This is a genomic window from Pseudomonas sp. JV414 (assembly GCF_032424305.1).
In the GTDB taxonomy this organism is placed as follows: Bacteria; Pseudomonadota; Gammaproteobacteria; order Pseudomonadales; family Pseudomonadaceae; genus Aquipseudomonas; species Aquipseudomonas lini.
Map to the genome: position 1 here is coordinate 458101 of NZ_VYKC01000020.1, position 52179 is coordinate 510279.

Sequence of the window (52179 nt, forward strand, 5' to 3'; positions counted from 1 at the left end):
CTGACATTACCGGGCTTCAGTCTTCCCACCGGGGAGAACGGCCTGTTTCGTCTGAGTACTCAGGACACCAGTGATCTGGCGCCGGTTGCAGGCACAGTGCATCCGCCAGGTTGGACGGTGGGCGGTGAAAGTGTCAGCACGCAGGGACACGTGACCGCCGCTTCCAGTGGTGGTCCGCGCAGCTTGCTGGTGGATGCCCCGGCGGCCGTCTCCAGCAGTGACCGCTCCGTACTCCCTGCCAGGCGCACACCGACGGTGACTGCGGGCGTTGCCAGCACACTCGACGCTTCCGTGACGTCGGTCGGTCCTCGCACGGGTGGACGCGGCGACGACATCAAGACCTCGGTCGACAATCGTCCCGTGACTCGCGTCACCGGTCTGCCGGACGTGAAAGCGCCGGCCAACGGCCACAAATACCTGATCGAAACCAATCCGGTGCTCACCAACCTCAAGCAGTTCATGAGTTCGGATTACCTGCTGGGCAACCTCGGCTACGACCCTGACACCAGCGCCAAACGCCTGGGCGACGGCCTCTACGAACAGCGCCTGATCCAGCAAGCGGTCGTCGCTCGCACCGGCCAGCGCTACATCGACGGCCAGACCACCGACGAAGGCCTGTTCAAGTACTTGATGAACAACGCCATTGCCAGCAAGGACGCACTCAATCTGTCGATGGGTGTCAGCCTCACCTCGCAACAAGTCGCGGCCCTGACCCACGACATCGTCTGGCTCGAAGAGCACGAAGTGAACGGCGAGAAAGTGCTGGTGCCGGTGCTGTATCTGGCGCAGGCAGAAGGTCGCCTTGGCCCGACCGGTGCGCTGATTGCGGGCAACGACGTAACGCTGATCGCCGGTCGGAATCTGGATAACGTCGGGACGTTGCGTGCGACCAATAACCTGTCGGCGACGGCGGGTAAGGACTTGGTAAACAGCGGGCTGATTCAGGCGGGTAATCGTCTGGATGTGCTGGCGGGTAATGACGTCATCAACAAGTCGGGTGGCATTCTTGCTGGTCGCGATGTGAGTGTGACGGCGACCAGAGGTGATGTGCTCAACGAGCGGACCATCACGTCGTCAGACCGCAGCACCCGTTTTGGCACCCAGCATCACGACTACGCCAATAACGCAGCGCGTATTGAGGCCGCCAACGATCTTGGTGTATGGGCAGGTAAGGACATCAATATTGCCGGAGGTGTACTGCAAAGCGGTCGTGACATGAATCTGAATGCAGGTCGGGACGTCAACGTTTCATCTGTGCAAGTCACCAATAGTTTGGTCCAGGACAGCAAACATAATCGCAGCGACATCACTCAGTTAGGTGCAAGCCTGAGTGCCGGGCGCGATCTGTCGGCCCAAGCAGGACGTGATATCACCGCTATTGCTAGCCAGATTGAAGCCAAGCGCGATATCGCCATGTCTGCGACCGAAAATCTGATCATCAGCTCTGCGGCGGATGAAGAACATTCTTTGTCCAAAAGCAAAAAACTCACGGTACAGGAAGATCATGTCAGCCAAGTCATGACTGACATCACGGCAGGTGGCAGTGTGTCGTTGAATGCAGGCAAGGATTTGGCACTGATCTCCAGTCGTATTAGCGCGGGCGATGAAGCCTACTTGGTGGCCGGGAACAATATTGACTTATTGGCGGCTCAAGACACGGACTATTCGTTATACGACAAAAAGAAAAAGGGGAGCTGGGGCAAAAAACAAACAAAGCGTGATGAAGTCACCAAAGTCACAAACATCGGCAGCCAGATAACGACCAATAGTGACTTGACGCTGATTAGTGGCGGCGACCAGCGTTATCAAGCAGCGAAGCTTAATAGTGGCAATGATCTGATCCTACAAAGTGGCGGCTCCATTACCTTTGAAGCGGTTAAGGATCTTAGTCAGGAGAGTCACGAAAAGAGCAATACGAGCCTGGCCTGGAACTCGATGAAGGGTAAAGGCCATACAGATGAAACCTTGCGACAGACCCAGTTGGTTGCCCAAGGTGACCTGATTATAAAAGCGGTTGACGGCCTGCATGTGGACGTCAAGCAAATCAATCAGCAAACCGTAAGCCAGACCATTGATGCAATGGTCAAGGCAGATCCGCAGCTGGCCTGGCTCAAAGAGGCCGAGAAGCGCGGAGATGTAGATTGGCGGCAAGTGAAGGAAGTCCATGAGTCCTTCAAATACAGCAATTCCAGTCTTGGCCAAGGGGCGATGCTGGCAATTGTCATCATTGTGACGGTACTGACGGCAGGGGCAGCGTCGGGTGTCGCCGGTGCTGCGGCAAGTTCGGCAAGCAGTGCTGCAGCGGCTGCTGGCGCATCGGCAAGCACAGCCTCTGCGTTGGGAACCGTTGCGGGGTACGCCGCTTCTGCGGGATTCCAGGCTGCCGTCAGTCAAGCAGCCATCAGTACGGTCAACAACAAAGGCAACTTGTTCGCTGTGACCCAGGAGATGTTGTCCGCTGAATCGTTGAAGGCAATAGCACAGGCGACACTCACAGGAGCACTTGCGGGGAACAGTATCCCAATCCGAATGGTAGTAACGGCGGGATTGAAAGGGGGCAGTTTCAAAGACAACTTGGTCGAGGGCGGGATTGAGTTAGCGGCGAACTATCTGACTGCGTCGCTCTATCAATCTATCGGCGACAAGCTGATTTTTGAGGGGCTCCCCACGAAAATTGCCGTCCATGCCCTGGTGGGAGGATTGATTGCCGAGGCGGCAGGTGGCGACTTCCGAACAGCCGCTCTGGCAGCAGGCGCTAACGAAGCTTTTGTGAGCGCGGTAGGGGAAAAAGTCTTTCCGGGGCCGGTACACGAACAAGTCTTGGCGATGACTTCGCAGTTGCTCGGCATGACTATCGCCGCGGCGGCTGGAGGAAGCGAGAAAGATCAAGAGGTTGCCGGCTGGGTAACGGGTCAAGCTACAGCCAATAACTATTTAGGGCACGTCGAAGTCGAGAAACTCGAAGGCGAGCTGATTGGCTGCCGCTACAACCCTGATCCAGCTGCCTGCCGAGCAAATGTAAAAAGCAAATACCAAGTAATTAGTGACAGCAAAACCGGCGTATCGCTCTACGATTGCAAAAAAAGCGGGGAAACGGCGTGTGCAGATCAACTTGCGGATGCTCAATCCGGCTCTGCGTCCTTGGACTGGCTGCTTGGAACTTCCAAATTAAGCTCTGAAGAACGGGATATTATTGAGCACTTCCAAGACATCAATCACGCCGACGACCGTGTGGCCTATGACCCCTGGAAACAAACATTCTGGCAGGAGTCCGGTGCCGCAGGTGGTGTGCTGGGTGGCATCTCGGGAGGCATAGGTGCAGCAGACAAAGCCGCTGCAGCCTATGCTTATGCTGAAGGGAAGCTTTCGGTTGACCTGATAGATGCCACGATGCAGCCATTCAAGGCGGGTCAGGTTATTTCCAACGCCGGTCGGGCGGTCACAAAGCATCCGGAGTATTTTGGCTTTGAGGATACGGCAGCACTGCGTAAGGTTTACAGGAGTGATGCTCAATTGAATGAGCTTGCAGAAAATTCGATTAGAGATGTTCTACGAGGCGGGGTCAAAACCACTGGTGTGAGTGGGAGGTATCCAGCTGGATGGGTGACCTACACATTGCCGAACGGCAGGGCGGCGAGTTGGGGGCTGGATGGGAAATTTATCGGCTTCCGTGGAGTCAAGAACTGATGAAACAGCTCGAATTTGAAAAAGTAGGGGATATAAATAGTTTTTTTCCTTACTTGTGTGTTTGTTTTAAAGGCGAAAATGAGCCTTTTATGGATGTCGGGATTTCTGAGAAAGGGGTCATTGAATTTACCTTTTATCCGAGCAAAAAAAATGTGGTGTTAAGCATTTCTCAATGGGAAGAGCTATCTGCCCGCGCCCAAGTTTTTCTAATAGCTGAATTAAGGAATAAAGAATTCGAATAGAGGAAGAGAAAGGGGGCGGATTTATTTGTCTGGTTTGTCCAGAAAATAAATCTGTCCCCTTATTACAGTCCCTTATTACAATTCCCTTATTACACCCAGAGGTAAACTCTGTAAGCGCAGCTCCTTGGTTTGGAAAGCCTGGAATGGGGACTCAGTACCAATTGCCTATGAGCATTGATGAGTTGGTAGGGTAAACGGGGACAGACCACGTTTTTCTGAAGTCGGGCCGTGCTCTTTCGATTTAAAAGTGGTCTGTCCCCGATTTTCCCAAGCGCGACATCGCGATGGCTGCGACCGAGAACATGATCATCAGCTCTGCCGCGGATGAGGAACACTCCCTGTCCAAGAGCAAAAAGCTCACAAGGCAGGAAGATCACGTCAGCCAGGTCATGTCGGGTATCACGGCCGGCGGCGATGTGGCATTGAGTGCCGGTGATAATCTCGCCGTGGTCTCCAGCGGCATTACCGCGGGCGACGAGGCGTATCTGGTAGCGGGTGACAACCTCGACATTCTCGCCGCGCAAGACAGCGACTACTCGCTATACGACAAGAAGAAAAAAGGCTCCTTCGGCTCGAAGAAAACCAAGCGCGATGAAGTCACCGATGTGAAGAACATCGGCAGCGAAATCACCTCCGGCGGCAATATGGTGCTCGCCAGTGGCGGCGATCAACATTACCAGGTTGCCAAGCTCGATAGCGGTAATGACCTGACCATTAGCAGTGGAGGCGCGATCACGTTTGAGGGCGTGAAGGACCTGCATCAGGAGAGTCACGAGAAAAGTAATTCCAGCATGGCCTGGAACTCAATGTCGGGCAAAGGCAATACCGACGAGACCCTGCGGCAAAGTCAATTGGTGGCTCAGGGCGATCTGGTCATCAAAGCCGTGGATGGTCTGAACATCGATATTAAACAGATCAACCAGAAATCGGTCAGCCAGACCATCGATGCAATGGTGCAGGCAGATCCGCAACTTGCGTGGCTCAAGGAAGCGGAGAAGCGCGGTGATGTGGACTGGCGTCTGATCAAGGAAACCCACGAGTCGTTCAAATACAGCAGTTCGAGCCTCGGTCAGGGCGCGATGTTGGCGATCATTATTATTGTCACTGTGTTGACAGCCGGGGCGGCAAGCGCTGCGGTGGCTTCTGCCAGTACCGCGATGGGAGCCACTGCCGGTGGAACCATGGCAGCCGCTTCTGCAGCCACCGCAGCAACAGCCACTGCTGCTGCCACTTCGGCTACTGCCGCTGGACTGGGTAATGTGATTGCGACGGGCGTTTTGACCTCCATGGCAAGCACCGCGGCCGTCAGCACGATCAACAACAAAGGCAATATAGGAGCAACCTTCAAAGACGTCTTCTCTTCTGAAAACCTCAAAGGTTATGTGCTTGCAGGTGCCACCGCAGGCATTGCAGCACAATTCGGCTTTAACCCTACGAAGTTGACGTTCGACTCGGCGGGTATCAAGGCCGTAGCCATTAAGATTGCAGCCGACACGGTTGCCAAGACGGCAATTATGGGCGGTAGCCTGACGGATAATCTGGTCGACGCGACGCTGGGGGCCGGGATCAGTATTGCCGGAGCAATCGGGGCCAATAAAATTGGCGATGTAACCCTGTTTGAAAACGGCAAGTTGACGAAACTCGCGATGCACGCTGCTCTCGGCGGCCTGATGGCTGAGGCCATGGGGGGCGACTTCCGTACGGGGGCTCTGGCTGCGGGGGCAAATGAAGCGGTTGTGGACTTCTTGGCTGACAAGTTGTTACCGGTCGGGGTCGACAAAAATAGCCTTGAGTACCAACAAGGGGTTAGTAAGCTGCTGGCGGCGTCTCAACTGGTCGGCGTGTTGACGGCGGCCGTTACGGGAGGCGATGCGTCTGCCGCCGCTGCAGTGACGGCAAACGCAACGCAGTACAACAACCTCGACCACCCTTCTGCTGAACGGCTACTCAAAGAGCTTCAGGGCTGTCGGGCTACTGAGGGCTGTAGTGCGCAGAACATTCGCGAGATTGTTGCGCAATACGAAGACTTGTCCACCAAGCGTTCGATGGCTATCAATGCCTGTGACAGCAGGGCTTGTGTAGAGTCGATCCAGAAAAGTGCTGTTTTACTGGAAGCACCGGTGGCCAAGGATCTGATGGACTTCCTGCGGCGTAATATTTCCTACGATATGGCCGGGCTCCTTACTGGGAATCCAGGGGCAATTGCCGTTCCATCGCAGGGTGTTGATGGTTGGGGAGCGCTGTTTACTTCGGATAAGCAAATGGCTTTTGCGAAGAATCTCAAGGAAGGCTGGCTGACGCCTGCCGAGTTGGCCGGTGTCGATCAATGGGTCAAGGAGACCAGTTGGATGGACCAAGCCGCTGGACAGCCGCTTTCTCTGAACGAGCGAGCAACGCTGATGACTGAACTCCAGACGGCAGTAGGTATCTTGCTCATTGGTAAGAGCTCACCACCTTCGACATCTATCGAATTCGGGAAAAAACTCACACGGAATAGCTCAGGCCAAATTGAAGCTCAAACGACGCCTGCGGAAGCAATTAAAATGCTTGAATTCAATGGTTACACCAAGTCGTTTTCGAAGGATGGTACGGTATCAATTCTGGTGAAGGGGGATAGGACCTACAGGTTTTATCCAAAGTCAACATCAACGAACGAACCGACGGCATCGCTAGATATTGCCGGAATTAAAAAAACGATAGTCAAAATCAGGCTGAAAGGAGAGTGATATGACGGTGCATAAGCTTGAGTCAGAAGACTCTCGTCGTATAACGCAAGACTTATCAAACGTTGTTAATTTTGCGACAGACCTACCGGCCATGATTTTTCGTACAAGCGATTTTGAGTTTTGTTTTTTTGAAAGACCGTTAGTCAGTTTTTCAGATGTTTTGATTGAGCTGATTTCTGCGAGTTATGAAGACTTTTCATCAACTGTGTTTATAAGGTTTGGTGGAAGCTCGGAAAATACATGTTTTTTGTTGGACGGTGTTGATGTTGAGGGGGATGTGGAGTTCATAAATAAAGGATTTCGTGATTTTTTTGCAGGTGAGGTTGATTACCCAATGGTCATTGGGGATCTAGCATTTGACTGGCTAGCATTTGAGAGCGCACACGAAGAGTTTGGTGTGTTAGCAGTGAAATCCAGTCTTAATGTTTCATCGTTTTCCAAGGTGCTTAAGAAAAGCTTTATAAGCTCAAGAGATTTTCAGAAGCTTGCGGGTCAACATGCGGTGATGGATAAGATAGTTAAAGCATTTCACGGGTATTTTTGAAGTGTAACAGGCGACCCAGAGGCCGCCCATTTCCATTCACTCGAGAAAAGGGGACGGATTTATTTGTCTGGATTATCTAGGAAATAAATTTGCTGAAGTCTATCGCGAGCTTTTTAGAAGCGAGTTGGAGATAGGATTGGTTGACCAGATTCGGGCTGCCACCAATGGTAACTATGTACTTGGTAGTTCGCGATTTACTGCCGAAATCGAAGCTATGATTGGGCGACGGGCTCGGCGGGGCTGCCCGGGCAGACCGAAAAAGAATTCTATTTCTTAGATAGGAAACGTGGTTTTCCCCCATTTTTACTAGGGTTTTTACTTATTGTTAAGCCTTGTTCCTACGCACTTCCCTGGTTTTTTCAGCGATTCCCTTAGTGAACGAATTTCCTATGCGATTGTCGGGCGCCGGACGCAAAAACTGTGTATGGTTCGCGCCAAAATCTGTAGGACATTTCGCTATGTCCGTTACTTTCACTTAAAGGAATTAAGTATGCGGTTTTTTCGCGTGGCTTCGGTGTTGTCGTTGTGGGCGGCGGCGTTTTCGGTACAGGCCGAGCAACTGCCGATCGAAGTGCTGAGTGCGGTGGTCAAGGACCAGAAGATCGCCGACGCCGAGCTGCTGTTGCAGCGCAACGGTGCACAAAACGTGGTGGGTCGCACCAACGCTCAGGGCCAGGTTAGTCTGACCACTGAGTTTGCCGATGATGCCGGCAACCTGCTGATCATCAAGAAGCCCGGCTACTCCAATCTGGTGGTCAAGTGCCCGTGCAAGGGCATGACCTATGCCATCAGCCCGGTAATGCAGAACCTCGACGGTCTGCGCGTGGTGCTGACCTGGGGTGCGACGCCGTCGGACCTCGACTCCCACATGATCTTCCCCGGTAACAACATCTATTTCGAAAATCAGCACGGTGACGATGCCAATCTGGATGTCGACGACACCACCAGTTATGGCCCGGAAACCATCACCCTGGAGAAGAAACACTTCGGCGAAAGTTACGTCTACGCCGTGCATGATTTCAGCAACGGCAGCGAGTCGGGTTCGCGCGATCTCTCTAACAGCCAGGCCAAGGTGTTCGTGTACATGGGCCAGTCGCTGGTGCGCACTTACTACGTGCCGCAGAACCGCAGCGGCAACCTGTGGACCGTGTTCCGCATGACCGGCAACGGCGACTTCCAGGACATCAACAGCATTACGGGTGCCAGGGTCAATGCGGCAAACGTGTTGAACGAAGTGTCGCCGTTGCTGGATGACAGCGTTGCCCTGACGGCGGTGGCGGTCAGCGCTTCGGCACAGGCCGATGCGAAAGGCCTGAACACCAAAGGCGAAGCGGCCTACAAAACCGGTAACCTGCCGCTGGCAATCGACTTCTTCCGTCAGGCGATTGATCTGAATAACAGCTACGGTCAGGCCTACGGCAACCTGGGTCTGGCGTATCAGAAGGCCGGTAACACCGCCGAGTCGATCTGGGCCAACCGCAAGGCCATTGCCTTGGCCAGCGGCAATTCGGCCGCCACCGTGCGTGCCGGTTCCTACTACAACATTGCCCGTATCTATGAAGCGGCCGGTCAGTTTCCCGATGCCCTGCGTCATTACCAGTTAGCCAAGACGCAGAAGGCCAACCCGGTGTATGACACGGCCATCGAGCGCGTACAAAACCGTTGATCGCCTAGTGTTGATCTGACCCCCACAACGCGCCGCACTCCGGCGCGTTGTGCATTCATGGGTAGGTGAATCCAGGCCGGGCTCCATCTCCCTGTATCAACCCGGGCGGTAAACGGGGACACGTTTTTCTGAAGTCGGACTGTGCTCTTTCGATTTAAACGTGGTATCCCCTGTTTTTCTTCGGTTAGGGGTACACGTCACCAAGGGTAACCGTTTACCCAATCTATAAACCTTGAAGCAGGGGAGATGGATGGAGCTGAAGTATTACTATATTCCCGGGGGAAATCATCCTATTACAGGGGAGGTTCTATACAGGGCCGCGCTGGTTTCTTCTGGAGAGAATACCGAGCGGTATGAGCTCTATATTTGCACTGTGCTAAACGCGATTGCTCAGACACAAGAGGATTGTGATCGACTACTAGGCTGCATAACGTCGATCGAAGATGGTTCCGAAACATCAGAGGTCGGGGGGGGGAATGATGTTGAGCTGACCATGGACGCTTCAGGTGTACAGGTCGATATCCTGATCAACGACGACTGGGTCGGACAACCCGAGGGTAAATTTACCCTGCAGGAATGGCGTCTGGTACTGGAGCAGTGGAGGTATTTCCTTGGACTGTCTGAATCCTTGGAAACAGTAGTCACCGTGAAACTGTCGTAGAAAAAATCCAAACGCATCAGATTTATTTGTTCGCATAACGGGAAACGGGCAACCAACAGGTCGCCCATTTTCATTCACTCCGCAGCCAACGCCCGCAACCGCCTACCAATCACATCCATCAAATCACAACCATCGCGCAACGGTATGGCCAGCAGTTTTGCAAAGTCGGAAAGCACCACCGTATCGCAACCAATTTCAGCGCGAAACGCGATGTTTTCCAGCACCTGAGTAACGGTGCGAATGCGGTAGTCAGCCATGGCTTGCAGAACATCGAGTGGAGCTTGGGTGTCGATCAGCAGAGATGCCGGGATCAAGTCGATTCCGGTGAGGGGCATGTATCTATCCATAGGTGGAGCCTCGTTTAGTTTATTGAGACTGCCAACGAATCGTCGCCAAACGAAAAGGGTGGCAGCTGTACGCAGGTTGGCGAACCGGAAACGAGTAACCGGCAGACCCGGAGGTCTCCCGCGCACAACTGCCATAAAAAAGCAGTTTTGCGGATGCGGAGGCGCCTGCAAATAAGCAGACAGCTCTCGCACTCGTTAGTCAGGTCGCCAAACCCGGTCGCCATGTGGACGACGGGCGGACTATAAGCTCCATCGTTCCAGCGGTGCAAGGCGTCTGATTCCGAGGTTTACGTAGGACTTTGTCTGCACAGGCAGTCGTCTGCATGACATTCATCAAATCCCACGTCACCCACTCCCTACCGCTCATCGACCCCCACCCCCAAATGGATCCATTCATTGACGCCAGAATACTGGCCATCTAATATCGCGCCACTATTCTGCTATCACTCTCCATTCGAGGGATCGAACATGTACCCACCCGCCCTCGTGGCGAGGTTGTGCCTGGCTTTGCTGTGCCTTTCTCCGCTGAACCTTGCTCATGCCGCCCCCACTCCCGGTGAAACCGATCTGATCCGCGAACGTCAGGATCGCTTGCTCGAAGAGCAGCGTCGACGTCTCGAAGAGCTCAAGGAATTACCCGGCAAGGAAGCCAAACCCACGCCACCGACGGCCCCGGCCGACGCGCGTTGTTTCCCCATCAAGGACATCGAGCTCAAAGGCGCCGACAGTCTCTCGGACAGCGACAAACATCGTCTGCTCAAGCCTTACATCGGTCAGTGCCTGGGTGTCACACAGCTCAACGAGCTGCTGAAAGTCATCACCGATTACTACATCGAAAAAGGCTTGGTCACTAGCCGGGCCTATTTGCCGCAGCAGGATTTGTCTGGCGGGCATTTGAAGGTGCTGGTGGTCGAGGGCAGGCTCGAAGGGTTGAAGGGCGCGGAGGGCAGCAAGCTGTCGGACCGTGAATTGGGCATGGCTTTTCCCGGCAAGAGTGGTGATCTGGTCAATCTGCGGGAAATCGAGCAGATGGTCGATCAGTTGAACCGCTTGCCGTCGAATCAGGCGCAGATGGAATTGTCGCCGGGCAAGAACGTTGGTGGCAGCGAAGTGCTGGTCAAGAACACCCCGCAGAAGCCCTGGCGTGCCGGGTTGTCTCGCAGTAATGATGGCCAGCGCAGCACTGGCGAGCAACAGTGGGGCACGACGTTTGATTGGGACAGCCCGCTCGGCCTGGCCGATCAGTTGATGCTGCGCGGCGGTCACGATGCGATGACCGATCACCAGCACACCTCCAACAACGCGATGCTCAATTACAGCGTGCCGTGGGGCTGGTGGAATTTCAGTTACACCTACAGCCAGAGCGAATACCGCTCGCAAGCGCAGGCTAACGGTTTCAATTTCAAGCAGACCGGCGACAGTGAAAACCATCAGCTACGCGTCGAGCGGGTGATCCATCGCGATGCCGTGAGCAAGACCTCCCTCAGCACCGGCCTCTCGTACCTGCGCACCAACAACTTCATCGAAGACAGCAAACTCAAGCTGAGCAGCAACCGCATCAGCGAAGCGCAGTTCGGCATCAACCACGGTCGGCGGGTCGGCAGTGCGTTCGTCAACCTCGACCTGGGCATGCAGCAAGGCATCGGCGCGTTCGACGCTCAGGGTAACGGTGATCCGGGGCCTGGCGAACCGAATGCGCGTTACCGCAAATACACCGCCACCGCGAGTTATTTGCAACCGTTCAAGCTGTGGGGCGAGTCCTTCAGTTTCAGCAGCCTGATGACCGGCCAGCGCAGCGAAGACGTGCTGTTCAGCCCGCAGCGCACCAGCCTCGGCGGGCAGTCGTCGATCCGTGGTTACAAGGATCAATCCTTATCCGGCGACAGCGGCGGCTACTGGCGCAACGACCTGCGCTGGAGTCGCCCGGTGAGCCTGGAATGGCTGCGCCCGGTGTTCGCCGAATACGGCACCAGCCTCGGCTACGACCAGGGCGTGATCCGTGGCGATCGCTACAACGGCGATCAGCACGGGCGCATGTCCAGCAACTCGGTGGAGTTGTTTGCCCGGGGTCAGCATCTGGCCGCCAGCGTGACCTTCGCCCATTCCCTGGAACGCCCGGACACCCTGACCGAGCGTGAAGCGCCGATCTATTTCCGCGTGGATTTCTTCCTCTAAATTCTGCTTTAACGAGATTCAAATCATGGACGTTCGTCAACTGGCCTTTCTAGCCGGCCAGCCCGCTGCTGCCGTAAAAAACCGTGAACGCTTCTGGGGTATGCCCAAGCGCGGGCTAGCGTTCCTGTTGGCGAACGTCATGTTCTGGCAACCGATATGGGCCCAGGCCGACGGCATCGTCGTCAGCACGCCGGGCACCACGCTGGATCAAGCCGGCAACGGGGTGCCGATCATTAACATCGCTACACCCAATGGCAGCGGTCTGTCCCATAACCAGTTCCACGATTACAACGTCGGCACCCAAGGCGTAATCCTCAACAACGTCACCAACCAGACCGGTGCGACGCAGTTGGGCGGGATCATCATTGGCAACCCGCACCTGAAAAACAGCGGCGCGGCGCAGACAATACTTAACGAAGTCATCGGCGGCAGCCCCAGTCAGTTGCGCGGTTACACCGAAGTGGCGGGGCAGTCGGCGCGGGTCATCGTCGCCAACCCCTACGGCATCAGCTGCAACGGCTGCGGCTTCATCAATACCCCTCGCGTGACCTTGACCACCGGTAAACCGGTGATGGATGGCGCGGGTCGGCTGGATCGTTTTCAGGTCGATCAGGGCAGTGTCTCTTTCGACGGCAAAGGCCTGGATGCGTCCACGGTCGACAGTTTCGAGATCATCACCCGCAGTGCGCAGATCAATGCGCAGATCAATGCCAAACGGCTGAACATCACCACCGGGCGCAATGACGTCAACGCCGACACCCTCAACGCCACCGCCCGCGCTGACGACGGTAGCGCCAAACCGCAACTGGCCATCGACTCCTCGGCGCTCGGTGGCATGTACGCCGGGGCGATCAGACTGGTGGGCACCGAGGCTGGCGTCGGGGTGAAACTGGCCGGTGAATTGGCCGCCAGCGCGGGTGATATCCAGCTCGATGCCAATGGCCATCTGAGCCTGGCCAAAACCACTGCCAGCAATGCGGTGGACATCAAAGCCAAGGGGCTCGATGCTCAGGGAACGGTCTATGCCGGCACGCAAATAACCGTGCAAACCGCTGAAGATCTGGTCAACCGACAAAGCCTGGCGGCCAGGGACAGCGTCAATATCACCAGCCAGGGTAAGCTCACCAACCAAGGCGTGATCGAAGCTGGTGTCAATGCCGATAACAGCCGCAATGCCAGCGGCGACCTGACCATCAATAGTCAAGGCTTGAGCAACAGCGGCAGCTTGTTGGCCAGCCGCACTGTCGATGTAAAAGCGGGTGCGCTGCTCGATAACCAGAGCGGCATCCTGCAAGGGCAGAACGTCATCCTGACGGCACAGCGCCTGGTCAACCAGGGCGTCAACGCGCGTATTTATGGCGAGGCGAATCTGGCGTTCAACGCCCCGGCCATTGTCAACCTCAACGGTCTGATCCGCTTCGCCGATGGCCAGGCGGCGACCCTGACCCTCGACAACCTGGACAACCGCCAGGGCCGCATTGAAATCGCCGGCGGCAGCCTGACGCTCAACGCCCGGGAGTTGAAGAACGGCGACGGCAAAATGATTGCCGGGCGTCTGGACCTCGTCACTCGTCAACTCGACAACACCAACGGTTTGATCGCGGCCAATCAGACCGACGCCAAAGTCACTGCCAGTGAGCGACTGGACAACGGCAAAGGCAAAATCCAGGCGCAGACAACCCTGTCGTTGTTCGGCGGCGAACTGCTCAATCAGGGCGGCACGCTGGCCGCCGATAAAGTGACCGTCAACGCCACTCGCCTGGATAACAGCCAAAAAGGCGTGATCAGCGCCGAGGATGGTGCGCTGAACCTGACCCTCGACGAAGACCTCGATAACCATGACGGCAAGGTGCAGGCCTCGAGCCAACTGACCGTCACCGCCCAGAGCATCAACAACCGCAACGCCAGCCTGACGGGCAAAACCCTCGAGCTGACCAGCCGCGGCAAACTCGACAACACCCAAGGCACGATCTCGTCTGAAGACAGCGTTCTGGGTACCCAGGATCTGGATAACACCCAGGGGCTGATTCAGGGCAGCACAAGCCTCAAACTCGTTGGCCGTGACCTGGATAACACCGAGGGCAAGCTGCTGGGCGGCATCGTCCATACGACACTCGACAATCTCACGCAGAATACCAACGGCACCTTAAGCGCCGAGGCCGGCAAGCTCACGCTGATCGTCACTCAGCACCTGAACAGTGCCTTGGGCCGATTGCAGGCCACCCACGGGGACGTGGAGATTCAGGCCGCGAGCATCGACAACCGCGCAGGTGTCGTGGCCGGTCAGCAATTGTTGCTGGTAGCCGAAGGCGGGCGCATCGACAACCGTGGCGGGCGGATCATGGGCGATCGCCTGGACCTGCAAGCCGCCAACCTCGACAACAGCGATAACGGCCTTCTAGCGGCGGGCGTTGACGGCGCACGGTTGATCCTCAAGCAGACGGCCCCCGGTCAGTCACAGTTGCTCAACCTCAAGGGCCGGATTCAAAGCGAAGCCGGTCTGCAAATCGAGAGTGACACGGTCGACAACAGTGCCGGCGTCCTGCTCGGTAAAACCATCGACGTCACCACGGGGCAACTGAGCAACAACGACAAGGGTGGCATCGTCAGCAGCGATGGCACCGTCGAACTGAAAGTCGCCGGTATTTTCAGCAACGTCACCGGCGTGGTCGACGCCGGTGATCAGCGCCTGCTGCTCGAACAGCTGACTGAACTCAACAACCGTGGCGGCACCTTGCGTGGCAAGCGTCTGGACATCAGCAGCACGGCCGTCGACAACCGCAATGAAGGCCAGATCATCGCCGGCAGCGATGGCCTGAAAATCGTCGGCACGAGCCTGCAAAACCAGCAAGGTGTGATTCTCGCCAACGGCAGTCACGGGGAATTGGCACTGGGCCAGGGCAGCCTGCAGAACCAGGGTGGGACCCTTCAGGCCGACAGTCTGGACATTACCGCCAGCGACCTCGACAACAGCGCCGTCAACGGCAAGGCCGGGCTGATTTCCAGTCTGCTGGGCGACCTGCAATTGACGGTCACTCGCCTGACCAACCGCGCTGGCAAGTTGTTCGCCAAAGACCAGGTCATCTTCGATGGTTCAAGCCTGGACAACGCCGGTGGTGAGATCAGCGGTACGCGGCTGGGGCTTGAAGCCGTCAGCCAGATTCTCAACCAGGGTGGGCTGATCGAGTCGGCCACCGGCCTGAACCTCATCAGCGGCCAGTTGAATAACAGTGCCGGCGGCCAGGTCCGCGCGCTCGGTGGCGCGTCGAGTCAGATCAAACTGACCGGCAACCTGAACAACCAGAACGGCGTCATCGAGATCGGCAGCCAGGACCTGATCCTCAGCGGCGTTCAGCTCAATAACCTTAGTGGCAGCGTACGTCACGCAGCGCAGGGTCTATTCGACCTCGACCTGAGTAACCTGACTGGCAGCCAGGGCAGCCTCACCGGTCTGGGCAATGGCAGTTGGGACATTGGCTCCGTCAATGGAGTGGGTACCTGGCAACTCAACGGCGGCCTGACCTACACCAGCGCGCAAGACCTGACCCTCAATGCCGGTGACCGTATCGCCAGCGCTTCGGCACTGAGCCTGAATGTCGCCAACCTGACCAACGCCGGCCAGCTGCTCAGTGACGGCAACCTGTCGCTGACTCTGGGCGGCAATCTGCTCAACAGTGGCCGAGTTTCGGCCGGACAGAAACTGACCATCGGCGCCAACGATCTGATCCAGCGCGACGGTCGTCTGGTCAGTGGCGGCGACACGCAACTGACCCTGCGCGGCACCCTCGACAACCTCGGTCGCCTGATCGCCAATCAAAACCTGACGGTGACGGCGGCCCGGATCGATAACAAAGGCACCCTCGGTGCTCAAGGCAAGGTCACTCTCAACGCGGCCAACGGCATCAGTAACGGTGCCGATACGCTGTTGTTCAGCGGCGGCGCGATGGAGCTGCACGGCAATAGCCTGAGCAACTATTTCGGCGATATCTACAGCCGCGGCAACCTGTCTTTCAGTGCCCTGAATGGCGGCCGTGCGGCCTCGTTCAGCAACCTGTCGGGGACTATCGAAAGCGAAGGCGACATCAACATTAACGTGGCGTCGCTGGTGAACGCCAAATCCGAATTCGAACTGACGGCGGGGCAGTCTTCCGGCAGCCTGGATTGGGAATGCGGCCAGCACTGCGATGGTAGCGACGGCTGGAAACGCGGCAGGATCACCATCATCACCGAGTTCAACGACACCGTACTCAAGGACTCTCGCGCCTCGCGTCTGGTGGCTGGTAAAAACTTCACCCTCCAGGCCAATCAGGTGGAAAACCGTTACAGCCTGATGGCGGCCAACGGCAACCTCGACCTGACCGCCGACAGCCTGCTCAACCAGGGTGGCGCGTCCCGCTCGGGCCGGCGGGTGTTGAATATCGGTACCCCCGGCCGTATCGACAACAGCCTGTGGGACCAGATGGAGTTCATCGACGTTCCGGCGTTCAACGCGGCGACAGCGGCAGGTAACTTTGACGAAGCACGGTTCAAGGAACTCAGCGACCGTTCGAGTGACAGTCGATTCAATGTAAAGAGTGACGTCACCACCTGGAATGAAAACGGCAACACCGTTTACGCCGCCGTGTTGCAAGCCGGTGGCAACGTCAGACTGAACGTCACCAACACTATCCAGAACGGCACGCTTTACGAAAACACCTTCGGCCAACTGACCGGTTCGCTGAGCAGCGAGCAGACCGCTTCGGTCGGCGGTATCAACATCAACCTGGGCAAACGCAGCACCGACGCCAGCGCCCAAGTGCCCAAGGACGTCACGCGCATCGAACGCGTGGATGCCGATGGCGTGAAGCAAGTCAGCTTCGTCCCGGTCGACTTCCGGGGTGTGCCGTTTGCCGCCGTGGACCCGACGGCGTCTACGACCTTCCGACTGCCCAACGGCCCGTACGGCATGTTCGTGCAGAGTCGCAATCCGCAAAGCCGTTACCTGATCGAAACCAACCCGGAGCTGACCCAGTCCGCGGCGTTCATGAGTTCCGATTACCTGCTGGGCAAGCTCAACTTCAGCGCTGATGAAGCCGCGCGTCGCCTCGGTGACGGTCGCTATGAGTCCCGCTTGATCAGCGATGCGGTACTGGCCCAGACCGGCCAGCGTTTTCTCGCCAACGGGCTGAACGACGATAGCGAGCAATTCCGTTATCTGATGAACAACGCCCTGGCCAGCAAAAACGAGCTGAACCTGTCACTCGGCGTCAACCTGACCTCCGAGCAAGTCGCGGCCCTGACCCACGACATCGTCTGGATGGAAGAGCGTATCGTCGATGGCCAGAAAGTGTTGGTGCCAGTGCTGTATCTGGCCCAGGCCGAATCGCGCAACGTGCGCGGCGGCAGCCTGATCCAGGGTCGCGACCTGACCCTGATCGCCGGCAACGACCTGGTCAACGTCGGTACCCTGCGCGGCACCCACGACCTGTCCACCGACGTCAAAGGCAGCCTCTATCAGGGCGGTCTGGTCGAAGCCAACGAACGCCTGAGCCTCATGGCCACGGACAGTATCCGCAACGCCCTGGCCGGCGAAATTCGCGGCAACCAGGTCAGCCTCACCACGCTCAAGGGCGACATCGTCAACGACCGCACCGCCATCGCCGTGGGCGAAGGCTCCGGCATGCGCACCCTGGTCGACGATGGCGGCAGCATCAGCGCCCGCGACACGCTGACCATCAAATCCGGCCGCGACCTGACCAACTCAGCGGCCATCCGCAGCGGTGGCGACGCCAGCCTGAGCGCCACCCGTGACCTCAACCTGCTGGCCACGCGCAACGAAAGCGAAATCCACGACCTGGCAGATGGCGGCCATCGCTCCACCGTCACCACCACCGTGGAAAACCTCGCCTCGAGCGTCACCAGCGGCGGCAACCTGACCCTCGACGCCGGCCGCGACATCAACGTCATCGCCAGCACCGCCAAGGCCGAAGGCAACCTCACCGCCGACGCCGGGCGCGACCTCACCCTGGCCTCGGCCGGCGACGAACACAACGTCGAAACCCACAGCAAGGACGGCAAAAAACGCATCCACGAAGAGGACAACCACACGGTTCAGAAAGCGGCGGAGTTCAGTGCTGGCGGCAATGTGAAAACCAGCTCCGGCGGGGACACGACGCTGGTGGCGAGCAAGATCAGCGCGGGGAATGAGGCGTATGTGTATGCGGGTAATAACCTGAATCTGCTGGCGGCGCAGAACAAGGATTACACGCTGTATGACATGAAGGAGAAGGGTGGTTGGGGCGCGATGAAAGCCCAGCATGACGAGGTCACCCAGGTAACCCACGTCGGCACCGAGATCAAGACCGGTGGCAATCTGACGCTGGCCAGCGGCGGCGATCAGCGTTATCAGGTGGCAAAACTTCACAGTGACAAGGACATCATTCTCGACAGCGGTGGCTCGATCGTTTTTGAAGGGGTGAAAGATCTTCACGACGAGAACCACTCCAAGAGTGACAGCGACCTCGCCTGGTTCGAAGCCAAAGGCAGTGGTCGCACCGATGAAACCCTGCGTCAGAGCGAACTGGTCGCCCAAGGCCGGCTGGTCATCAAGGCTGCTGGCCAGATCAGCATCGACATCAAACAAGTCGACCAGCAAAGCGTCAGCCAGACCATCGACGCGATGGTTGAAGCCGACCCGAATCTTGCCTGGATGAAAGAGGCTGAGGCCCGCGGCGACATCGATTGGCGTCAGGTGAAGGAGATTCACGAGAGCTTCAAGTACGACAGCTCTGGACTGGGCGCCGGGGCGAAAATCGCCATCGCCATCCTGATGTCTTTCATCATGGGCCCGGCGGGGCTGGGCTTGGTGGGCGCTGGTGCCGGGGGCGCAGTTGCCACCAGCCTGGCGACCACTGCTGTTACCAGCACCATCAGCAACAAAGGCAATCTGGGCACGGCGTTCAAGGAAACATTCAGCGCAGACAGCCTGAAAGGCGCCGCCATTGCCGGATTCACCGCGGGCATGCTCGATTACGCGGACACTAATTGGTTTGCCGGTGCGGCGGAAGGTACGAAGTCCATTCTCACCAGCACCAACTTCACCGACATTGCGATACGGGTGGGTGGCCGAGCGGTGATCTCCAGCGGCATCTCAACCGCCATCGGGGGTGGCAGTTTTGGCGATAACCTCGGCGCAGCGCTGTTGGGGGAAGCTGGCAATGTGGCCATGGCTACCGGGTTTAACTGGATCGGCGACACCATTAAGTTTCCGGACGGGAGCCTCGAAAAAGTTGTCGCTCATGCGTTGATGGGCGGCTTGCTGTCTCAGGCAATGGGGGGCGACTTCGCCACCGGTGCAGCTGCAGCAGGGCTTAACGAAGTGATGATGAATGGGCTGGTCGGCCTTGTGGAGGGTAATGAAGATTTACACCAAATGCTCTCGCAACTTACTGGGCTGGTAGCGGCAGCTGCAGTAGATGGAGATCTTCAGCTAGGAGCAAATATTGCGGGAAGTGCGACCCAGTACAACCATTATCTACATGAAGGGGCTGCGCAAAAAATCGCTAAAGAGGCGTTGGAACAATGTAAGTCTAATCCTAGAGAGTGCGATATAGGCGTCGATGTTTCAGGTCTTACAGTTGAGGATGTGGTTAACGCCATGCGAGTTGAGGGCGCGCATGGTGAAGGTATAGACGGCATCAAACCTGAGGCGATCGCCTTCATTGATGGCTACATGTATTCGAGGGTTCCCCAGCTGAGGGATGTCCTCTATAGCCCGACAGAGTCAGAGGCATCGAGACTCGATTTGGAACAAAAGGCAACTCTAGCCCTGACAGCGATCAATTTAGGCCAGTTTGTAAGGGGCGTCGGCAATACTTTGCAAGGTCTGGTTGGCCTTGGAGGCGGCGGTGCGATACTTGTTAAAAATGGGGAAGGCGCCGCATTAACTGGCTTGGCGAGTAAAGCTGAAGACACAGTCAAAGCCTTGCCGGGACCTCGCCAAATCGATGCCGCATGGAGTGTCAATGACTATAAGAAGGGTGGTGTCATGACAGGCATTGAACATGTCATGTATCGTCATGGACCAAATACAGGATTTTCGGGCGTTAGTAAATTCGCTGAGGGAACCTCAGTCAAAGACATCTCAACATACGTTGATAATGCATTGAGGTATGGAAAGGTTACTCCTAACGGTCCCGGCGGCTATGTTGTCGAGTACAATGTTGGGAGGTTGATAGGTGTAGATAAAGCTGGTAGCCCTTCCAGTACGTTGAAGATAAATGTCAGGGATGGCGTAATTCATACGGTCTTTCCACTATAGGGGTTGGGTATGAAACGTGACTTGCTAGAAGGCTTTTTGCAGGAAGAGTTAGACGCGTCAACTCGTGAGGTTTTACGCTTGGCTATTATGGAAGCTGGGAGGTCAGATAGTGTAACGGCTATTCGGGAGTTTGAATTTAATCTGTTTGATGTTGTTATAGATTTCGAAAGGCAGGTTGTTGTTGTACAGGATGTATTGTTACCTGAGGCGGATGAGGGGGTAAGTATTTCGCTCGCAGAGTTTGTGAGGCTGTGTGGGATTTAGGAAGGGAAAACGGAGGGATAAACGGGGGCACCCATTAGGGGCATGTATCTATCCATGGGTGGAGTCTCTTGTCATTGATAAGGACTCTCTGTGGCCAGGTCGCCAAACCCGGTCGCCTTTTGGGCGACGGGCTGACTAATGCAGATTAGGCGTGTGTCTGCCTACGGCGAATTAAGAATTTATAACAGGATATAGGATGTACGGGGACAGACCACGTTTTTGTCTGCCATTGGGTAAACGGGGACAGACCACGTTTTTCCTGAGAGTAGGGCAGTACTCTTTCGATTTAAACGTGGTCTGTCCCCGATTTCATTCAGCTGGAAGTACAGGCCGATGCCGATCAGCCGTTCCAGGTGTCGGGTTATTCGAAGGGTGGGGGAGTCGGGAATACTTATAGCTGCGGTCCGCTCAAAACCACTTTCACGCCGGAAAGAAGCAAGGTCTATTTGGTGGAGTTTCAGTTTGTTGGTAGTCGCTGTGAGCAGCATATCTACGATATAACGCAGCCTCAGGAGCGCATTCCCGTGACGAGTATGCCCTCTGCGGTCAGTTAACCGGCCGCACATACAGAACACCACGCAACCTTGTGGGAGCGAACCTGCTCGCGATAGAGGTGTATCAGTCGACATCAATGTTGAATGTCAGTCAGTCATCGCGGGCAAGCCCGCTCCCACAGGGGATTTGTGGTGTTGGCGGATGTTGTGTTCAATCCGAGCCAAAACCCGCGATGGCTGCGGCCTATCCCCCATGACAGCAACTGCCCGGCGCCTTGTCCTCATACCGGTCGTGATGCCTCACCCAATCCATGATCTCCTCTTCATTACGGCCCTTGGGCGTGAGGTCGAGGTAGTTGTAGGCGCCGACCAGCAGGTCCAGGCCCCTCGCATAGGTGGAATAGGTGTGGAAAATCTCCCCCGCTTCATTGCGATAAAACACGCTGAGCCCTGGGAGTTCTTCCTCGGCGCCGTCAGTTTTTTCGTAGTTGTAGGTAGCTTTTCCCGCGACGACGTCTTCAGCTCGGGCTGATACGCCAAAGTCGTAGTTGAAGTCGCAGCCTTCCGACGAGACCCAGTCGAATTTCCAGCCCATGCGCTGTTTGAAGGGCTGGAATTCGGCGAACGGTGCGTGGGAAACCGCGACCACGGCTACGTCGTGGTGAGCCAGGTGTTGGTTGGCGCCATCGATGTGGTCGGACAGGAACGAGCAACCCGGGCAGCCTTCGTCCCAACCAGCGGCGAACATGAAGTGATAGATGATCAATTGGCTGCGACCGCCGAACAGGTCGGCCAGGCTCAGTTCGCCGTGGGGGCCCTGGAAGCGGTAGGGTTTGTCGATTTTCACCCAGGGCAGGGCGCGGCGTTCGGCACTGAGTTTGTCTCGTTCCTTGGTGAAGGCTTTTTCGTGGGCCAGGTGTTGTTTGCGGGCGGCGAGCCATTCTTCTCGGGACACGACCGGATGATTCTGAATGTTCATGGTGATTTCTCCTGCATGCTGTGGCGAAAGTCGATTCGCGCTGCGGGTTAAACCGTCTTACATAGCCTAGTCGTTTGACCTGTTCCCTATTCGACATACCGCCGGTCGGTAGGGCGAAATAACCAGGCTGAACGGCCGCCCTCCCGGTCGGTCACAACCTATGAAGGCCATTTCACTCACGGGCTCTGGAGGTTGATCAGGATGACGACTTATAACTGGGATTTGATTGAACGCTTGCTGCATGAAGTGCAGAACGGCGCCGGCCACAGTTTCACCCCGCGGCCCTACGCCGAGCAGTATGCGGCGGCAAAAGCCAACGCGGGCGAGCCATTTGAGAACCTGGATCACCTGAAAACGGTGGCTGGTGAGTACGAAAAGTTACTGTTGCTGCGGGATTACATCGAGCCTCGTCCGGAGGACCAGGGTGGCAATGGCGAGAATTACATTTTGACGCCTCGGGGCTCGAGATTGTTGAGCCTGATCGATAGCAGCATTCCGGGTAATGAGCATCCGCGGCAGGTGCTGGATGAGCAGGAGGATGCGCTGGAGGAATTGACGTTTGATGAAGTGGCGTCGAAGGCGCAGATTGCTTGATTTTGTGGTGACAGCAAAAGATCGCAGCCTTCGGCAGCTCCTACAGGGTTACGCGATCTATGTAGGAGCTGCCGAAGGCTGCGATCTTTTGATCTTCTAGCCTTGCCGCGCCGCCTTCAGGCATTTCAAATCAGTGAAATCCTTGCGCACGCCTTCAATTTTCTTCAACAACTGTTGACGCTGAGCCGGCGTGCTCTCGGCCATCACGTCCACCAGCAACGCCCGAGCCTGGGCTTCGGTGTTGGCGTAGGCCTCGCGGTAAGCCGGCGTCCACAAGCTCTCGCGATTCACCAGAAGTGTCTCGATTCGTTGTGGGAATTCTGGACTCTGTCGTTGCGTGACTGCCGCGCTGAATTGCTGCTGCCAATGGGCGCGGTTGGCAATCCATTGTTTGTTCTGATCACCCAAGGCATTTGACCAGGCCATTACTCGTTGCTGTTGGGTTGGGCTGAGCGGGCCGAGCCAGTCATTCAGGCGTTTCTCCATGCGTTTGCTCCGCTCTCTGATCTGTTGCTCCAGAGACGGTTTGAGGTAGGCCTCCTGGCGTTTGCGCTGGTCCTTGGCGAAGGCGTCGTTCATTTCCGCGACTTGCTTGTCATCAAGGCCCTGCAACAGCTCGATGGCCGACGGAGTGATTTCCCGGGCGGTTTCGGCGATGGCCTGTTTGGCTTCCTGGGTGCGGGTTTGCAGTGCGGTGTCGGTGATCTGGTTGGCCTCGACCATGGTTTGTAAACGATCCAGCCAATCGAGGTAGCCGGGCAATTGTGTCGTGCAATGCCAGCTCAGGTGTTCTTTGAGGCGCTCGTTGAACCAGTCTTTTTGCTCGTGATTCATCTCCAGGTATTCGTTGAGCGTCCAGGGAATGATCGCGTCGAGGTTGCGGTAGGCCAGGCCCACACGGCTGCACGCGGCGACGGTGAGGCTGAGGGTGATGATGACGCCGATCTGTTTCCACCAGTGCGACATGGCGAGTCCTTGCGAAGACCTGGTTTCTTAAGGGGTTCTCTTGTGTGATCGCGGGATGAGCCCGGCAGTTCAGCCGATTAATAGAAGCTGTGCGCAGCCTTGAGCGTCACCAGGCCGTCGCACTGGCTATTGTGGCCGGAATAAGCGGAGCAATCACTGCCGCTCAAGCTTGAATCACTGTAGATCAAGTCCAGATCGATGCCCATGAACGGCCGGGACAATTTCACTGACCAGTCGGTAAAACTGCCTACATACCCATCGTCGACGGATACCGGTGTGTTGAGTTGGTGGGTGGTGTATTTCAGGCTGATCCCGATGCCGAACGGCTGATTGCCACTGAGGTCGGCGAAGAGGGTGCTGTTCTGTTTGTCCGGGTCGTTGCTGAAGGCCGCGCCGAACCGACTGCCCAACAGGGTCAGACCGCCGAACAGCTCTTGGCTGTCGAGGGTGTCCGCTTTCGGGTAGCTGTAATGGATCATGCCCACTTCGTAGCCGAGGGAGTGATCGAAAGGCTGTTTAAAGCCCATGTAGGAATCGACTTCGAGATTGCTTGAGGGGCTCAGTCCCATGCTGGGGGACCATTGACCTACGTAGAAGCCGCTGTCATGGCTCAGGTCCAGGCCGCCGTGGAACGAGCCGGTCGTCGAGGGCTTGACCAGACCTTGGGCCATGCTGCGACTGGGGGTGGTGGCGAGCTTGAGATCGAAGTCGCCCAGTTCGCGCTGAAAGACTTGCGCTTGGGCGACCGAATACCACAGCAGGCTGCCGAGCAGGAAAAGAGAGGGCTTGAACATGCGTCACTCCATGAACAGCGAGGAGCAGGTACTGAAAACCTGCTGAAACGCTTGATCCAGACACGTGCAAGCATACCGACGAATGTTCGGCATCGAGGGCCGTTCGTCGATTTTTGAAATATTGATTTGTTTTATGGGGTATTGCGGAAGGGTTCCAGTCCAAGCGCTTCGAAGCTCAAAGCGCTTAGGGACCAGTTAACGCGGGGAAAATTACTTCTTGCCCAGCGTGATCTGCTTGGACGGGCCGAACGTCTGGCCGCTGACGCCTTTGGCAATTTGCTGGATCTCTCCGCCGGACTTGAGGAACGCAGCGATCTGGTTGTTGATCGATTCGCTGGTTTCAACGGCTGGAGCTGGCTTTGCTTTGCTGTTGGATGCTTTTACACGCATGGCGGCCATTAACCTGTAGAAATTAACTTGGCCAGGCATCGTACAGGAAATACTTGACAATTGCTTGGTAAATATCCTCCCGAAATACACCTTGGAGAAGCGCAATTTATCGCAAGTTATTATTCGCAATGTTCCCCTAAGCCGCTGTTTTAACTAAGAACCCAAGTGAAGAAAAAGCGCTTTTCGGATAGCCAGACCAAGCTGTAGGGCACCCTAATGGCCTGACGAGCGGCCAAATGCACACCGCAAAACCCAGGAAAATTAAGCCCTTCCATGGATTTTCTTGCGCCACCGGGCCGGCCGCCGAACGCGGCCCGCAAAACCGGGTAGAATGCCGCCCACGCAATGAGGGTATTGGACATGGCTTTAGTCGGGCGCTACAACAGTTTGCAAGTGGTTAAACACACTAACTTCGGTTTATATCTGGACGGTGGCGCGGATGGTGAAATCCTCCTGCCTAATCGTTATATCCCTAAAGATATTCCCAGCGAAGATGAAGATTGGCTCAACGTTTTTATTTATCTGGACAGCGATGACAAACTTATCGCTACGACCGAAAAGCCGAAAGTTCAGGTCGGTGAATTCGCCAGTTTGAAAGTCGTTGAAGTCAACAGCATCGGCGTGTTCCTGGATTGGGGTTTGCCGAAGGATTTGCTGCTGCCGTATTCCGAAGAAAAGCGCCAGATGACGGCCGGCGAGTATGTCGTGGTGCACGTCTACCTCGACAAACACACGCGACGCATCACCGCGACGGCGCGTCTGGACCGCTACCTGGACAAGACTCCGGCCAATTACACCCCGGGTCAGGAAGTTGATTTGCTGGTGGCCGAAGCGACCGATATGGGCTTCAAGGCAATCATCAACAACAAGCACTGGGGCCTGATCCACAAGAACGAAATCTTCAAGTTCATGCGCGCCGGTAAAGAAGAGAAGGGCTTTATCAAAGAAGTCCGCGCCGACGGCAAGATCAGCCTGAGCCTGCAACCGGTGGGCGAAGAAGCCGCCACCAGTCTGAACTCGAAGATCCTTGCCAAGTTGCGCGACAACAACGGCACCCTGCCAGTCAGCGACAAGAGCGACCCGACGCTGATCAGCAGCATGTTCGGCGTCAGCAAGGGCAACTTCAAAAAGGCCATCGGTGCGTTGTACAAGAACGGCCAGATCGTCATTCACGCTGATCGTATCGAACTCAGCTGACCTTACGCCGGCCCCTGTAGGAGCTGCCGCAGGCTGCGATCTTTTGACTGTAAAAGACAAGATCGCAGCCTGCGGCAGCTCCTACAATATGTGTCGGGCGCAAACTCCCGGGCTCACCACAAATCCTATATGGCAGCGAGCCTGTTCGCGATTGACTGTGCTGCAGTCACCCATATCTTTGTATACATAACGTCCTGCACCGTTTGCAGGCGCTGACGCCCTGTTCATGGGCATTACCATCCCCTCTACTTCTTAAAGCCTTTCCTCTGAACAGAGTTGAAAGCCCGATTTGTCGCATCTTTCGAACGTATGGCACGCATTCTGCGTAGCAACTCGTATACAAACCATGCCAGCTCCCGTACGCAGTGTGGTCGCCACATCAATCTCGGGGGCCGCGCCTGTACTTTCGAGGAGCCCTGCGATGACCGAGCAATTGCCCAACGGCTACAGCCCACGCCTGTATAACCAGGACCTGGGGCCGCTGCCGCAGAAATGGAATTGGTACAACATCTTTGCCTTCTGGATGAGTGACGTGCACAGCGTCGGCGGCTATGTGTTCGCCGCCAGTTTGTTTGCACTTGGGCTGGCCAGTTGGCAGGTGTTGATTGCCTTGCTGGGCGGGATTTGCATCGTGCAGTTGATCGCCAACCTGGTGGCCAAGCCAAGTCAGCAAGCCGCAGTGCCATACCCGGTGATCTGCCGCCTGGCGTTCGGGGTGTTCGGGGCGAATATTCCTGCAGTCATCCGCGGCCTGATAGCGGTGGCCTGGTACGGAATTCAGACGTACTTGGCGTCTAGCGCCTTGATCATCGTCGTGTTGCGGTTTTTTCCTTCAATGGCGGCTTATGCCGAACCGCACTTTGCCGGTTTGTCCTACCTCGGCTGGTTCGGTTTCCTCAGCCTGTGGTTCGTCCAGGCGCTGGTGTTCTGGACTGGCATGGAGTCGATCCGCCGCTTCATCGACTGGGCTGGCCCGGTAGTCTACGGCGTGATGTTCCTGCTTGCCGGCTGGATCGTCTGGCAGGCCGGCTGGAGCAACATCAGCTTCACCCTGGCGGAAAAATCCCTGTCTGGCTGGGAAGCTTTCGGTCAGGTGATCGTGGCAACGGCGTTGGTGGTGTCGTACTTTTCCGGCCCCACCCTGAACTTCGGCGATTTCAGTCGCTATTGCCGCAGCATGAACGACGTGCGGCGTGGCAATTTCTGGGGCTTGCCGGTGAATTTTCTGGCGTTCTCACTGGTGACCGTGGTGATCGTTTCCGGCACCTTGCCGGTATTCGGTGAAATGCTTCACGACCCGATCGCCACCGTGGCGCGCATCGACAACAGTGTAGCGGTGCTGCTCGGCGCCTTTGCTTTCGTCACGGCGACCATTGGCATCAACATCGTCGCCAATTTCGTGTCCCCGGCGTTCGACTTCGCCAACGTCGCCCCGAGCAAAATCAGCTGGCGTGCCGGCGGCATGATCGCCGCCGTGGCTTCGATCTTCATCACCCCGTGGAACCTGTTCAACAACCCCGAAGTGATTCACTACACCCTCGACGTGCTGGCGGCGTTCATCGGGCCGCTGTTCGGGATTCTGCTGGTGGATTACTACCTGATCAAAAAACAGCAGATCGACGTCGATGCACTGTTTAACGACGGCCCGAGCGGACGTTATTACTACAGCGGTGGGATCAACTGGACGGCGGTCAAGGCATTGATTCCGGCCACCCTGATGGGCGTGGCGATCACCTTCATTCCAGTCCTGCAGTCGATGGCCAACTTCGCCTGGTTTACCGGCTGCTTCCTTGGCGGCGTCCTGTACTTCGCACTGGCCAAACGCGAGCAGGCACAGCAGTCGGCGACGCTGGTCATAGCGGGATGACGCAAGCAACGATTTAAAGGTCTTTTGCAGACACCTTTTTCTGTCCATCTGGTTAACAATCGACGGCATAATTTTTCGCCCCGGCACTCTGCTCAGCCAGAAGGTCGGGGCTTTGCTTTTACTGTCGAGTCACTGCCATGGATTGTGTTGTCGAGGTATTCCGGTGAGCGCCACCCGGCGTAGCGCCGATGGATTTGCCCTGCAAGTGATGGTCGGGTTGTGCCTGATCTGGGGTGTGCAGCAGGTGATGATCAAGTGGGCGGCGCCCGACATCGCGCCGGTCATGCAGGCAGCGGGGCGGTCGGGTATTTCCGCGTTGCTCGTAGGATTGTTGATCTGCTGGAAGGGCGGTTGGGATCAAGTCGGTAATACCTGGCGCGGCGGCTTGCTGGCGGGTGCGTTGTTTGGCCTGGAGTTCTTCTTCATTTCCGAAGGCTTGCAACTGACCCCGGCGGCGCACATGTCGGTGTTCCTCTACACCGCGCCGATTTTTACCGCGTTGGGCGTGCATTGGCTGCTGCCGAGTGAGCGTTTAAGACCGGTGCAGTGGCTGGGGATTTTTCTCGCCTTCATCGGCATTGCCATTGCGTTTGCCGGTGGCGTGTCGTGGGACAACCTCGACCACCGCATGTTGATGGGCGATGCGTTGGGCGTGCTGGCCGGCGCGTCATGGGGCGCGACCACCGTGGTGGTGCGCGCCTCACGTCTGTCGGAAGCGCCGGTGACCCTGACGCTGTTTTATCAACTGATTGTCGGCTTCGTCGGCCTGCTGTTGATCGCGATCCTCAGCGGTCAGGTCACCCATGTCAGCCTGACCACAGTTGCCGTGGCCAGCGTGCTGTTCCAGGGGTTGGTGGTGTCATTCTTCAGTTACCTGACCTGGTTCTGGCTGCTGCGCCGTTATCTGGCGGCGAACCTGGCGGTGTTTTCGTTCATGACGCCATTGTTCGGCGTCACGTTCGGTGTGGTGCTGTTGGGCGAAGAACTGAGCCTCAACTTTGTGATCGGCGCGGTGCTGGTTCTGCTCGGGATCACTTTTGTGAGCGCAGAACAGTGGGTCCGCCGTCGTTTGCGCAAAGCACTTGGGCAACCCTGACCGGGCGCAGCAACAGGCCTCCTGCGATGAGCAAACCGCTGCCGGCGATCAGCAGCGCGGGTTGTAATCCACCGCTGAAATGACTGCTCAGCGCGGCCAGCAACGGCCCGCTGAGCTGACCCACGGCGAAGCACGCGGTCAGCAGCCCGGCGTTGCGCTGGGTGGCATGGGGCGCCAGTTCTCGGGAGCGCTGCATCACCAGTTGCATGCAGGCCAGGAACGGTCCGCCACACAGGATCACCCCCAACGCCAGGCCGGCGCCGCTGCCCAACAGGCAGGCGAAGACCCCGGCCGCCTGCAACCACAACGTTGCCATCAGCCAATGGCGAGTGGCGTTCGGGTTGTGCTGACGCAGGCTCACCAACACTATTCCGATTGCTGCCGCCAGGCCGAAACATGGCCAGAACAGATCGGCTTGCCATTGGCCATGGAACTGCGCACTGGCCATTTGCGAGAGGAAAGTGGCCGGGATGATGTAGCCCAAACCGTATAACCCGTAGATCACCGGTAAACGTTCGACACCTTGTACGCCCGATATGGCAGCAGGTGAGGTCGCCGTAGAAGGGGCGGCCGACTGCGGCAGGAATGGCAGAATCCCCAGCAGCATCACCAGCCCGACACCGGCGTACACCAGCCACAAGGTCGCGGACGTCTGACCCAGCAGGTTCAAACCCAAGGCTAACAATCCCGTCAGAAAAATCCCCAGCCCCGGCCCGGCAAAGACCAGCGCGCCGAGCCGCGGACGACCGGCCTCCGCTGCCAGCGGTTGGCTCAATGCGGTAATCATCACCAACACCCAGGCGCTGGCCACGCCCGTGCCGAAACGCAGCACCAGATGCGACCAGAACCCGTCGGCCCAGAACGAGGCCAGGGTCAGCAGCACACAAAGCCACAAACCACCGAGCAGGCGTCGACGAACCTGCTCGGGGCGACGGGCGAACATCGCGTCCACCGCGCCGACGAAGTAACCGAGATAGTTGGCGGCGGCAATCAGACCGGCGGCGGTCAGGTCGATCTGGCCTTCGCTGAGCAAGTGCGGCAGTTGCGGGGTCAGGGCGAAACGCCCGATGCCCATGGCCATCATCAAGGCGATGAAGCTGGCGGTTAAGCGAATCAGAGGGGACATAGTCTGAGTTCCGTTTCGAGGATCAATGACCGTCAGGCTAGGACTGATTGACTTTCTTTAAAAATGAATAATAGTGAGAAACTTGTTCTTGTTTGGAGAATGGTGTGGAATTCAGCCAATTGAGGATCTTCCAGGCGGTGGCGGAGGAGGGCTCCATTACCCGCGCTGCTGAACGCCTGCATCGCGTGCCGTCCAACCTGTCGACCCGGCTCAAGCAGCTCGAAGAGCAACTCGGTGTCGAACTGTTCGTGCGCGAGCGTCAGCGTTTGCAGTTATCACCTGCGGGAAAAGTCCTGCTGGACTACACCGCCAAGCTGTTCGCCTTACACGACGAAGCCCACGCGGCGGTGCAGGGCGGGCAACCGGCCGGGGATTTCGTGCTCGGCACCATGTACAGCACCGCTGCGATTCACCTGCCGGAGCTGTTGGCGCGTTATCACCGCAGCTATCCGGCGGTAAACCTGCAGGTGCAATCGGGGCCCAGCGGCGAATTGCTCGAAGGTCTACTCACCGGGCGCCTTGATGCGGCGCTGGTGGACGGCCCTCTGGAATTGGCCGGGCTCGACGGCGTGCCGTTGTGCGACGAACGGCTGGTGTTGATCAGCGAAGCCGATCATCCGCCAGTACGCAGCGCGCTGGATGTCGAAGGGCGTTCGGTGTTCACGTTTCGGCAGGGCTGTTCCTACCGGATGCGTCTGGAAGCCTGGTTTGCCCATGACCATGCAGCCATGGGCCGCGCGATGGAGATCGAGTCTTATCCGGGAATGCTGGCCTGCGTGATTGCCGGCTCCGGCGTGGCGCTGATGTCGGAGTCGATGCTCGCCAGCCTGCCGGGGCGCGAAAGCGTAGCGGTTCACCCGTTGGCCGAGCCGTTCGCCAGCGCGACCACCTGGCTGATGTGGCGCAAAGGTATGGTCGGCGCCAATCTGAATGCGTGGATCGAGCAGCAGCAGGCGGTGTATCCGTCGGCAGCGATTCAGGCCCAGGCATTTGCTTGAACGGGCGTGCAAGGATTTGGATCAATTCAGTAACAGATCATTGCGATGTTGGACGAGCATTGCGTAGGACTTCGGACTATTATCAGTGCGAAGGGGCTACAGAACTTCGGCCGCTCGGCACTACCCTGAAGGGGGCACCATGAAAGAGAAAATCCAAAACTGGCTGCATGATCTGGGTGTCGCACTCGGTTTGATCGAACCGCCTCTGCAACCCGTGCCTATTCGCACTGACGACGAACAACGTCGCCGCCAGCAGCAACGCCGCCGGTAAGTCATAAATCCTGAAAAGATCGCAGCCTTCGGCAGCTCCTACAGGGAGTGTGTCTGTGCTGCGATTGCGGGTACGCCTGTAGGAGCTGCCGAAGGCTGCGATCTTGGCGGTCGACAGGTTAGATCAAGTGTGGCGGTTTAATACCGACCGATCTCAATCAAAAACCGGCTCAAGTCGTCGACGGTCGTCGCAGTCTTGAGCATCCGGTCTTCTTCGGCGGTAAATGCCGTCAAACCCAGCTGATCCTCCAGATGGAAAATCAGTTCTTCAATATCTTCTTTATCCAATCCCAACTGCACCAGAGGGGTGTTGTCGTCGAAGTCATCCCGGCCCTCCAGCAGGCGGCTGATGAAGCGGTGCACGGCTGTACGAACGGCATCTCTTGTCATGATTGTTCTTCGAGGGCGTTATTGTTGTTGTCCCTGGTGCTGAGTACAGCAGGCTTCAGGCGTGTCGGCGCTGCCACTCGTCAATCATCGTGCGTAATAGCAGTTTTCTTCAGACGAAAAAAACGGGTGTGGCAACCGACGCCACACCCGTCGAAGAAAGCATCAAGTCGTTATAGAAAGCTTAGACAGCGCTCGCCACCACTGCTGGGCGACGGGACAGCAAGCTGACGACCACGAAACTCACCAGACCCACGCCGAGGCTGTAGTAGATCGGGGTGTTGGCGTCCATACCGTCCTTGACCATGAACAGCAGCGCGGTGGCAAAGCCCATGCCCATGCTGGCGATAGCGCCGGCGGTGGTTGCGCGTTTCCAGAAGATTGCACCGATCAGCGGGATCAGCATGCCGCCCACCAACAGGTTGTAGGCCAGGGTCAAGGCACTGATCACGTCGTTTACCACCAGCGCGATACCCAGCACGGCGATGCCGGTCAGCAGCGTGAACAGGCGATTGATACCCAGACTCGACTGTTTACCGCCGCGCAGTTTCGGCAGCAGGTCTTCGGTCAGGGTGGTGGCGGCGGCGAGCAGGCCGGCACTGGCGGTGGACATCATGGCCGCCAGGGCAGCCGCAATCACCAGGCCACGGATACCGTCCGGCAGGGACAGTTTGACGATGGCGGCGAAGGCGTTGTTGACGTTGTCCAGGTCCGGGATCAGCACATGAGCGGCCATGCCGATCAGGGCGCAGGCCAGTCCGTAAATGATGCAGTAGACGCCTGCGAATGTACCGGCGACCTGAGCCACTTTGGCGCTCTTGACGGTGAACACGCGCTGCCAGATGTCTTGGCCGATCAGGATCCCGAAGAAGTAGATCATGAAGTAGGTGATGATGGTGTCCCAGCCAATCGTGGTGAAGTTAAAGGCGGTGGCCGGCAGTTTCAACACCAACTCATCCCAACCGCCGACGCGGTACAGGCAGATTGGCAACAGGATGAACATCAGGCCCACGGTCTTGATGACGAACTGGACGATGTCGGTCAGGGTCAGGGACCACATGCCGCCGATCGCCGAATAAATCACCACCACGCCACCGCCGACCAATACCGACAGCCAGAACGGCAGGTCGAACAGCACTTGCAGCACGGTGCCAATGGCCAGGATCGAGACCACGCCGATCATCAGCGCATACGCCAGCATGATCACCGCGCTCGCGGAGCGGGCCATCGGGTTGTAGCGTTTTTCCAGCACCTGGGTAACGGTGTAGATTTTCAGTTTCAGCAGCGGTTTGGCGAGGAACAGGTTCAGCGCCACGATCCCGCAACCGAGAGCCGCGCAGAGCCAGAAACCGGATATGCCATGGACGTAGCCCAGGCGCACGGTGCCGACGGTAGATGCGCCGCCCAGAACGGTAGCGGCCATGGTGCCCATGTACAGGCTCGGGCCGAGGTTACGACCGGCGACCAAAAAGTCTTCGTTGGTCTTGGCCTTGCGCATGCCGTAGTAGCCGAGTATCAGCATCGCGGCGGCGTAGATGAGTACGACGAATAAATCCAAAGCCATGATGGCGTGTCTCCGATTGTCTTTTTTATGGTGAGGCGAAAATCAATCTTTGTGGTAAATCGACCCCTGTAGGAGCGAGGCTTGCCCGCGAAGGGAACGCCGCGGTCCGTCAGGCAGACCGCGTTATCGTTCTTCGCGGGCAAGCCTCGCTCCTACAGGTGGATCAAGCTGTTTGTCTGAGAGCCGGTTTACCGAGCGAATCCTTGCCCTTGCTGCGTGCATCGGTCGGGCCAAATACTTCCCGCGGTTCCGGGAACAGGCTCAGCAGCGTCAGGTACACCAGAGAGGCCAGACCGAGGGTCACCGGCAGGCTGATGTCGATGCCGCCCGCCAGATTCCCGAGTGGCCCGACAAACTGCCCCGGCAGGTTCACGAAGCACAAACCCACCAGCGCGCTCGGGATCCAGGCACCCAGGCCACGCCAGTTCCAGCCGTGGGTGAACCAGTAGCGGCCACCTTTTTCGCCACGGGTGAACACTTGCAGGTCATCCGGGCAGTAGAAGCCGCGACGTACCAGCAGGCCGATGATCATGATCACCATCCACGGGGTGGTGCAGGTGATGATCAGCACGGCGAAGGTCGACACGCTCTGCACCAGGTTCGCCGCAAAGCGCCCGATGAAGATGAAGGCAATCGACATCACGCCGATCAGCAGCGTTGCCTTGACCCGCGACAGCACCCGCGGGAACACGCTGGACATGTCCAGCCCGGTGCCATACAGCGAAGTGGTGCCGGTGGACATGCCGCCGATCACCGCAATCAGGCACACCGGCAGGAAGAACCAGCTCGGCGACACTGCCAGCAGACCGCCGACGTAGTTGTTGGCCGCGATGTAGTCCGGTGCCTTGATCGCCACGATGGTGGCGGTGGCGAGGCCGAACAGGAACGGGATGAAAGTGGCGACCTGCGAGATCACCACGGCGGCCATGATCCGGCGCTTGGAGGTGTCACGCGGGATGTAGCGCGACCAGTCGCCGAGGAACGCGCCGAAGGAAATCGGGTTGCTCATCGCTACCAGTGCAGCGCCGATGAAGGCCGCCCAGAAACCCGGTTGACCGAGGCTGACGCTGCCGGCGTAGTTCACATCGAAGGGACCTGCGAAAGCGAAGATGCCCAACAGGAACAACAGGCTGGCGCTCCATACGGCGATCTTGTTGACCCACAGCAGGAAGCGGAAACCGTAGATGCACACCGTCAGCACCAGGATCGCGAACAGACCGTAGGCGAGGCCTAAAGTCAGGTCGGTTTCCGGCAGGCCGATCAGGCGTTTCGCGCCACCAATCAACGCATCGCCCGAACTCCACACCGAAAGCGAGAAGAAGGCGATGGCGGTCAACAGCGATAGAAACGAACCGACGATCCGCCCGTGCACGCCGAAGTGCGCACCGGACGAAACAGCGTTATTGGTGCCATTGAGCGGACCGAACAGGCCCATCGGCGCAAGGATCAACGAACCCAGCAATACGCCCAGCACAATCGCCCAGACGCCCGCCTGAAAAGACAGGCCGAACAGTACTGGGAAACTGCCGAGCACGGCGGTGGCAAAGGTGTTGGAACCGCCGAAGATCATCCGGAACAAGTCCGTCGGGCCTGCGGTGCGTTCGTTGTCCGGGATCTGTTCGACCCCGTAGGTTTCGATTTGCGTAAGGCTTTGGTCTTTGTTGTTGTTATTCATGATCTGCTCCGATCATAAAGGCGCGCTCATCGTGTGTGAGCGTCACCTGTTTGGCTAAGGGGGTGGCAGCCCTTCCGGCATTGCGGACAAATGTTCGTGGCAGGCCAGCCATAGGCCTTGTTGTTCTTGGCCAGACGTCTGTTTTTTGAAAACAATCGTCTCGCGTTCCTGGCTGAAGTGTTGCTCCCCTTGCATGCGCAGCTCGGTGGCTACGTCATGGATGAAAATCGCTACGTCACCCTGCAGGCTGACGAAGGCGTTGCTCGAGATGCACGACAGCACCTCGAAGCCGTCCTCGGCGCGCCAGGTGTCCCACAATGCCTGATAGGCATTGCGCGACAGCAGGGGCTGCTCGAGGGTGTAGAACACGAAGCTGGCATCAACGCTGAATGCGCCGAAGTAGGCTTCGCGATCGTTACGGGCAAAGGCTGACACCAGCTCGGCAGCGGCGTTGAGTACCTGATCGCGTTCGCTCATGACCGATCCTCAGCGATGGACCACGCCTGGCAGTACGCAGAGCATTTCGTACAGCAGGTTGGCGCCCAACAGCGAGGTATTACCGGTGGTGTCGTACGCTGGCGAGACTTCTACCAGGTCGCAACCGACCAGATCGAGGCCTTGGCAGCCGCGCACGATTTCGATCGCCTGAATGGTCGTCAGACCGCCGATTTCCGGGGTGCCAGTGCCGGGTGCCCAGGCCGGGTCGATACCGTCGATATCGAAACTCAGGTACACCGGACCGCCGCCGACTTTCTCGCGAACTTCGGCCATCAGCGGTGCCAGGGATTTGTGCCAGCATTCTTCAGCCTGAACCACACGGAAGCCTTGATTGCGGCTCCAGTTGAAGTCATCGGCGGTGTAACCCTGGGCGCGCAGGCCAATTTGCACCACGCGGTCGCAATCCAGAAGGCCTTCTTCTACGGCGCGACGGAAGGTGGTGCCGTGGGCGATCTTCTCGCCGAACATGTGATCGTTCACATCAGCGTGGGCGTCGATGTGCACCAGGCCGACCTTGCCGTGCTTTTTATGGATGGCACGCAGAATCGGCAGGGTGATGGTGTGATCGCCGCCGAGGGTCAGGGGGATCACATCGTGTTCGAGGATATTGTCGTAGGCCTCTTCGATGATCCGCACGGCGTCCAGCAGGTTGAACGTGTTGATCGCCACGTCACCGATGTCGGCAACCGACAGCGAATCGAACGGCGCGGCGCCGGTGGCCATGTTGTACGGGCGGATCATCACCGATTCAGCGCGGATTTCACGCGGCCCGAAACGGGTCCCGGGGCGCAGGGAAGTGCCGATGTCCAGTGGGATGCCGATAAAGGCAGCGTCCAGGCCAGCAGCAGAGGGCAAATGGGGGAGTCGCAGCATGGTGGCGATGCCGCCGAAGCGCGGCATTTCGTTGCCGCCCAGTGGTTGGTGAAGAATCTTGTCCACGGGTAAGGCCTCATCGTCGTTGTTTTATTTATGTCGGTTGCAAGGCTCGGGGAGAGACGGGCACCGCTGTGGGCCGATTCTGCGAAATGTAGTGACCGGGAAGAATCGCTACGGGCAAATACTTAGTTCAGATTTTTCTAAACTAATGGCGAGGGCAGAGATAGACTTACCGTCATACACAGACCCCCTGTAGTGAGGGGCCTTTGTGGCGAGGGGGCTTGCCCCCGTTCGGCTGCGCAGCAGTCGTAAACCTGCCAACTCGGTCTGTCTGATGACACCGGGGTGAATGGTTTTGGGGCTGCTGCGCAACCCAACGGGGGCAAGCCCCCTCGCCACAGATATCGTTCGCCACAGAAACTCAGGGTTTCTTTTCGGAGCATCCAATGGCCAACGCTTTACCCGACCTGAAACTATTGCGCATTTTCGTCAGCGTGGTCCGCCATCAGGGGTTCGCCAACGCCCAGCAAGAGCTCAACCTCTCGACCTCGGCCATCAGCACTTACATGAGCCAGCTCGAAGCGGCCCTGGGCCTGGTGCTTTGTCATCGCGGTCGCGGTGGTTTCAGCCTGACCAGCAAGGGCGAGCTGTTCCATCAGGAAACCCTGCGTCTGTTGGCGGAACTTGAAGGTTTCGAACAATACGCCGCCGCCCTCAAAGGCGAGCTGCGCGGCACCCTGAACCTGGGTGTGATCGACTCCACCGTCAGCGACAAGGCCTTGCCGTTCGCCGAAGCCATCGGCGCCTACAGTCAGGAGCACCCGGCGGTGCATTTGCATCTGTCGGTCATGAGCCCCTACGAACTGCAACTCGGCGTGCAGGACAACCGCCTCGACCTGGCCATCGGTGCCTTTTCCACGCGCATGAGCGGTCTGGTCTACATGCCGCTCTACCGCGAGCAACACTGGCTGTATTGCAGCAGTCGCCACCCGCTGTTCACCGAGCGGCGTATTCCCGAGCAAGTCATTACCCAACAGCGCATGGTCGGTCGCGGCTATTGGAGCCAGGCCGAACTGGCCCGCCACGGCTTCAAACACAGCGCGGCGACCGTGGAAAGTATGGAGGCCCAGCTGATTCTGGTGCTGTCCGGTGCGTACATCGGTTACCTGCCGGAGCATTACGCCCAAGCTTGGGCCGACAAAGGTGATTTGCGCGTGCTGCTGCCGGCGACGTTCGGTTATCAAGCGCCATTTTCAATGATCGTGCGCCGGGGCCGCAGCCGCGAACCGCTGATCCAGACCTTCCGCGACCTGCTCAAAGCGCAGCTCAATCAGGCTTAAGACAATGTCCAGAATCCAGTGCCCACGCTGTCTCCGCCCGCAAACCCATTGCCTGTGCCCGCTGATCCCGAGCCTCGACAGTCGCACTCGGGTGTTGCTGCTTCAGCATCCAAGCGAAGTGAATCACGCGCTGAACACCGCGAGATTGGCGGCGCTGGGGTTGAAGAATGCCGAGTTGATTGTGGGCGAGATGTTCGAGGATTTGCCGACGCTGTTGAATCAGCCGGGCTATCAGGCACGTTTGCTGTTTCCCGGTGAGGAGGCGCAGACGATGCAGACTTACACCGCTAATGATCAGCCGCTGCTGCTGGTGGTTCCGGACGGCACCTGGCGCAAGGCGCGCAAAATGCTGCACCTCAATCCATTATTGGCGGCGTTGCCCAGAGTGACATTGGCCGAGGGCGGGGTGTCGCGTTATCGCCTGCGCAAAGCTCCGGGGCCGGGGGCGTTGTCGACGGTGGAGGCGATTGTGCAGGCGTTGCAGACGCTTGAGTCACCGGTCAGTTTTGAGCCGTTGTTGAAGCCATTCGAGGCGTTGATCGAGGGGCAGATTGCGGCGATGGGGGAGGAGGTATTTCAGCGCAATCATGGGCCGAAATAGTGGTTGTTTATGCCGGCCTCTTCGCGGGCAAGCCCGCTCCCACAGTGTTTGGTGGTGTTCACAATATTTGTGTACGACGCAGATCCCTGTGGGAGCGGGCTTGCCCGCGAAGAGGCCGGATCAATCACCGCAATATCTGGATAATCACTATCGCTCCCGCATCGCCTCGGTCCGCGCTTTCAACACCGGTTTAAGCAAATAATCCAGCACGCTTTTCTCCCCGGTAATAATGTCCACCGTCGCCACCATCCCCGGAATGATCAGCAGCGGTTTCGCATCTCCGCCCAAGTGATTCTTGTCGGTGCGCACTTGAATCAGATAAAAGCTGTTGCCCTTGTCATCGGTGATGGTGTCCGCCCCGATCAGCTCCAGCTTCGCACTCAACCCCCCATAAATCGTGTAGTCGTAAGCGCTGAACTTGACCATGGCTTTCTGGCCCGGGTGCAGGAACGCCACGTCTTGAGGGCGGACCTTGGCTTCGATCAGCAGGTTGTCTTCCAGCGGCACGATTTCCACCATGTCGTTACCCGGCTGGACCACGCCACCGATGGTGTTGACCTTCAGCATTTTGATAATGCCGTGAACCGGCGACACCACGGTGGTGCGCGTCACGCGGTCGTCGATGGCAATGCTCGAGGCAGTGATTTTCGACAGGTCGGTGCGTTTCTCATTCAGCTCTTTCGCCGCGTCCGAACGGAAGGATTGTTCGGACTCATCGATCTTGCTTTTGATCTCATTGATTGCCGATTCGGCACGGGGAATCGCCAGGGTCGTGGCGTTCAGCGAGCCACGGATCTCCACCGCGCTGCGTTTGAGCCGCAGGATTTCCACCGGCGAAACCGCCCCGGTGCCCACCAACGGCGCAGACATGTTCATCTCTTGTTGCAGCAGTGCCAGGCTGGAACTGAACTGCCCCTGTTTGGAACGGAATTCCGCCAGCTCCTGGGTTTTCTGCCGGAGTTGTTCGGTCAGCGTGCGCTGTTCGCTGGCCAGTCGGCGCTGGCGTTGTTCGTACAGCGAGCGTTCGTCCTCGGCCACTTGCGGCGCCTTGGCGATCACTTCCGCGGACAACTTGAATGGCCGGCCTTCCGCTTCGGCCGACAGGCGTTCGACCTGCGCGGTCAGTGCATAGCGGTCCGCTTCGCTTTCACCTTTGTTCGACAGAAAACGCGTGTCATCCAGGCGCAGCAACGTGTCGCCCTTGTTCACCATTTGCCCTTCGCGCACGAAGATTTCCGTGACGATGCCACCCTCCAGGTTCTGGATCACCTGAATCTTGCTCGACGGAATCGCCTTGCCTTCGCCCGTGGTGACTTCCTGCAACACGGCGAACTTGGCCCAGACCAGCGCGGTGATCAGCAACGCCGCTGCCAGCCACACGGTGATCCGCGACCAGCGCGGCGAATCCTGCAACGAGGCGCCGGCGGTTTCCGGCATGAATTCGCTTTCGGCGCTTTTGCTGAAACTGCCAAAGTAGCCTCTGTCCTTTGATGAAGCGGACGATGAATCAGACATGGGCAACTCCTAAACCGTCGCAGAGCCGACACGGCCCTTGCGCAATGCATCGATGACCGCTTCTTTCGGGCCGTCGGCGACGATCCGCCCGTTGTCCAGCACCACCAACCGGTCCACCAGGCTGAGCATCGAGGTGCGGTGAGTGACCAGCAGCAGGGTTTTGCCCTGAATCCAGCCGTGGAGTTTTTGCCGCAGGACGTCTTCGCTGCTGTTGTCCATGGCGCTGGTGGGTTCGTCGAGCAGCATGATCGGCGGGTCGAGCAACAAGGCCCGCGCCAGCAACACCGCTTGGCGTTGACCGCCCGACAGCAATTGACCGCGTTCGCCTACCGGCCGGTCGAAGCCCTGGGGGTGTTGACGAGCCAGTTCGGTGACGCCGGTCAGTTCAGCGACTTCAAGCATCCGGGCATCGCTGATGTAGCGCGCGCCGAGGGTCAGGTTGTCGCGCAGGCTGCCGGCCAGCAGCGGCAGGTCGTGGGCAACGTAGCCGATCTGTTGGCGCAGGTCGGCGACGTCCAGTTGTCGCAGGTCCAGGCCATCGAGCAGCAACTGGCCTTCTTCCGGCGCATAGAACCCCATCACCAGCCGCGCTAACGTGCTTTTGCCCGAACCGCTGCGGCCGATGATGCCGATCCGTTCGCCGGGTTTCATGCTGAAGCTGACGTTGGCCAGGGCCGGAGCATTCTGGCCGTTGTAGTGAAACGTCACGCCGCTGACGTCGAGTGCGCCTTGCAGTTGCGTGCGCTCCAATGGTCGCTGTTTGGCGTCACGTTCTTGCGGCAACGACATCAGCGCATCGGTGCTTTTCATGGTCAGTTGCGCTTGCTGATAACGGGTGATCAGCCCGGCGATTTGTCCCAGCGGCGCGAGCACGCGGCTGCCGAGCATGTAGGTCGCTACCAGAGCGCCGACGCTGAGGTTGCCGGCAATGATGCTGTAGACGCCGGCGACGATGGTCGCCATGCCGGAGAACTGTTGGATGAACAGCGTGCCATTGGTGGCCAGCGCCGAGAGGTTGCGCGCATGGCTGTCGAGGCGGGTGAGGGCGCCGTGGGTGCTTTCCCATTTGTGTTGGCGTTCGCTTTCGGCGCTGCACGCCTTGAGGGTTTCCAGGCCGCCGAGGGTTTCGATCAGCAGGGCCTGGCGTTCGGCGCCGAGGCTCAGACTCTTCTGCACGGTGTCGCGCAGACGTGACTGGATCACCATGGCAAAGATGATCGTGATGGGGAACGCCAACAGCGGAATCACCACCAGCCAGCCACCAAGCAGGCCGATCACCACCAGCATCAACACCGCGAAGGGCAGGTCGATCAGGCTGGTCAGCGTGACGGCGGTGAGAAATTCCCGCAGGCCTTGAAAGTCATGAATGCTCTGGGCGAAACCACCGATGGTCGCTGGCCGCGCTTTCATCGACATCCCTGTGATGCGTTCGAACAAGGTCGCCGAAAGAATCACGTCGGTTTTCTTCCCGGCGGTGTCCAGCAAGTGCGCACGAACCACCCGTAGCACCAATTCGAACCCGGTGCCGATCAACAAGCCGATCGACAGCACCCACAAGGTAGAAGTGGCCTGGTTCGGCACCACCCGGTCGTAGGTCTGCATTACAAACAGCGGCACCATCAGGCCCAGCAGGTTGATCAGAAAACTCGCCAGAATCGCATCGCTGTACAGCCACTTCGACAACTTCAGCGTGTCGCGAAACCACGCCTCGACTCGCGGCACCAGCGGCGCGCGCAAGTCTTCGAGTTCATGCCGCGGCCGGGCGAACAAGGCCTGGCCGCTGTAGTTGGTGGCCAGCTCGTCCGTGCTGACCCATTGTTCTCCACCGTCGGCTTCGCTCGGCAGAATCAGTGCCTGACCGTCATTGCCGAAGCGACGCAAGATTGCGCAGCGGCCATGGTTGAGGATCAGCATCACAGGCAGGTTGAGCGCGGAAATCTCCCCCAGTTCACGGCGCAACACACGCGCCTGCAAACTGGCCCGGGCCGCTGCGCGCGGCAGCAGGTCCAGGCTCAAACGTTGGTGTGCCATTGGCAGCCCGGCACTCAGGCTGGCGCGACTGACCGTCGCGCCATGAAGTTTGCAGAGGATCAACAGACCGTCCAGAAGCGGGTCATCGAAGCTCAGACGCGGATCGACGCCAGTGTTGCCGGTTTCCATGCTGGTCACTTGATCGCTCCCGTTGCGCTGCGGCAATTGGCATAAATATCTACATATCTCCCTGTAGGAGCTGCCGAAGGCTGCGATCTTTTGATCTTGATCTTGAAAAACAAAATCAAAAGATCGCAGCCTTCGGCAGCTCCTACACGGGGTTACTTCATTTCAGTTCAGGCAAACGAGCTTCGTTTTTCACTTCGGTGGAGGCGATCGCATCGGCGGGCAGCACCACCCGTTGTTTGCTCAGCAACTGACCCATATTCGCCAGCACGCGGTACATCGAAAACTCCTCGGTGTAGCGCACTTCGGTGTAGCGGCGGTTGGCGTTGTAGAGCTCGTTTTCACTGTCGAGCAAGTCGAGCAAGGTCCGTTGACCAAGGCCGAACTGATCCTGATACGCGGCCCGCACACGGGTGGTGGTTTCGGCGTATTCACGGGCGGTCGGGGTTTGTTTCTTGGCGTTGAGCATGGCGTTCCAGGCCAGGTGGATGTTCTCGTTGAGCTGGCGCAGGGCGTTGTTGCGGATGTCCAGCGCCTGGTTGATCTGGTGCGCATTGGAGGCCAGTCGGGCCTTGTCGCTGCCGCCGCGGAACAGGTTGTAGTTCATCACCACACCCACTCGCCATTCGTTGTCGTGGCCTTCGTCGCCCTGAATATTGTTATTCGCGCCCACCGCCGCTTCAGCGTCAAAACGCGGGTAGAACGGCGACTTGGAGACTTCGTACTGGCTCTCGGCCGATTGCACATCGGCCTGGGCGGATTTCAGGTACGGGTTGTTTTCCACCATGCTCTGCTGGGCTTCCGGAAGGGTGGCGGGCAATTCGCCGCGGGTCGATGGCGGCGCTTCGAGTTCATCGGGCATGCGCCCCACGACGCTGTAGAAATTCGTCTCGGCATCGGCCAGATCGACTTCGGCGGTGTCGAGGTTGTTTTGCGCCAGCGCCCGGCGAGCGGTGGACTGGTCGGAGTCGGCGTTGCTGCCAACCCCACGTTCGGTGCGCAGGCCGATCTGATCGTTGACCCGCATGTGCGCTTGCAGGTTGTTCTTGGCCAGGGTCACCAGTTCGCGGCGCTTGAGCACTTCGAGGTAAACCTCGACGGTGCGCAGGGCCAGGTCCTGAGCGGTGCCCTGAGCGTAATAGGCTCGCGAGTTGGCCACGCCTTTGGTGCGCGCGACCTCGTTGGAGGTGTTGAAGCCGTCGAACAGCATCTGCCGCAGGCGCAGTTCCGATTGGGTGTAGGTGAGGATTTCGGTGTGGTGGTTGCCCTGCGCCCGAGTGGTGGTGTTATCGCTGTACCCGCGCCCGTAGCCGGCGTTCAAATCCACCGATGGATAAAAGCCCCCTTTGGCGACTTTAATCTGCTCGTCGGCCGAGAGCCGGGCATCGACCCGCGACGACAGTTCCGGGTGGGTCGCAATGGTGCTCTGGATCGCCTCGGTCAATGACATCGCCTGAGCCTGAGAAGTGCAGGCCATGGCCAGCAAAATCGCGCTGCAGAGGGGGGTTAAAACGCGCATGGATGCCTCTCCCTGATTCCTGATGGTACTTAGTGAGTCGCCAAATATTTGACGTTATTTTTAAGCGAAACCGTCTCACGCTTGTTACAACAGAGCTAAGAACATCCTGAAGAGAAGCTAAGAAGGATTTCTCATAAGTCTTATGCCGAAAAAAACTTATGCGCTCTGAAAAATCCAGCACATTGTTCAATGCGAAAGCCTTGTTTTTGTGAGCTCTCAGAGCATCGACGGGCTTTAGGAAAGTTCCATTCACTTTTCGACACAGGGCGAAGAAGTGCTGGAGGGGAGGGAAGCGAGACGGTTTAGAGGCGACAATTTTTTGTCGCTCAAGTGATTCAAAACCGTTACGCATCGTTAACAGGGCGGTTATTTTGGAAGTGGACCCCGATGCCATTGATTGCAGAGGGTTTTATCCCGATCCAGGAATCCCCCTTGCGAGCGACACGCTTGGCGAGAATGTCGGGAGGCAGCGGTTTACCTCAGGTAAACGCTTTCTCGGCAAACAATCCGCCAGGCAACCTGCCTGAACCATGAGCACGTCTTCGCGCAAACAGGATGCCGACAGCAGTTGGCAGCGGAGGAAATGCACATGGCAACGCTCATCGGTATCGTCAGTAAGGTCATCGGTCAGGTGTACGCAGTGGCGGGTGATGGCACCCGACGCACTCTGGTCGAGGGCGATCGGCTGTTTGCCGGCGAGCAACTGGTCACCGGGGCCGAAGGCGCGGTGGCGGTGCAGTTGAAAAATGGCCAGGAGCTGACCCTGGGGCGTGACAGCAGCCTGCAGATGACGACCCAATTACTGGCGCATCAGGTCCCACACGTGGAGACCGCCGAGGCAGTAACACCGAGCCAGGCGCAACTGACCGATGTCGAGCAACTGCAAAAAGCCATTGCCGCTGGCGCCGACCCGACTCAAACAGGTGAAGCCACTGCCGCCGGACCGGGCGCCTCGGGCGCGCCGGGTGGATTGGGCGGCGGTCACAGTTTTGTGTTGCTGGAGGAAGTGGCGGGCCGGGTCGATCCCATCATTGGTTTCCCCACCGCGGGCTTCAACGGTATTCCCGAATTCCCCCTGGCGCGCCGAGACGCTGATCCGGGCAATGGCGATAACGGTGCGGGTGGTGCAGGTGGGACCGGCGCGCTGAATAACCCGGTCACCCTCATTGGCCTGTCGGCGGCGGGGGGCGAACTGACCCTCAATGAAGCCCATCTGGCGGACGGTTCAGCCAGCAACCCCGGAGCACTGATTCAAAACGGCACATTCACAGTCATTGCGGCTGACGGGCTGACCAGCCTGAACATCGGCGGGATCAACGTGATCAGTGGCGGTGTGCCCGCCGGTTTTCCGCAGTCGATCACCACGCAACTGGGCAACACCCTGACGATCACCGGTTACAACCCGGCCACCGGCGTGGTGAGTTACAGCTACACCCTGGTTGGCAACGAAACCCACTCGGCTGGCGACGGCGCCAACAACCTCAGCGAACAGTTCACCGTGGTCGCGAGTGATAGCAACGGCGATACCGCCACCGGTTCGCTGGACGTCAACATCACTGACGATGTGCCCAAAGCGGTCGACGACACCAACGCCAATACCGCCTCGGAAACCCTGCTGACCCTGACCGGCAGCGTGCTGCCCAACGACCTCCAGGGCGCTGACCGCATTGCCACCGGCCCCGACAGCGGGCCGGTCATCGGCGGCACGTTCAACGGGACGTACGGCACCCTGGTACTCAACGCCAACGGCACGTACACCTACACCCTGAACACCAACGATGCGGACTTCAAAGCCTTGAACGGCGGTGGCAACGCTACCGAGAATTTCGTCTACACCCTCACCGATTCCGATGGCGATACCAGCACCGCGACGCTGGTGCTGAACATCCAGAACAACGATGACCCAGTGACCCTCGATGGCCTGAACGTCAACGGCGGTGAACTCAACGTTTATGAGAAAAACCTCAGCGACGGCACCAGCCCCAACACGCCCGCCTTGACTCAAAGCGGCACCTTCACCGTCACCGCCCTCGACGGTTTGCAAACCCTGACCGTGGGCGGCATCGCGGTAGTCACCGGTGGCGTGGCCGCAGGCTTCCCGCAATCGATTGTCACTGCGCTCGGCAATACGCTGACCATCACCGGTTTCAACAGTACGACCGGCGTTGTCAGCTACAGCTACACCCTGACGGATAACGAAACCCACCCGAACGCCGACGGCACCAACAGCATCACCGAGAACCTCAACGTCGTCGCCACCGACGTCGATGGCAGCACGGCATTGGGTCAGATCAACGTCAACATCGTCGATGACTTGCCCACCGCCAATCCTGATCTCGCCACGATAGACGAGGGCGCAACGGCCTCGGGCAACGTGCTGGACAATGACGTCGGTGGTGCCGACGGCCCGGCACTCAGTGGTGCGGTGGTTGGCGTGCGCGCCGGCAGCGACACTTCGACTTCAGCCATCGGTGGCCTGAATACGCAAATCATCGGCAGCTATGGCTACCTGACGCTGGATGCCAATGGCAACGCGGTGTATCACAGCAACCCGAACTCGGTCAGCGCGCCGGGCGCCACGGACGTGTTCACCTACACCGTGCGCGATGCCGATGGCGATGAAAGCACCACGACCATCACCATCAACGTGGCCGATTGCACCCTCGTGGCGGTCACCGATACCGACGTGACGGTTAGCGAAAAAGCCCTGGATTTGACCCAGGATGGCCAGGACCTGGCAGCGGGCACGGTCACCGGCAGCGAGCCCGGCAACACCGGCGAAACCGCCTCCGGCACGTTGGTCGGCTCGGTCACCGGCACCACTGGCGTGATCACCTACACCCTGGTCGGCAGCGCCACCGGGACTTATGGGCAACTCCTGCTCAATCCGGATGGCAGCTACACCTACACGCTGACTTCCGCGCCAGCGACCACGCCCAACGTCAACGACGGGCCGAATACCCTGAGCGAAAGTTTCACCTATCAAGCGACCGATCCCTTGGGTAACAGCGTCACCAGTACCATCGTGATCAACATCGTCGATGACGTACCCACCGCCCACGCCGATGCAGTTGCGGTGGCGGAGGGCGGGACAGTCAGCGGTAATGTGTTGGGCAACGATGTGCTCGGTGCTGACGGCCCTGCGTCGGGTGGTGCAGTGGTCGGCGTACGCGCCGGTAGCGACACCTCGACGTCGGCCATCGGCGGCTTGAACACGCAAATCAACGGCAGCTACGGCTACCTGACTCTGGATGCCAACGGCAACGCCGTGTACCACAGCAATCCAAACTCTGTCAGCGCACCGGGCGCCACGGATGTGTTCACCTATACCGTGCGTGATGCCGATGGCGATGAAAGCACCACGACCATTACCATTAACGTGGCCGACTGCTCCCTCGTAGTGGTCCCCGATAATGACGGGACGGTTCACGAAAAAGCGCTGGATTTGACCAAGGATGGACAGGACCTGGCGGCGGGCACGGTTACCGGCAGTGAGCCTGGCAATACCGGCGAAACCGCCAGCGGCACCTTGGCCGGCTCCGTCACCGGCGCCACTGGCGCGATCACTTACACATTGGTCGGTAACACCACTGGGACCTACGGGCAAATCCTGCTCAACCCGGATGGCAGCTACACCTACACCCTGATTTCCGCACCAGCGACCACTCCCAACGCGAATGACGGACCGAACACCCTGAGTGAAAGCTTCACCTATCAGGCCACCGATTCTCTAGGCAACAGCGTCACCAGTACCATCGTGATCAACATCGTCGATGACGTGCCGACTGCGCACTGCGACTCAGTCTCGGTGGTAGAGGGCGGGACCGTCAGCGGGAATGTGCTGCACAACGATGTGCTCGGTGCTGACGGCCCGGCGTTGGGAGGTGCAGTGGTCGGCGTGCGCGCCGGCAGCGACACCTCGACTTCGGCCATCGGCGGCTTGAACAGCCAAATCAACGGCACCTACGGCTATCTCACACTGGATGCCAACGGTAATGCCGTGTACCACAGCAACCCCAACTCGGTCGGCGAACCAGGCGCCACGGATGTGTTCACCTACACCGTGCGCGATGCTGATGGTGATGAAAGCACCACCACCCTGACCATCGACGTGTCCAACAACTGCCTTGTAACGGTCACCGATACCGACGTGACGGTCTACGAAAAAGCCCTGGATTTGACCCGGGACGGCCAGGACCTGGCAGCAGGCACGGTCACTGGCAGCGAGCCTGGCAACAGCGGTGAAACCGGCTCCGGTACGCTGGTCGGTGCGGTCACCGGTGCCAGCGGCGCGATCACTTACACCCTGGTCGGCAGCGCCACCGGAACCTACGGGCAGATCCTGCTCAACCCCGACGGCAGCTATACCTACACCCTGACTTCGGCGCCGAAAACTTCGCCCAACGCCAACGACGGCGCGAACACCCTGAACGAAAGCTTCACCTACACCGCCACCGATGCCGTGGGCAACAGCACCACCGGCACCCTTGTGGTCAGCATCGTCGATGACGTGCCCAAAGCCGTTGCCTCGGACCGTTCGGTGCCCGCGGTGCAGATCGACTCCAACCTGCTGCTGGTGATCGATGTGTCCGGGAGCATGGTCGATCCTTCCGGTGTGTCGGGTCTGTCGCGGCTGGACCTGGCCAAGCAGGCGATCAGCGCATTGCTCGACAAGTATGACGACCTCGGCGATGTGAAAGTGCAGATCGTCACCTTCAGCAGCAGCGCCACGGACCTGACCTCTGTGTGGGTCGATGTGGCGACCGCCAAGTCGCTCATCGCTGGTCTCAGCGAGGGCGGCGGCACCAACTACGACGCAGCCGTGGCGACCATGCAAACCGCGTTCAACACCTCGGGCAAACTGATCGGGGCGCAGAACGTCGGCTACTTCTTCTCCGATGGCAAACCCAACGAAGGCGACATCGGCACCGCGGACGAGACCGCGCTCAAAGCCTTCCTCGACGCCAATGACATCAAGAACTACGCCATCGGCCTGGGCAGTGGCGTCAGTAACGCCAGCCTCGATCCAGTGGCCTATGACGGTAGCACGCACACCGACACCGACGCCGTGATAGTGACCGACCTCAATCAGCTCAACTCGGTACTCTCGGGCACCGTGCAAGGCGCGCCGGTCACCGGTTCGTTGTTGGGCGAGGGCGGTACATTTGGCGCCGATGGCGGATTCATCAAATCGATTACGATCGATGGCACCACCTACACCTATGACCCGAAAGCCAACAGCAATCAGGGTTCGCTGAGCTTCAGCGGCGGTGCGAACCACGGCACGTTCAACACCGCCAATAACACCCTGAGCATTGCCACCGACAACAGCGGCACCCTGGTGGTAAACCTCGACACCGGCGAATACACCTACCTCTCGCAGAAAACCACGGCCGCGGTGATCACTGAAAACATCGGCTTTACCGCCAGCGACAACGACGGCGATCTGGCCAGCTCCACTCTGGTGATCAACGTGATTCCGAACACACCACCGGTGGCGGTCGATGATCACGTCATCACCAACGTGCTGTCGGGCAGCATTGTGCTGCCGGGCGAACTGCTGCTGACCAACGATACCGACGTCAATGGCGATGCGCTCACGGCATCGCCGACCACCTTCAACACTGGCTGGACGGCCAGGGGCGGGGACTTTACCGGCACCAATCCGAACTTCAGTTTCACCGCCAATAACACCCAGGCAGTGACCATCGCCCGCAGCGCATTCGTCGCCAACACAGCCGCCATGACGGCGATGTTGGTGGTCAGCGGGGCGCTGGGGGCGGTCAGCGCCAACAATACCAATGATGAGGACCGGATCACCGTCACCCTCAAACAAGGTGAAACCCTCAACCTGGACCACAACCTGGCGGCCGGCCACGTCACCATGGAGTACTCGGTCAACGGCGGTGCTTACATTGCCATCGCCGACGGCCAGACCATCACTGCCACAGCGGACGGCACGTACCAGATCCACATCACCAACATCGACGACGGCGGCCCGGGCAACAGCGGGAAGGGGGCGGAAAACTACCAGCTGACCATGACCGTCAACTACGCCGGAGCCCACGACGCCACGCCGGACTTCCACGGTACCTACACCGCCAACGACAACCACGGCGGCAGCGACTCGGCCAATGTGACCATCAGCTATCAGGATGGCCATACGCTGACCGGCACTTCGGGTGACGACGTACTGGTGGCGGGCGCTGGCAACAACGTCATCAATGCCGGCGACGGCAATGACGTACTCACCGCAGGTTCAGGCAACAACGAGATGCACGGCGGTGCGGGCAACGACTTGCTGTTCAGCGGCGCCGGCAACGACCTGCTCGACGGCGGCACCGGCAACGACACCGCAAACTACGCCCACGCCACCGCCGGGGTCACCGTCGACCTGGGCCTGCTTACCGCGCAAAACACCCTTGGCGCTGGTACTGACACCTTGACCGGCATCGAAAACCTCACCGGCTCAAACTTCAATGACAGCCTCATGGGGGACAACAACAGCAACATCATCAACGGCGGTTTGGGTAACGATGTGCTCAACGGCGGGGGCGGTGACGACTTCCTGATTGGCGGCCTCGGCAACAACACCCTCACCGGCGGCAGCGGCGCCGACACCTTCCAGTGGCTCAAAGGCAACAGCGGCCACGACGTCATCACCGACTTCACCCCAGGCACCGACAAACTCGACCTGTCGCAACTGCTGCAAGGCGAAAACGGCACCGCGGCATCGCTGGATGACTACCTGCACTTCACCGTCAGCGGCAGTGGCGCATCGGTGATTACCAGCATCGACGTCAGCGCCATGGCCGGCGCCACGCCGAACCAGACCATTGATCTTGCCGGGGTGAACCTGGCCAGTCATTACGGCGTTACCCCCGGAGCGGATGGTGTGATTGCCGGCGGTCACGATACGGCGACGATCATCAATGGCATGCTCAATGACCATTCATTGAAGGTGGATACCGTGTGATCTAAACGTACAAACCCGCCATTTCTTTGGAAAGAAATGGTGGGCTTTTTGTTGTTTGGGGTTTTGAAGGTCAAAAGATCGCAGCCTTCGGCAGCTCCTACGGATTCGGTGTTCACTGCCCTATCGCGGTTGAGCACAATCCCGCGTAGGAGCTGCCGAAGGCTGCGATCTTTTGATCTACAAACCTGTGTCTCTGGAGCAAAAAACAGGCCCGGGGTGAATATCGCCAGCCCTGGTTTTTTGTTGGGGCTTAGGGCCTCTTCGCGGGCAAGTCGGATCGCCGCACCGCTCGCTCCTACGGATGTATAGGGGCGCTGATGCCACGTACATCCGTAGGAGCGAGGCTTGCCCGCGAAGCTTTCGACTCAGGTCGCCTCGTTCAGGTATTTGCCCACGGTCGCCACGTTGTCGAGCGAGTACTGCTTGCTCAGGTTGGCGATCATTTTGTTCAGGGCTTCGGTCACGTTGAGCTGATCGGTGGAGCTGTCAGTGTTCTGCTCGCGACCGGCTTGCAGGGCGGCTTTCAGTTCATCGCTGCTGACGCCGCCGCTGCTGTCGCTATCGAGCACCTTGAGCAATGCGGCGCTGGTGTCGGTGCTGGTCGACGAGGTGCTGTCGCTGGCCAGGGCGCTGCTCAGTTCGGTGGCGGTGACACTGCCGTCGCTGTCGATATCGAGCTGGCTGAACAGCTCTTCACTGGACACCTGCTGAGGTGGCGGCGGCGGTGGGGTCAGGCTGGCGACGAGTTCGTCCTGGCTGACGGTGCCGTCTTCGTTCTTGTCCAGCGCCGAGAAGATTTCTGCGCTGTCGGCCGTGCTGCCGGCGCTGGTCAGGCCGTTGCTCAGTTCATCGCTGCTGATGGCGCCGTCGCCGTCAGTGTCCAAAGCGCTGATCAGCGCATCGGCCAGTTCGGTGCTCGGCGCCTGATCGCGCGGTGGCGGTGGCGCAGGGGCCATCGCGGCCATTTCCTCGCTGCTCAGGCTGCCGCTTTCGTCGCTGCCCAGGTCGCTGAAGTTTTTGCTCAGGCTGACCAGCAGACCGTCGTCGGTTTTCTGCGACAGAGCGCTCGTGAGCTCGTCCTGATCCACTGCGCCATCGCTGTTGCTGTCGAGTTTGGCGAGCAGGTCTTTCTGGAATTGCTGGCTGCGGGCACTGTTGGTGGAGGTGCTGCTGGTGCTGGTATAGCTCGTGTAGTTACTGACACTACCGATCATTGTGCTCACTCCTTGGAATGGGAAACCGGTGGGTACACCGGCTTATGCAGCCTCAAGGGATAAGGTGTCGTGGGTATGTGGGGTTTGTACCGTCCGGTACACACAAGTATTGGTCAGGCTCAAATCCTGTGGGAGCGGGCTTGCCCGCGATGAGGCCGGCACATTCAACATCGATGTTGGCTGTCAGACCGCTATCGCGGGCAAGCCCGCTCCCACAGGAGAGTCGTTGTGGCTTAGAGACGGGGCAGGCGGATGACCGCCGTCAGGCCTCCCCCGGAAGTTTCTTCCAGGCTCAACTGCCCACCCAGACGCACCGCTGCTTCCCGGGCGATGGTCATGCCCAGACCGACGCCGCCGGAGTTGCGATTACGCGAACCTTCCAGGCGAAAGACCGGTTCGAACACCACTTCACGTTTATCCGCCGCGTTACCCGGGCCCTGGTCGACGACCTTAATCACTAGTTCCTCGCGGCTGT

Annotated in this window: 34 protein-coding genes and 2 pseudogenes (1 of these 36 only partly in view); 20 read left to right on the top strand and 16 right to left on the bottom strand. The window is 58.4% G+C overall.

Features of this window, described 5'->3' with window-relative positions:
- The 7 genes and pseudogenes from F6R97_RS21770 to F6R97_RS21795 all read left to right on the top strand — a co-directional run.
- Window positions 1–3687, top strand: the end of a protein-coding gene (locus tag F6R97_RS21770) for a filamentous hemagglutinin N-terminal domain-containing protein (RefSeq protein ID WP_315867074.1). Its footprint begins 7887 nt before the window's first position; only the last 3687 of its 11574 coding nucleotides appear in the window; its start codon lies beyond the left edge, outside the window; it ends in the stop codon at window positions 3685–3687.
- Window positions 3687–3929: a hypothetical protein gene (locus F6R97_RS21775; RefSeq protein WP_048395720.1), complete on the top strand. Its 243-nt coding sequence runs from the start codon at window positions 3687–3689 to the stop codon at window positions 3927–3929. Before F6R97_RS21770 ends, F6R97_RS21775 begins: the two co-directional genes overlap by 1 nt.
- 80 nt (window positions 3930–4009) lie before the next feature.
- Complete coding sequence (locus F6R97_RS29670; protein ID WP_390176089.1) at window positions 4010–4123, top strand: glycohydrolase toxin TNT-related protein; 114 nt, start codon at window positions 4010–4012, stop codon at window positions 4121–4123.
- A 75-nt stretch (window positions 4124–4198) separates the two neighbouring features.
- A pseudogene (locus F6R97_RS21780) lies at window positions 4199–6655 on the top strand (DUF637 domain-containing protein); the annotation flags it as partial.
- Window position 6656: 1 nt separating this feature from the next.
- On the top strand, window positions 6657–7199 hold the full coding sequence (locus F6R97_RS21785; RefSeq protein ID WP_048395721.1) for a hypothetical protein: 543 nt from the start codon (window positions 6657–6659) through the stop codon (window positions 7197–7199).
- A 490-nt stretch (window positions 7200–7689) separates the two neighbouring features.
- Entirely contained in the window at window positions 7690–8865 is a 1176-nt protein-coding gene (locus F6R97_RS21790; RefSeq protein ID WP_038982018.1) for a tetratricopeptide repeat protein, read from the top strand.
- A 250-nt stretch (window positions 8866–9115) separates the two neighbouring features.
- Window positions 9116–9526, top strand: coding sequence for a hypothetical protein (locus tag F6R97_RS21795; protein WP_038982019.1), 411 nt, complete (start codon window positions 9116–9118; stop codon window positions 9524–9526).
- Window positions 9527–9600: 74 nt separating this feature from the next.
- Here the strand turns inward: F6R97_RS21795 and F6R97_RS21800 are convergent, their stop codons facing one another.
- Window positions 9601–9873, bottom strand: coding sequence for a hypothetical protein (locus tag F6R97_RS21800; protein ID WP_038982020.1), 273 nt, complete (start codon window positions 9871–9873; stop codon window positions 9601–9603).
- 468 nt (window positions 9874–10341) lie between these two features.
- Between F6R97_RS21800 and F6R97_RS21805 the strand changes: the two genes are divergently transcribed.
- The 4 genes and pseudogenes from F6R97_RS21805 to F6R97_RS21820 all read left to right on the top strand — a co-directional run.
- Window positions 10342–12048, top strand: coding sequence for a ShlB/FhaC/HecB family hemolysin secretion/activation protein (locus F6R97_RS21805; RefSeq protein WP_315867076.1), 1707 nt, complete (start codon window positions 10342–10344; stop codon window positions 12046–12048).
- A 25-nt stretch (window positions 12049–12073) separates the two neighbouring features.
- The gene (locus tag F6R97_RS21810) at window positions 12074–20347 is read left to right on the top strand and encodes a DUF637 domain-containing protein (RefSeq protein WP_082239572.1); all 8274 of its coding nucleotides are present in this window, start codon (window positions 12074–12076) and stop codon (window positions 20345–20347) included.
- A gap of 9 nt (window positions 20348–20356) precedes the next feature.
- Entirely contained in the window at window positions 20357–20611 is a 255-nt protein-coding gene (locus tag F6R97_RS21815; protein WP_050681602.1) for a hypothetical protein, read from the top strand.
- Window positions 20612–20919: 308 nt separating this feature from the next.
- Window positions 20920–21165 (top strand): annotated as a pseudogene (locus F6R97_RS21820) (hypothetical protein); the annotation flags it as partial.
- A gap of 184 nt (window positions 21166–21349) precedes the next feature.
- On the opposite strand, the gene F6R97_RS21825 reads toward F6R97_RS21820, so the two are convergent.
- Window positions 21350–22084 carry a thioredoxin family protein gene (locus tag F6R97_RS21825; protein ID WP_315867077.1) on the bottom strand — a complete coding sequence of 245 codons (735 nt, stop codon included), beginning with the start codon at window positions 22082–22084 and terminating at the stop codon, window positions 21350–21352.
- A 201-nt stretch (window positions 22085–22285) separates the two neighbouring features.
- Between F6R97_RS21825 and F6R97_RS21830 the strand changes: the two genes are divergently transcribed.
- Window positions 22286–22678, top strand: coding sequence for a hypothetical protein (locus tag F6R97_RS21830; RefSeq protein ID WP_038982025.1), 393 nt, complete (start codon window positions 22286–22288; stop codon window positions 22676–22678).
- A gap of 96 nt (window positions 22679–22774) precedes the next feature.
- Here the strand turns inward: F6R97_RS21830 and F6R97_RS21835 are convergent, their stop codons facing one another.
- The 3 genes from F6R97_RS21835 to F6R97_RS21845 form a co-directional block, all read right to left on the bottom strand.
- Complete coding sequence (locus F6R97_RS21835) at window positions 22775–23644, bottom strand: DUF6279 family lipoprotein (protein WP_050683121.1); 870 nt, start codon at window positions 23642–23644, stop codon at window positions 22775–22777.
- A gap of 77 nt (window positions 23645–23721) precedes the next feature.
- The gene (locus tag F6R97_RS21840) at window positions 23722–24438 is read right to left on the bottom strand and encodes a TorF family putative porin (protein ID WP_038982027.1); all 717 of its coding nucleotides are present in this window, start codon (window positions 24436–24438) and stop codon (window positions 23722–23724) included.
- Between the two features lie 210 nt (window positions 24439–24648).
- A complete protein-coding gene (locus F6R97_RS21845) occupies window positions 24649–24837 on the bottom strand; it encodes a hypothetical protein (protein WP_017337097.1) in 189 nt (62 codons plus the stop codon).
- Window positions 24838–25188: 351 nt separating this feature from the next.
- Between F6R97_RS21845 and F6R97_RS21850 the strand changes: the two genes are divergently transcribed.
- The 3 genes from F6R97_RS21850 to F6R97_RS21860 all read left to right on the top strand — a co-directional run bounded on the left by F6R97_RS21850 (window position 25189) and on the right by F6R97_RS21860 (window position 28988).
- Window positions 25189–26025: a S1 RNA-binding domain-containing protein gene (locus F6R97_RS21850; protein ID WP_030131899.1), complete on the top strand. Its 837-nt coding sequence runs from the start codon at window positions 25189–25191 to the stop codon at window positions 26023–26025.
- Between the two features lie 421 nt (window positions 26026–26446).
- Window positions 26447–27892, top strand: a complete 1446-nt coding sequence (locus F6R97_RS21855) for an NCS1 family nucleobase:cation symporter-1 (protein WP_315867078.1) — start codon at window positions 26447–26449, stop codon at window positions 27890–27892.
- 163 nt (window positions 27893–28055) lie between these two features.
- Window positions 28056–28988 carry a DMT family transporter gene (locus F6R97_RS21860; RefSeq protein WP_315867079.1) on the top strand — a complete coding sequence of 311 codons (933 nt, stop codon included), beginning with the start codon at window positions 28056–28058 and terminating at the stop codon, window positions 28986–28988.
- Here the strand turns inward: F6R97_RS21860 and F6R97_RS21865 are convergent.
- Window positions 28924–30114 carry an MFS transporter gene (locus tag F6R97_RS21865; RefSeq protein ID WP_315867080.1) on the bottom strand — a complete coding sequence of 397 codons (1191 nt, stop codon included), beginning with the start codon at window positions 30112–30114 and terminating at the stop codon, window positions 28924–28926. The two genes, F6R97_RS21860 and F6R97_RS21865, sit on opposite strands and share 65 nt — an antisense overlap.
- A gap of 104 nt (window positions 30115–30218) precedes the next feature.
- On the opposite strand from F6R97_RS21865, the gene ptrR reads away from it, so the two are divergent.
- The gene (gene ptrR / locus F6R97_RS21870; protein ID WP_048395732.1) at window positions 30219–31112 is read left to right on the top strand and encodes a putrescine utilization regulator PtrR; all 894 of its coding nucleotides are present in this window, start codon (window positions 30219–30221) and stop codon (window positions 31110–31112) included.
- Window positions 31113–31251: 139 nt separating this feature from the next.
- The gene (locus tag F6R97_RS21875; protein WP_256580670.1) at window positions 31252–31383 is read left to right on the top strand and encodes a PA1414 family protein; all 132 of its coding nucleotides are present in this window, start codon (window positions 31252–31254) and stop codon (window positions 31381–31383) included.
- 137 nt (window positions 31384–31520) lie between these two features.
- Here F6R97_RS21875 and F6R97_RS21880 read toward each other — a convergent pair whose 3' ends face one another.
- From F6R97_RS21880 to speB, 5 genes are all read right to left on the bottom strand, one after another.
- Complete coding sequence (locus F6R97_RS21880) at window positions 31521–31772, bottom strand: phosphopantetheine-containing protein (protein WP_048395734.1); 252 nt, start codon at window positions 31770–31772, stop codon at window positions 31521–31523.
- Between the two features lie 181 nt (window positions 31773–31953).
- Entirely contained in the window at window positions 31954–33333 is a 1380-nt protein-coding gene (locus F6R97_RS21885) for a sodium:solute symporter (protein ID WP_048395736.1), read from the bottom strand.
- 163 nt (window positions 33334–33496) lie between these two features.
- Window positions 33497–35008 (bottom strand): cytosine permease, encoded by a 1512-nt coding sequence (locus F6R97_RS21890; RefSeq protein WP_315867081.1) that lies wholly within the window; start codon window positions 35006–35008, stop codon window positions 33497–33499.
- A 54-nt stretch (window positions 35009–35062) separates the two neighbouring features.
- A complete protein-coding gene (locus tag F6R97_RS21895) occupies window positions 35063–35485 on the bottom strand; it encodes a YybH family protein (RefSeq protein WP_315867082.1) in 423 nt (140 codons plus the stop codon).
- 9 nt (window positions 35486–35494) lie between these two features.
- Window positions 35495–36445: an agmatinase gene (gene speB / locus F6R97_RS21900; RefSeq protein WP_030131905.1), complete on the bottom strand. Its 951-nt coding sequence runs from the start codon at window positions 36443–36445 to the stop codon at window positions 35495–35497.
- Between the two features lie 383 nt (window positions 36446–36828).
- Between speB and F6R97_RS21905 the strand changes: the two genes are divergently transcribed.
- Both F6R97_RS21905 and F6R97_RS21910 read left to right on the top strand, forming a co-directional pair.
- A complete protein-coding gene (locus tag F6R97_RS21905) occupies window positions 36829–37722 on the top strand; it encodes a LysR family transcriptional regulator (RefSeq protein ID WP_008013540.1) in 894 nt (297 codons plus the stop codon).
- 4 nt (window positions 37723–37726) lie between these two features.
- Complete coding sequence (locus F6R97_RS21910; RefSeq protein ID WP_315867083.1) at window positions 37727–38323, top strand: tRNA-uridine aminocarboxypropyltransferase; 597 nt, start codon at window positions 37727–37729, stop codon at window positions 38321–38323.
- Between the two features lie 147 nt (window positions 38324–38470).
- On the opposite strand, the gene F6R97_RS21915 is transcribed toward F6R97_RS21910, so the two are convergent.
- From F6R97_RS21915 to F6R97_RS21925, 3 genes are all read right to left on the bottom strand, one after another.
- A complete protein-coding gene (locus F6R97_RS21915; RefSeq protein ID WP_038982037.1) occupies window positions 38471–39838 on the bottom strand; it encodes an HlyD family type I secretion periplasmic adaptor subunit in 1368 nt (455 codons plus the stop codon).
- Between the two features lie 9 nt (window positions 39839–39847).
- Window positions 39848–42007: a type I secretion system permease/ATPase gene (locus F6R97_RS21920; RefSeq protein ID WP_315867084.1), complete on the bottom strand. Its 2160-nt coding sequence runs from the start codon at window positions 42005–42007 to the stop codon at window positions 39848–39850.
- A gap of 148 nt (window positions 42008–42155) precedes the next feature.
- On the bottom strand, window positions 42156–43514 hold the full coding sequence (locus F6R97_RS21925; RefSeq protein ID WP_038982038.1) for a TolC family outer membrane protein: 1359 nt from the start codon (window positions 43512–43514) through the stop codon (window positions 42156–42158).
- A gap of 589 nt (window positions 43515–44103) precedes the next feature.
- On the opposite strand from F6R97_RS21925, the gene F6R97_RS21930 reads away from it, so the two are divergent.
- Window positions 44104–50490 (top strand): retention module-containing protein, encoded by a 6387-nt coding sequence (locus F6R97_RS21930; RefSeq protein ID WP_315867085.1) that lies wholly within the window; start codon window positions 44104–44106, stop codon window positions 50488–50490.
- A 365-nt stretch (window positions 50491–50855) separates the two neighbouring features.
- On the opposite strand, the gene xopAW is transcribed toward F6R97_RS21930, so the two are convergent.
- The gene (gene xopAW / locus F6R97_RS21935) at window positions 50856–51704 is read right to left on the bottom strand and encodes a XopAW family type III secretion system calcium-binding effector (protein ID WP_315867086.1); all 849 of its coding nucleotides are present in this window, start codon (window positions 51702–51704) and stop codon (window positions 50856–50858) included.
- 233 nt (window positions 51705–51937) lie between these two features.
- A partial coding sequence (locus F6R97_RS21940) for an ATP-binding protein (protein ID WP_315867087.1) occupies window positions 51938–52179 on the bottom strand: 242 nt, incomplete at its 5' end.

Excerpts from the sequence above, each read along its gene's own strand:
- F6R97_RS21930 (WP_315867085.1), top strand. The coding sequence starts at position 44,104 with ATGGCAACGCTCATCGGTATCGTCAGTAAGGTCATCGGTCAGGTGTAC.
- F6R97_RS21840 (WP_038982027.1), bottom strand. The coding sequence starts at position 24,438 with ATGTTCAAGCCCTCTCTTTTCCTGCTCGGCAGCCTGCTGTGGTATTCG.
- F6R97_RS21795 (WP_038982019.1), top strand. The coding sequence starts at position 9,116 with ATGGAGCTGAAGTATTACTATATTCCCGGGGGAAATCATCCTATTACA.
- F6R97_RS21890 (WP_315867081.1), bottom strand. The coding sequence starts at position 35,008 with ATGAATAACAACAACAAAGACCAAAGCCTTACGCAAATCGAAACCTAC.
- F6R97_RS21805 (WP_315867076.1), top strand. The coding sequence starts at position 10,342 with ATGTACCCACCCGCCCTCGTGGCGAGGTTGTGCCTGGCTTTGCTGTGC.
- xopAW (WP_315867086.1), bottom strand. The coding sequence starts at position 51,704 with ATGATCGGTAGTGTCAGTAACTACACGAGCTATACCAGCACCAGCAGC.
- F6R97_RS21855 (WP_315867078.1), top strand. The coding sequence starts at position 26,447 with ATGACCGAGCAATTGCCCAACGGCTACAGCCCACGCCTGTATAACCAG.
- F6R97_RS21865 (WP_315867080.1), bottom strand. The coding sequence starts at position 30,114 with ATGTCCCCTCTGATTCGCTTAACCGCCAGCTTCATCGCCTTGATGATG.
- F6R97_RS21830 (WP_038982025.1), top strand. The coding sequence starts at position 22,286 with ATGACGACTTATAACTGGGATTTGATTGAACGCTTGCTGCATGAAGTG.
- F6R97_RS21825 (WP_315867077.1), bottom strand. The coding sequence starts at position 22,084 with ATGAACATTCAGAATCATCCGGTCGTGTCCCGAGAAGAATGGCTCGCC.
- F6R97_RS21800 (WP_038982020.1), bottom strand. The coding sequence starts at position 9,873 with ATGGATAGATACATGCCCCTCACCGGAATCGACTTGATCCCGGCATCT.
- F6R97_RS21850 (WP_030131899.1), top strand. The coding sequence starts at position 25,189 with ATGGCTTTAGTCGGGCGCTACAACAGTTTGCAAGTGGTTAAACACACT.
- F6R97_RS21845 (WP_017337097.1), bottom strand. The coding sequence starts at position 24,837 with ATGGCCGCCATGCGTGTAAAAGCATCCAACAGCAAAGCAAAGCCAGCT.
- F6R97_RS21875 (WP_256580670.1), top strand. The coding sequence starts at position 31,252 with ATGAAAGAGAAAATCCAAAACTGGCTGCATGATCTGGGTGTCGCACTC.
- F6R97_RS21775 (WP_048395720.1), top strand. The coding sequence starts at position 3,687 with ATGAAACAGCTCGAATTTGAAAAAGTAGGGGATATAAATAGTTTTTTT.
- F6R97_RS21785 (WP_048395721.1), top strand. The coding sequence starts at position 6,657 with ATGACGGTGCATAAGCTTGAGTCAGAAGACTCTCGTCGTATAACGCAA.
- F6R97_RS21905 (WP_008013540.1), top strand. The coding sequence starts at position 36,829 with ATGGCCAACGCTTTACCCGACCTGAAACTATTGCGCATTTTCGTCAGC.
- F6R97_RS21810 (WP_082239572.1), top strand. The coding sequence starts at position 12,074 with ATGGACGTTCGTCAACTGGCCTTTCTAGCCGGCCAGCCCGCTGCTGCC.
- F6R97_RS21880 (WP_048395734.1), bottom strand. The coding sequence starts at position 31,772 with ATGACAAGAGATGCCGTTCGTACAGCCGTGCACCGCTTCATCAGCCGC.
- F6R97_RS21885 (WP_048395736.1), bottom strand. The coding sequence starts at position 33,333 with ATGGCTTTGGATTTATTCGTCGTACTCATCTACGCCGCCGCGATGCTG.
- F6R97_RS21815 (WP_050681602.1), top strand. The coding sequence starts at position 20,357 with ATGAAACGTGACTTGCTAGAAGGCTTTTTGCAGGAAGAGTTAGACGCG.
- F6R97_RS21895 (WP_315867082.1), bottom strand. The coding sequence starts at position 35,485 with ATGAGCGAACGCGATCAGGTACTCAACGCCGCTGCCGAGCTGGTGTCA.
- F6R97_RS21925 (WP_038982038.1), bottom strand. The coding sequence starts at position 43,514 with ATGCGCGTTTTAACCCCCCTCTGCAGCGCGATTTTGCTGGCCATGGCC.
- F6R97_RS21910 (WP_315867083.1), top strand. The coding sequence starts at position 37,727 with ATGTCCAGAATCCAGTGCCCACGCTGTCTCCGCCCGCAAACCCATTGC.
- F6R97_RS21915 (WP_038982037.1), bottom strand. The coding sequence starts at position 39,838 with ATGTCTGATTCATCGTCCGCTTCATCAAAGGACAGAGGCTACTTTGGC.
- F6R97_RS21835 (WP_050683121.1), bottom strand. The coding sequence starts at position 23,644 with ATGTCGCACTGGTGGAAACAGATCGGCGTCATCATCACCCTCAGCCTC.
- F6R97_RS21790 (WP_038982018.1), top strand. The coding sequence starts at position 7,690 with ATGCGGTTTTTTCGCGTGGCTTCGGTGTTGTCGTTGTGGGCGGCGGCG.